Raw genomic sequence first — 57,671 nt, forward strand, 5'->3', positions numbered from 1 at the left:
CCAGTGCCTCGTAGTTGATATCGAAGGTGAGGATATTGACACAAAACTTCGCTTCATTGCAGGCAGGCTTGCAATGTCCCATCACATACTGAAAGTAGTAGGTATATGCGATGTTGAAACCGATCAGATAATAGATATGTGCGACAATTCTGATCTGTCCGGGCACCTGTCAGAAGGGCAAACCTATGTTGTCCGTGCAAAGAGGGCAAAACATCACGGTGATGTCAAAAGGGAGTTCATAGAAGGAAGACTGGGTGGCAGCATATATCGCAAAGGTTTCAGGGCTAACCTGAATGAACCTGATGTTACTTTCCGTTTAATCATGACCAACAAGGCAGTCCTGGGCTCAATTGTAGCAACAGTTGACAGGGGTGATTATGAACACCGTGCGCCACATAAAAAACCATTTTTTTACCCTGGTGTGCTTATGCCAAGAGTTGCAAGAGCCCTTGTGAACATATCCCAAATACGTTCAGATGAGGTACTTTTCGATCCGTTCAGTGGTACGGCAGGTATCCTTGTTGAAGCAGGCCTCATAGGTGCCCATGTTATCGGTATTGAAGTCCGCCGCATGATATCCCACGGTGCAAAGATGAACCTTGATGAATATGATGCTGATTACACATTGCTTGTGGGTGATGCATGTCGTGTTTCACTTAAAGCTTCATCAGTGGATGCAATTGTGACGGATCCACCTTATGGCAGGTCTGCGGCTATAAGGGCAGAATCTCTTCATCACCTGTATACGGATTCATTTGCAGAAATGCATCGTGTACTTAAAACCGGAAAACTTGCAGTTGTAGTTTCCGAGATGAAGGTTGTCGTGTTTGCAGAAATGGCTGGATTTACGGTTGTAGATGTGTTTACACAAAAAGTACACAAAAGTCTCACAAGGACATTTACGGTTCTTCGCAAAGATTAGCTTGATTCATGACTGATTATTTTGACACTTTTGCTGTATCATGGACCAGTAGGCTGAAAGCTTTGTCTCTGATTCCTTATAATCAGGATAACGCTTTTTCACATGGTTCCAGAACCTGGGACTATGATTCAGTTCAATAAGATGGACCATCTCATGATGTACAATATACTCCACCATTTCATCGGGCAGGTATCGCATAAATGTGTTGAAATTGAGATTTTTCTTAGAACTGCAGCTTCCCCATTTTGTTTTCATTTTCCGGAACCTTACATTTTCAGGTTTGACTCCAAGCTCTTTTCCAATAATAATCACAAATCTATCGATGAGGCTTTTCAGTTCATCCACCGATCTGCCGGTTACAAGTTCGATGTCCCGGGAAAAATCCTGAATCTTCTGCATTTTAGAATAACGGTTGTATATCCATCTCTGGTGCCTGCGGATTATTTTCTCATGTTCCCTGAACGATTTCGGAACGATGAGATATAGCTCTCCTTCGTGGAACTCCAGCCTTGGATTTTTCACATCCCTTCGGATCAGTTCATAGTCTACGACCACATCCCGGATACTTGCAGTACAACGCATTCTCTTAAAATAGTAAAAAAGGATTATTCGTTTGGAACCAGGTGGTCCATCACTTCAGCCATAACCCTGTGTCGCACCAGATAATCATGTACATTATCGGTGGCTCTCCTTATGGCATAAGCATCCTCACACCAGTCTATAGGTTCAGGATATTCCACTTCCATAAGTGTCAGGCCGTAAGCCGCTGATGATTCCAATCCTTCTTCGTATGACTCCGGGTCAAGCATTTGCATAAGCCATTCTTCGTCCCTGACTTCGCTTCCAACCATTGTAAGTGCTGTGACTATTTTCCTCACCATGTTCCAGAGGAAACTGTTTGCCTGAATGTCTATCTTGGTTAAGGTTCCACTAACACGAACATCTATTTTTTCTACATTGCGGATGGTGCTTTTGTCTCCTTCCTTGGTGCAGAAATTAGCAAAATCATGTTCCCCTACAAGCAGTTTTGAAGCAGCCCTTATTTTTGCAATATCATACTGCTCTCCGCTCATTATATACCTGTATTTACGGCTGATTGCCCATCTTCTGGGGTCAAAATCGTCAGGAACTTCAGCATGTGCCCATGCCCAGATTGAATTCGGTAATTTTGAATTAATAACCCTTGGGATTGCAAGGTTTGGCTTATCAGTATCAAAAGCAACGACTTGTTCCCTTGCATGTACTCCTGCATCTGTTCTTCCGGAACTTGAAAAACGTGCAGTTTTAGGATCTTCGATAATTTCAAGCTGCGTGAGTGCATTGAACAGCTCGCCTTCTATTGTAGCTACATCCGGCTGGACCTGTGATCCATGGTAGCCAGTGCCTACATATGCTATTTTCAGAGCAACTCTCATACAATTCACTCTGGCTTCATATGTTCTTTTTTCTATAATACATTTCTCTTACAAATAGAAGGGTAATTACAAAAATACAGCCAAAGAAAAACCATACGCTTACATGAGACAACAGTCCGTGAATAAATGAGTCTGTAACAGCTCCTCCTGCTGCAGTTACGTTATCTGTTACTGTGTTTGAAAGCGGTTCAACGGGTGTCTGGTTTGTTGTCATCACGCTTTCCCTCATCACATCAGCACCCGCATCAGTTCCGTTAGGTGTTGATGAAGCAAGCATTTCAGGCTGTACCCCGTCCGATGTTATTGGAGTCATTTCTGCAGACTCGGTTGGAATCTCAGCAGGCATTTCCTCTTTGACGGTCTGTTCGCAGAGCACAGTATCAGATGCGTTTTCATCCATATCATATTGAAATCCTGCAAAATTATCTGTTTCATATGCAGGTGCTTCTTTTGTCATTGCTGCCATGGATTCGTTTCCTGAATTAACAGGAAAACTCCTGGTACTGGCAGAATCCTGTGCCATTTGCGGTGCATAGGAAAACATTGAGTATCTGCTAAGAGCTTCAAGCCCTGTTGCAGCAAACACAGCTCCGGCAACAAGGCCAAGATATTTTTTAAGCATGTTAAGTATTGAAGTTCTGTCCTTTTTCATGCTTCCAGGGGCAACAACTATCAGTTTCTGGACAGGTTCGTATATTTTGACTTCTCTGCCTTTGCGGCTCCATTTTGTTTCCTTGACTTTGATGAGGTCTGCTTCAATTAGTCCGTCAAGATTATACTTTACTGTTGTAAGCGGTATGTCAAGCATTTCAGCAACATCACTGGCAGACATTGGTTTATCTGCAAGTATCTCCAGCATCTTCATTGCTTTTTCATTTGAAAGCAACTGGGTTATTTTTTTTGAATCCTCACTCAGAGGAAGAATAAGCACTTTTTCTGAGCCCGTACTTTCTTCGTTCTCTCCCATAAGTTTCAGTATATGAACGTTGATTTATATTATTTCCTTTAAGTTCAATTTCACTTGAACTTATAACAATTTAAAATGTAACTCGAAAAGTTAAAGAATAGCAAGAACAATATGAGGTAAATTCTAGGGGCTATTACACTATGATTACTAAAGAAGAAATAATGGAAATCGTTGAGAATTATGACCAGGACAATCTGAGCATTGCCACTGTTTGTTCTCATTCCAGTCTTCAAATATTCTATGGTGCAAGACAGGAAGGTTTCAGGACCATAGGTATCTGTGTAAAAGAGCCTCCAAGATTCTACGATGCTTTCCCTCTTGCAAAACCGGATGAATTCATTGTAGTTGGAAGCTACAAGGAAATCCCGGATATTCTTGCTGAGCTACGCGCAAAGAATGCTATTGTTATCCCACATGGTTCATTTGTGGAATATATGGGAGGAGAGGCTTTTGCTGAACTTGCAATCCCAACTTTTGGTAACAGGGAAGTTCTCGAGTGGGAGTCCGACAGGGAAATGGAACGTGAGTGGCTTGAAGGCGCAGGAATTGAAATGCCAAGGGTAGTAAAACCACAGGAAATAGATGGCCCAGTAATGGTAAAATATCATGGTGCAAAAGGTGGCCGTGGTTTCTTTATCGCCAAGAACTATGAAGAATTCCAGGAACATATCGATCCCAATGAGAAATTCACGATACAGGAATTCATTGTAGGAACAAGGTATTATCTTCATTTCTTCTATTCACCACTGAGGGAAGAAGGCTACAAACTCAGTACAGGTATCCTTGAGATGCTCAGCATGGACCGCAGGGTCGAGTCCAATGCAGACGAGATTTTCAGGCTTGGTTCTCCAAAAGAGCTTGAAGAGGCTGAAATTATTCCTACTTATGTTGTTACCGGAAATGTTCCGCTTGTTGCCAGGGAATCACTTCTCCCAAAGATATTCAATCTGGGAGAAAGGGTTGTTGAGCAGTCACTTGAACTGTTTGGCGGTATGATCGGTCCTTTCTGTCTGGAGACAGTTGTCACGGACAAACTTGAGATCAAGGTCTTTGAAATATCAGCACGTATAGTTGCAGGTACAAACATTTACCTTGCAGGTTCTCCTTATTCTGATCTTGTTGAACCAAATCTTTCAACCGGTAAGAGAATCGCTCAGGAAATAAAACTTGCAAGTTCCATGGGACAACTTGACAAGATTTTATCATAAACATTTCATTCTCCAAAAATAAAAGTCTTAATATTCTGTGGTTCCCGGAATCACAGAAGCATTCTATTTCTAATTCTGCGATGTAGCTATGACCATAGCATTGATTTCAGTTTCAGGTGCAGTTACTATATGTCCATATTCCTTGCGTAGCCTATGGGAATTTTAAATGGAAAGAATATACTCATACATAAAAAAGAATTTGTGAAAAGAAATGAGGAACCTCGCATAATGATGGTTTGGGTGAAGTATGGGGTATGATACATTAAAAGAATCAATGCATCAGAGGGGAATGATGTGATGACGGAGATTCCTCTTTCACCTACATATTGATGTCCCTATAAATACTTTATTAATTAAAATACTGACACTATTTTAATTTTAAATGTCTCCTGTTATTCATTTCAATCTTTTAAAAATATAAATTTCATATTTTCAGGCAAAATCAAAAATACTATATATTGTAACTATGTTCTCAAATCCTGTATGTCAGATTCATTAAATGCAGGTGTTTCAAAGCAACAATATATTCTTGGTGGAAAAGGTGAAGATGTTCTTCTTTACATGGGAAGGTATCTTGCACGTGATCGTTCTTCCGGCTCACATGTATCTCTGGATGTAAACAAACCGCATGCAGTTTTTATTGCAGGTAAAAGAGGCTATGGTAAATCCTACACAATGGCGGTCCTCATGGAAGGTATGATGATGCTCCCGGATGAAATTAAGAGTAATGTTTCATCAGTCGTCATTGATACAATGGGTATTTTCTGGACTCTTGGAAAGACCAATGATGTCCAGAAAGAGCAAATCCTTAACTGGAAGCTTAAACCGACAGCATTTGATGTCGATGTTTTTGTACCTGCAGGAAGTCTTGCTTCATATGAAGAAAGGCATATACGTGTAAAGCCAATTTCCCTATCGATATCTGATATGGATGGATATGAGTGGTGCAGGCTCTTTGGAATAGATACGGTATCTCCATCGGGGGTTCTTATAGTACGCTTGATAGATGAGTTGCAATACAAAGAGGATTTTTCATTTGAAGATATCATTACTTCAGTTAGCACAGATAAACGCGCGGATTCTGTTGCAAAAAGTGCTGTAGAAAATCATTTCAGGACAGCAGAATCATGGGGCATTTTCTCGGAAAAAGGCGAGGGAATCGCAGAACTTGTAAAAGGTGGTTCTACATCAGTAATTGATGTGAGTACAATCAGAAGTGAGGCATTAAGGTCTGCACTTGTGAGTGCAATTGCCCGAACCATTTACCATTTGAGACTGGAAGCCAGACGTTCCTACGAAAGAAAAATGATGGGCGACAAATCTGTTGTAAAAGGAATCCCTATGGTCTGGATGTTCATCGATGAAGCCCAGCAGTTTTTACCGGTACATGGTGAAACGCTTGCATCGGATGTATTACTTAACGAATGGCTAAAACAGGGAAGGCAACCTGGTCTTTCACTTGTACTTGCGACACAGCGTCCGGCATCCATTCATCCAGATGTACTTTCACAATCCGATCTTGTAATATGCCACCGGCTCACATCTCAGGACGATATTAATGTCCTTGAATCTGTCAGGCCCACTTATATGAAAGACAATTTCGGAGATTCAATAATGAAAATGGGCTCTGAGAAAGGAATCGCATTTGTGGTAGATGATAATACTGAGGCTACACATATAATTCGTATGCGTCCCCGTCTTAGCTGGCATGGTGGGGACGACCCTTCCATTCTTTTGTGAAGTATGTTCTGCGGATTCTGCAAAAAGAAAAGGTATATTCATCTGATATCTCAAATAAATTATATAATATCTAAAAAGATTATTTGTTTCCATATCAGAATTGATACGCATGCAGAAGATCGGCGCTGAATATTTTTGGGATTTATTTGTGTAACACAAACCAAAAATCCGGTTCAGTGTGTTCTGTTTTCAACTCTCTTCTGCAGATTCATACATTATTAAGTGATTTGATGCAATCTTACAAACGCAGGCAGCAAAATATAGTAGATAGAATTGACTCTGAAGAACCTCTTGCAAAATGGAATGACTGGAAGTGGCAGTTAAGACATTCAGTAAATGATATTGATACATTTGAAACACTTCTTGATATCAAGTTTGAGGCTGAAGAAAGGGAGGCTTTACTAAAAACACTTGAAAAATTTCCACTATCCATTACACCATACTATCTTTCTCTCATAGAAGCAGAAGATTTCAGAAATGACCCAATTTTCATGCAATCATTCCCTTCACCGCAGGAACTTATTGTCGCCTGCGATGAAATGGCAGATCCTTTGAGTGAAGACCACGACAGTCCTGTGCCTGGAATAACACACAGGTATCCTGACAGGGTTCTTTTTCATATAAGCAATGTATGTTCCATGTATTGCAGGCACTGTACAAGAAAAAGAAAAGTAGGCGATATAGATTCCATTCCGGAAAAAGACGAAGTTCTTCAGGGAATAGAGTACATAGCAAATAATCCTCAGGTAAGAGACGTTCTTTTATCAGGTGGGGATCCTTTGATGCTTTCTGATGAGTATCTGGACTGGATTCTTACAGAATTACGTGCAATTCCTCATGTTGAGGTCATAAGAATAGGCAGCAGAATGCCGGTGGTTTTACCTTACCGTGTAACTGATAATCTTGTGGAAGTCCTGAAGAAACATCACCCAGTATGGCTAAATACCCATTTCAATCATCCACGTGAAGTTACAGCTTCTTCTAAGCAGGCACTCAGAAAGCTTGCAGACGCAGGTGTTCCATTAGGTAATCAGACTGTCCTGCTTGCAGGAGTAAACGATTGTTACAGGATACTGAAAAAACTCTTCCATAAGCTTGTGGAAAATCGTGTCCGTCCATATTACCTGTATCAGTGTGACCTGTCAGAAGGCCTTACTCACTTCAGGACATCTGTGGGTAAAGGTATCGAAATAATGGAAAATCTCATTGGCCATACAAGTGGCTTTGCCATTCCTTCCTATGTAATTGATGCTCCGGGAGGAGGAGGTAAAATTCCGGTAATGCCAAATTACCTGATTTCCTGGTCAACCAACAAAGTAATCCTCAGGAATTATGAGGGAGTCATTACCTCTTACAAAGAACCGGATTCATATGAGGCAGTTTATTGTGACAGAAAATGTGATGATTGTGCTTTGCAGCTCAAACTGGACGAAGCCCAGGAATTCAGATCTGTAGGAATTGCCAAATTGCTTTCTGACTTTGATGATGCATTGAGCCTTGTACCTGAAGACACTGAACGTATGGAGAGAAGGAATGTCGAGTGACCAGGTTCTTAAAATCAACAATTCAATAATCCAGCACGGTCCTTTCAATGACCGTGTATATTTGATGAAGCTTTCACCAGAGGATTATTCCAAAATACCCTCCAGGGTAGAAGAAATGGCAGAGGAGAATGGTTATTCAAAGATCTTCTCCAAAATTCCTTCTTCTGCAAAAGATTATTTTCAGGAAACAGGCCATGTTGAGGAAGCTTATGTGCCTGGTATGTATAATGGTGATGAAGGTGCAAGCTTCATGGCCAAGTTCCTTTCTGATGAACGTGAGAATGAGCAAAGTCCTGACGTGGTTGAATCAGTTATCAGTACCGCTCTTTCCAAGCATAATACTCCAAAAGAGGTGAAACTTTCAGGTGAAGAAGATTGTTTTGTTTGCACTGAAGAGGATGTCCGGGAAATGGCAAGAATATATGACAGGGTCTTCCCAAGTTATCCGTTTCCTATACATGACCCTGAATATCTTCTAAAGACAATGCAGGAGAACCTTGTATATTTTGGAATAAGGAAAGATGAAAAAATTGTTGCTTTGGCTTCATGTGAAATGGATATTGAAAACAGTAATGTTGAGATGACTGATTTTGCAACATTACCTGAATACCGTGGCAGGGGTTATTCTTACTATCTATTGAAAAAGATGGATGCAAAGATGCGTGAAATGGGAATTATAACCGCGTATACAATAGCACGAGCAAGGTCTTATGGAATGAATATTGTTTTCTCACGCAGTTCATACTCATACGCAGGAACTCTTGTGAACAATACCAATATTTCCGGTTCAATTGAGAGTATGAACATCTGGTACAAGAAACTTATTCAGATGTGATATATGCTGTCCTTAATATTTTTTGTAATTATCTCTACACTGTAATTCTGTACCGGAATTTCATAGAGAAGGCGGTTGTTTATAAAATTAGTCAGTTCCTCCTCATCGTTAAAAAGGCCAAAGGCTTTGATGGAATATTGTCCGGTTGTCTGGTATATTTTGATAAACTCTTCAATATCCATTAGTTTTTTAATACTTTCCTTTGTCTTCTTTGGTTCCATTTCCAGATTAAAGATGGCAAAAGTTCCTTTTCCGAATTTTCTGGGATTTAATAATACGGTATAGTTTTTGATGTATCCTTCATCTTCCAGTTTTTCGAGCCGGTACCTGACACCATTTTCGCTAAGACCCACTTCTTTTGCGATTTCAGATATTGGTGTTCTGGCTCCCTGTTGCAGTATGGATAGTATGAGTTCATCCTTTTTGCTGACCATTGTCTTTTACTTAGGTTTGCTATTATTAATGATTTCTCGTTCTCTTTTTTGTGGTAAATAGTTACTCTATATACTTTTTCAAAGGCATTGATTTTTCCAGTAGTATTATTTAGTATGATGCTATCTATGGTATAGTTTCAAGTTCATTAATGATAATTATCAATTAATACTAATTAGGTGTAAATATGAGCGGAAGAGTCTGGAAATTCGGAGACGATGTTGATACTGATGCTGTAATTCCAGGAAGGTATCTTATTATGAATACCCCTGAGGAGCTTGCAGCACATGCTTTTGAAGGTGTGAGGCCTGAATTCCCAAAAGAGGTAAAAGAAGGTGACATTATTGTTGCCGGTAATAATTTCGGATGTGGTTCATCAAGAGAACACGCACCAATCGCACTTAAAGGAACAAAGATTAACTGTGTAATCGCAAAGTCCTTTGCACGTATCTTTTTCAGGAACTCTATAAACATCGGTGTAGCACTCCTTGAGTGTCCTGACACTGACAAGATAGAGGATGGTGACCAGCTTGATGTTGACTTCGCATCAGGGGTAATCAAGAACGTAACAAAGGGTGAACAGTACCAGGCAACACCTCTGCCTGAATTTGTCAGGGGTATAATGGATGCTGGTGGACTTATTGAATACACAAGGCAGATCATCTGATCTGGCTACTTTATCTATCAATACAATTTTTAATGCAATAATGGTTAGGGATTATTATGACACAGTATAAAATACCTGTAATACCAGGAGACGGTATCGGACCTGAGATCATAGCAGAAGGACGTAAGGTCATCGATGCTGCAGGTGAGAAATTCGGTTTTGATGTTGACTGGGTAGAGTTCCCACACGGAGCAGATCACTATCTTGAAACAGGAGAACTGATTTCTGAAGATTCCCTGAAAGAACTTTCAGGTTACAAAGGAATCTACCTTGGTTCAATCGGAGATGACAGAATCGCACCAGGAGTGCTTGAAAAAGGTATCCTTCTTGCTGCAAGGTTCTACTTCGACCAGTACATCAATCTCCGTCCAATCAAGCTTCTTGATGGTGTATGGTGTCCTATAAAGGACAAGACCCCTGCAGACATTGACTTTACAGTTGTCAGGGAAAATACCGAAGACTTCTATATAGGAATCGGTGGTCGTGCAAAGTCAGGTACAAGCAAAGACTTGCTTGAGGTTCACAGAACACTTTACAACGCAAAGTTCGGTCTTGACATTGAGACTGACAGCGAAGAGATCGGTTACCAGGTTGGTATGATCTCAAAAGAAGGCACACAGAGAGTTATCAGCTATGCATTCGACCTTGCTGAGAAGAGCAAGAAACACGTATCATCAGTTGACAAGGCAAACGTCCTTTCAGATATATACGGATTCTGGAGAGAGGAGTTCAATGCAGTTGCTGAAAAGCATCCTGATGTAACTACAGATTTCAACTATGTTGATGCAATGACCATGTGGTTTGTCAAGAACCCTGAATGGTTCGATGTTGTTGTAACACCAAACATGTTCGGTGACATTATCACTGACCTTGGTGCAATGGTTCAGGGCGGTCTCGGACTTGCTCCCGGAGGAAACATCAACCCTGAAGGTACAAGCATGTTTGAGCCAATTCACGGTTCAGCACCAAAGTACAAGGGACAGAACAAGGTAAACCCAATAGCAACAATCTGGGCAGGAGCTATGCTCATCGAACAGATGGGTGAAAAGGAAGCTGCAGATGCTATTGTTTCTGCAATTGAGACCAACATAAGTGAAGCAAAGGTCCAGACATACGATATGGGTGGTTCAGCAGGCACATCAGATGTTGGTGACGATATTGCAAGAATTGTTCTTGGAAAATAAATCGTTTATTTGCATCCTTTATGGATGCATTATCTTTCCTTTTTTTGTCAAATAGCTACCTTTGATTGAAAATATTATTCTTTCAGTTATATTTCATTTGTTGAAAAACAGTATTTTGTAATTATTTGTGATATTTTTATTTTTTTATGTAAATTCGTGATAGATTACTGCTAATTACTCGATGATTTTATATATGATGATAAAATTGTCACAAGTGTGACTAAATTGCACTAAAATAAGCAATTTATGATGTGCTAATCCAATCAAAGGGATGATAATTTGTCTCAGGAAAAAACTATTACACAAATTATAGATGAAGCAAAAAGATCCATACTGGATTTTGATGAGAAAGGCGCAGAAAACGCAGCAAATGAAGCCCTTGCTTTGGGTTACAGCATAAACGAGATTATTGAGAAGGGATTTCTCGAAGGCATGAAAGCAATTGGAGACATGTTTGAAGAGGGAAACGCATGTCTCCTGCACATTTTTGCAGCAGCCGACACAATGGATGCAGGACTTGCTGTATTTCAGGACTGTGAGGAATATAACAAACTTAGCAAGAACATGGCAATTGAGCTTGTAGGCGAAGGACAAAGAGATGAAAAGATCGATGTTCTTGAAGCAATGTTCAGGATAAACGGTTATGATGTTGTTGAGATTCCGGATAATGTTCCTATTGTAGACTTCCTTGAGAAGGATACGGCTTTTGATAGTATTCCGGATTCATGTAAGGAAGAGATCATGGCAAAGGTGGCTGCACATCCGGGTGTTACAACTTTCCAGCTATCTGAAATGTAATTTCTTCTTCTTTTTTGTTCAATTTATTTTCATATTTGTCTTTTTTAATGTTGCTGTATGTTGTTTTTAACTTTGAATATATATCATCCTCATAATGATGATTAGATAGTATAAAATAGATATTCTTATATATTAGTAACTGCACCCTCTAGATGTAAACTTGTGGCATATCGGGCCTGTAGAGTTAATCAAAAAACGGACCTTTAGTCAAAGTTAGCTTAAAGGAGTGTGAACTCGTATGGCAAAAACAATTAAAGAACTGGAAAATGACCTTGATGTCATGAATGAGATGTTTCGTAAGTACGTAAAACTCTCTTTAAATTACCAGCAGCAGATAAACAATGCAGACATTCCTGAGGAACAGCGTAAAGCGCTCATGGAAAAACTGGAAGTAGAGAATGAAAAGGTCCGCAAGGCAAAAGAGCAGATGGCAAAGTTTGAGAAAACCATTGAGACTCTTAAGCAATCCACTGATAAATTGAAAGAAGTTACTTCCTGTAAGGAAGAAACCATTGAATATCTCGTGGCTTACAATTAAAGCCACTAAACTACTTTTAAATCCAAATTAAAACAGAAGGATCAGTTAATGATCCTCGTGCCTAGATAGACAGCTTTTTTATCAGTCTTTCCACTTTCATCGCGAATAACCTTCAGCACATCCTGCGGATTGCTGCCATCCATTACAATTGTCTCGATGTTGCAGCGTTCGATTATCTTTGCAGCAAGAGGGTCTACAGGCGATTTAGAGCCAGCTTTCATCTCAGTGGTCATCACTGTGTTTACAAGCTCTTTAGCTGTCATTGTCGCATACTTTACAGCATCAGGATCCTTTCGTGGGTCTGCGGAATATACTCCATCAACTGCTGTTGCTATTACAAGAAGGTTTGCGCCAAGATATTCTGTAAGGATTGCTGCCACTGCATCAGTAGTCTGTCCCGGGATAACGCCGCCCATTACAAGAATCTTGCCGGATGAAAGTTTTTCCTGTGCTTCCTTGTAGTCCTTTGGTGGCTCAGGATAGGCAGCGTCGCCAAGTGCAGAGATGAGAAGTTTTGCATTCAGGCGGGTTATGTCTATTCCTATATAGTCACATTCGACTTCATTGGCACCGGTACTTCGTGCAACGTTGATGTAGTCTCTTGCAGAAGCACCTCCTCCGGTAACGATTACTATTTCATGCTCTTTGGCAAGCTCTTTAAGAGCTTCAGCATATCCCTTAAAACTGTCAGGGCTGAGTTCTTTAGCCAGTATTGATCCACCGACTGATAATATGATTAACATAATGATCTCTAGTCGTTACGTTGCTTTGATTTTAAAAGTAACGCTATGGACAATATGGCAATTGCACCCATAATGGATGAAAATCCCGGAACCAGTGTTGAAATTGACAAAGGTGATTTATCCAGTCCCATACTCTCACTGTGAAGTATTCTTCCATTGTAAAGTCCTGTTATTTTGGCCCTGTCACCAACCTGAAGTTCAGTTGAACCATAGAAAAACACTTTCAGACGATTTCCTTCTTCATCCTCTGCAAGCAGAGTGTATCTTCCCATACTCATTTCTACACTTGTGAGGTTTCCTGCAACGATCATGTATTTTCCATTGAATGCAGCAGTGTCTGTGACAACATCACTTATATTGACAAGACCCAGGTTTTGTGTGGGATAATGGAGGACGTAAGTAGGAGTTAGCACGCTGGCTCCCAGCGGGTCATAAATGTATTCTCCAGTTACCATTATTTCCTCACTGACATTGAAACCTTCAAAAAGTTCGACTTTTGTAACATCAATCTTAAGTGGCTTGGATGTGTTGTCATCAATGGTTGCAGACTGTTTACTGAGTTCAGTAAGATTTCCTATGACGCTTATCTTGCGATAAGCCATTGTACTGTCATAAACAGTGGGATCCTCATTGATCTTGGATATCGGTACAATTTCCAGTTCAAACATTGAAGCATATGCGGTAGTGGCAGTACAACTGAGTAAAAGTAATGCCATAATGACTATTCTGAATGTACTGCTTTTTAACATATTATCACATCTGTCAGATTATAATACTAATTAAGTTATTTAATTATATATAACTAACACAGTATTAATCAAATAAGTGCCTGAAAGCAGAATAAAGTCAGAGCAAAAAAGAATAGAAAAGAAAAAGTGTGGAATAGATCTTTGATCTTATTCCATTGCGATTGCGTCTGTTGGGCAGACGTCAACACATGCACCGCAGTCAAGGCACTCGCCTGCATCTACGATTGCAATGTTGTCACCGTTAAGTGTGATTGCCTCTGCTGGGCACTCGTCTATACATGTTCCGCATCCTACGCATTCATCGACAGTAATAATTGCTACCATTTGTTTTACGCTCCTTTAGTTGTATAACAATATACTCTCACATTTGTATATTATATGAGTGTATATTAGTTGAACTCTACACTCTATCATAACAGAAGTGAGATAAAAAGTTATCGTTATTAATATGAAAACGAGGATACTGCTATTCTATTGATGTTCTATTTATGAGCCTGGAATGCTAATTTTCCTATATATTTAATTATTCGGATTCTTGTATACTGACACTGAATATATTAGATTAATTAAGATTAATTTATATAGTTGTTACTAAATTTCCACATGTGGATGGAAAAAATTTAGTGTTATTGGACAATAAGTGTGCTATATCACCTATCCTGGGTGTTGTGTTGATGCTACTTTTAACAATAGTACTCGCAGGTATTACAGTCTCTGCGGTTTACAGTGATGAAATGCTGTCATCAATGAAGCCAACTCCTGTTGCAGATATTGATGTAATTTACATCGAAGGTGGGCTTCCAAAATATCCACATTATGTGAAATATGAAGAGAATTTCATTTATGTTAGACATATGGGAGGAGAACCACTATCACTTGACTCTACAAAGATTGTAATTAATGGAATGGGAAGCGCCTATGAAGGTGTTGTTCCACATGGCACTCTACATACTGGTGCTATTTTTATCAGTTATGATGATCTATATTTTGATGGCAAGGATTCTGATTACTCTTCAAATAATCAGGTCTTTTCGGATGGCTTGTGGTCAACAGGTGAAGAATTGATTCTCAATGGACAGGACGGAATTTCCAGCGTCTCGACTGTTTATGTTACTATAAATGGGGTTACAAATACTTCCAATAATTATGGTTTGAAAGAGAATACTATGATAACCATCAAAATATTTGATATTCATACTCAACGTTTAATTGCCGAATCAGAATGTCAGGTAACTCTGGCAGAATGATAATTCCTTATCAAAACCGTTTAAGTAATGTGAGCTCATAGGTACTGCGATGAGCGGCAAAACCGGATACATGAAATATTTCCCAAAGGAAACCTGCTACCCGAACCAGCAGGACGCAATGGATAAGATCCATGCTTCTCTCATTAATAAGGAGATCATACTTTTTGAAGGAGCATGTGGTACAGGCAAGACACTCAGTGCACTTGCACCTGCACTTAATGTAGGGAAACAACTTCAGAAAACCGTGATAATTGCAACAAACGTTCATCAGCAAATGGTTCAGTTCATAAACGAAGCAAGTGAGATAAAGCAGACAAACGATGTGAAAGTTGCAGTTTTAAAAGGCAAATCCACAATGTGTCCCAATGAGACTGATTACGAGGAATGCAGGCTCAAACGTGAAAACACATTTGAACTCCTGGAAACCGAAAGGGAACTTGCTCTTAAGAAACAGGAAATGAAGTCTGCGTATGAGAATTATAAAAAATCAAAGGATCCTGCCCTCATAGCACTACGTGATGCTCTTTCTAAAGAACTTGATGTTGCAGAGGAAAAATCAAAAGAGCTTCGTAAGCGCTCCTGCAATGAACTTTATGAGGTTCTGCGTTATGATGGTGAAGCTTTCAGGCAATGGTTATTCTCAGATGTACGCACACCTGAAGAGGTCAATGATTATGCTTTCCAGAAGGGTATGTGCGGCTATGAACTCCTCAAACGTGAATTGAAACATGCAGACCTTCTGATATGTAACTTCCATCATGTGCTAAATTCCGATATTTTCATGACCGTGCTGAACTGGCTTGAGAAAGAGCCACAGGATGTTATTGTTATCTTTGACGAAGCACACAACATCGAATCCGCAGCAAGATCTCATTCATCCATTACAATTACAGAGCACACACTGGAAAAAGCAATCTCAGAAATCGAGGCAAATATCGATATCATGCCGGATGGTGGAATTCACAATCTGCTAAAGATGCTGACCAGTGTTATGCAGGATATCTACAACAACCGTTTCAAATTCGGAGAACGTGAACGTGTTGGAAGACACTGGTATGATATGCGTATCAGTGACCCTTATGAGCGAAATGATATGGTAAGAGGTAAATTCCTGAAGCAAGCACTGGAAGCAGGTTTTGGCGACGAAGCTGCAATTCAGGCAACCCTTTCAGAAGCAAGTGCTTTTGGAGCTATGCTTGATGAGAACTACCGTGAACAGTACAAAAAAGGACTTACAGGCGTCCTGAAACGCTCTCACATAAGATATGCGGCAGATTTCCTTTCATCATATCTTGTACTATCAAATAACCTGAACTATTATCCGGTTTTGAATGTCAGGCGTGATCTTAATGATGAGATCTACGGCCGTATCGAACTTTTTACCTGTATCCCTAAGAATGTAACCGAACCATTGTTTGATTCGGTCTTCTCAGCGGTTCTGATGTCAGCAACATTACGTCCGTTTGATATGGTAAAATCCACTCTTGGAATTGCAAGGCCTACATGTGAATTGTCCTACGGAACATCGTTCCCGGAAGAAAAAAGGCTCACATTATCAGTTTCAGTGCCACCTTTGTTTGCAAAGACAAGAGATGATCCGCAGACCCTACAGGCACTTGAGGAAGTTCTCTTTGATTCTATCGAGCAGACAGAAGGTAATGTGATCATCTTCTTCCAGAGTTCATTCGAAGCCAGAAGGTACTACAATAAGCTGGAGAAACGTCTGAATGTTTCTGTTTTTCTTGATGAGGTGGGTGTGTCATCCCAGGAAATCAGGGAAGATTTCTTCAGGATGGGGGAATCTGGTGGAAAAGCGGTTCTTGTATCTTATATCTGGGGAACCCTCAGTGAGGGGATCGATTACCGTGATGGCAGGGGAAGAACTGTAATTATAGTTGGTGTAGGTTATCCGGCACTGAATGACAGGATGAACGCGGTAGAATCTGCCTATGATCATACTTTTGGTTATGGTGCTGGCTGGGAGTTTGCAGTTCAGGTACCAACAATCCGTAAGATTCGTCAGGCAATGGGAAGAGTTGTGCGCTCTCCGGTTGATTATGGTGTAAGAATTCTTCTTGACGGCAGGTTCACAACCGAAGCACCGAAGAAGTTCGGGAAATTCTCTGTGTTTGAGATGTTCCCTGATGATGAAAGAGATGAATTCATTGATGTTGACCCTGAAAAAGTCAAGTATTCACTGATGAATTTCTTCCAGGATAATTCTGAAAAATAAACGTTGCATTTTTTGAAAATTGCTGGATTTCCAGTATATAGTTTCTCCATATTTTATGGGGACTACTTCTATATATTTTAAAGACACTTTTTCCAGTAGGAAATAATATTAGCAATAAGATTCCATTATTCTTAAAGGGGTTAAAATATGGCATTAGAAGATCTGATGAAAGAAGTATCCGGAGAACTTGAAAGACTTGTGAGTACAAAGACTGTAGTTGGGGAAGCTATGGTCGTAGGTGAGACAACCATTATTCCTGTCACCAAAGTTTCATTTGGATTTGGAACCGGCGGTGGCGAAGGCAAGAAAATGGGTGAGGAAGAAGGCTTTGGCGGCGGCGGAGGTGCCGGTGCGAAGATTGAGCCTGTTGCATTCATCGTAATTTCTGCGGAAGGCACAAAACTCATGACCCTGTCTGGACAGACAGATTTTGGAAAGATACTTGAATCCGTTCCGGGGCTTATTGAGAAAGTTAAGTCAATGAAGAAGTCAAAGAAAGATGAAAGTTGTGAAGGCGGCGAACCTTGTGAGGGTTCAGTAGAGCCTTCCGATGACTGATTCTTTCTTTTTTGCTGATGGGCATACACAGGAGCAGATATGCTATCAATTTTAGCGTTGATACTGCTTCTTATTGCATTTTTAATTCTCTTAGTTCTGCTTGCCGCAATAGATGTTGTTTTTGATGTGAAAGGTTCAGGCGTTTCAGTTGAACATACTGTTATTGTTCACTGGTTATTATTTTCCAGACAGGTAAGTCCCGAGCAGGATGATAAAATTAATGATGAGCATTCAGATGATGATTTTCCGGAAGAATTCAAGGATGCGGAAAAGTATGTCACAGAAAAGATAAAAGATCATTTTCAGAATTCTGATCGCGAGAAAAAAGTGAAAGGAAAAAAGAAAAGGTCATTGGATATGACCTATTCCGAGATGATACAGACTTCCAGACAACTGAGAGTCCCGGTTTTCAGGCTTCTCAAGGGAATAATATTTGCTATAAAAATTCCTGATGCCAGAGTAAATGCATTTTATGGATTCCCTGATCCTTCATATACTGGCGTTGCATGTGGTTACTCTCATGCATTGGTATCTTATCTTGAATGTCATTTTGAGAACCTGAAAATAAATCTTGTACCGGATTTTGTGGACAGCAGGATTGAATTTGATATGTCGGGGAAACTCCGTATTAGATTATATCGCTTTATTCCTGTAATTTTGAAGTTTATACTTAATATGAGTGTGCTGAGGTTTTCATGGAGCTTTTTTATTAAAAAATATTACAGAAAATCAAGTGTTAATCTTTAATAGTATGTGTCACTGATAATCCATGACATGATTACTATTAAGTCCCCATCAAGACTTCATCTGACTCTTATTGATCTTAATGCGCAACTTGGAAGAGTGGATGGAGGTGCAGGAATTTCGATAGAATCTCCACATGTTATTATATCTGCGGAGAAATCAGATACTATTGAAGTGGTGGGTGATTCTTTTCTTGCTGAAAGGATTATAGGTGCCGTAAAACAGGTAATTCCTGAAGGCGAGGGTATCAGCCTTAAAATAGAGGAGGACATGCTGGCACACGTTGGTTTTGGCTCCGGCACCCAGGCAGCACTTTCTGCTGCTGCAGCTGTTAATGAGATATATGGTCTCGGCAAAAGCGTAAGGGAACTTGCAATTGCTGTAGGACGCGGTGGGACTTCCGGCATTGGTGTCGCATCATTTGAAATGGGCGGTTTCATAGTTGATGGTGGGCACAGGTTCAGTGACAAAGGTTCATTTTCTCCATCTTCTGCAAGCAGGGCAGACCCGGCTCCAGTGCTTTTCAGACATGATTTTCCTGACTGGAGCATAGTGCTTGCACTTCCTGATACCACAGGAGCGTACGCTGCCAAAGAGGTTAATATCTTCCAGAAAGAGTGTCCGATTCCTCTTAGTGAGGTTCAGGAACTCTCCCACATTATTCTTATGAAAATGATGCCTGCAATAATGGAGCAGGATATTGAAGCATTTGGTTATTGCATAAACCATATACAGGGTCTTGGTTTTAAACAACGCGAAGTAGCTTTACAGCATCAGGTTGTGAAAGAGGTTATGACACTTATGCAGGACAATGGTGCCTACGGTGCAGGTATGAGCTCATTCGGACCTGCTGTTTATGGGATTGTTGAAAATCCTGAAGATGCTGCATACCTGCAGGAAGATGTGCAGGAACTTCTTGACAGGACAATAGGTGGCAAGGTTCTGGTAACCAGAGCGAACAACAGTGGCGCAGAGATAAGGAGGGTTTGAACTGGTAGCTACGGAATTCAATGTATGGTTCGGCAAACTCAAACTTGATGCAGATGGTGAGATTGAGGACTGCGACCTTTTTGATAAGGACCCTGAAAAGCTGGCAGAAATTGTTGTACAGTTTCAGGAAAGTTCAAAGGACAATCCACAGTCTGTCCCGTTACAGAGGGCAGATTTAAGAGATGCTGCACTGGAATGTGGCTTTGTTGAACTTGATGAGGATTATGATATTCTTCTTCGTGAGGTTTGTATAAGGGCAGCAAAGAGCCAGATTTCTCAAACTGATACCGATGATTCAAGAATCATTCAGGCAGTTGAAGCGCTGGATGATATAGATAAGAATGTAAATGAACTTAGCGAGCGCCTGTTCGAGTGGTACGGCAGGTATTTCCCCGAGCTTGAAATGACAGGTGAGGAGCTTGCAAACTTTGTTTCCACTTATGGTTCAAGGATAAATGTTCCTGAGGATCATGAAATGTCAGAGAAGGCATCACAATCGATGGGTGCTGAACTCCTGTTTGCAGATGAGGAGCTTCTGAGGACTTTTGCAAATAACATCTGCAGCCTGTATGATACACGCAGGTATATTGAGAATTATATTAATACGAGCATGGGCTCAGTGGCACCGAACCTTTGCGAGATTGCAGGTGCTTCACTTGGTGCCCGCTTAATGAGTATGGCAGGAAGCCTTGAGAAACTGGCAGCTTTCCCATCCAGCACGGTTCAGGTGATTGGTGCGAACAGGGCGCTTTTCAAGCATCTTCGCTCCCGGGCACCGTCCCCAAAACATGGAATTATCTTTAACAATCCTGTTATTAAGAATGCGCCCTGGTGGCAGAGAGGAAAACTTGCAAGGGCACTTGCAGCTAAAATAAGCCTTGCTGCAAGGACTGACTTTTATTCAGGTGAGCTTGACTCAACTATCAAGGAAGTTCTTGATAAGAAACTAGAGCACATAAGGCAGACTAACCCGAATCCTCCTGAGAGGAAGCCGGAAGCAAAACCACAAGTTAAAGGTGGTAAACGCAGGAGCAGAGGGCGAAAGAAGAACAAAAAGTCAGGAGGTAATAACTGATGCCGGTAAGAGAATTATCCAGCGGAATCTATGAACTGGATATCGATGACAGGAAGATGCTTGCAACAAAGAATATGATTCCAGGCATGAGTGTCTACGGTGAGCGTCTCATCACAGAAGACGACACAGAATTCCGTCAGTGGGACCCAAGCAGGAGCAAGCTCGGAGCCATGTTGCTCAAGAATTTCGATATTCCTATTGAATCCGATTCCATAGTGCTCTATCTCGGTGCAGCTTCAGGAACAACAGTAAGCCACGTTTCCGACATACTAACAGACGGACTTGTCTACGCAGTTGAGTTTTCCCCACGCACCATGCGTGACCTAATTCAGCTCTGTGACCAGCGTCCTAATATTATTCCTATTCTTGCAGATGCCAACAAACCGCAATCTTATGCTCACATAGTGGAAAAAGCGGATGTAATTTTCCAGGACGTTGCCCAGCCCAACCAGGCTGAGATTGCAGCGGTCAATTCAAAATACTTCTTAGAAGAACACGGCCACCTGATGCTTTCCATCAAGTCAAGAAGTATCGACACTGTAGCCAGTCCGAAAAAGATATTCAAGGAAGAAGTCCGCAAACTTGAAAGCGGCTTTGACATTGAGTTTGAGGTGCTGGAAAGAAAAGAGCTTGATCCTTTCCACGAGGACCATCTGGGTCTTGTGGCGCAAATGTTTGTGGATGATGAGGAATGAAGAAAAGTTTTTTGGAAACAGTTTCATTCAAGCATCCATTTCCAGATAGTCTTTACAGTAATTTTCTTCTCATCAATTTCAATTTTATCTTCCGTGTCATCCGTTAGAATTAGACCTTCACTAAGGTCGTAAGTTTCCAGCGCTTCAAATAACCCTTCAATCTCCCTTTTTCTTGTATCTGGATTTTCAAGGCTCTGTGTAACCTGGATTGCTTCTGCTATATTGTAACCGTTCCGGATGACAAAATCACATTCTTTATTTTCCCTGTGATAGTAGATTTCAAGGTTCCTTCTTTTCAGTTCCATGAACACCATGTTCTCAAGTATTCTTCCATAGTCCTCTGATGTTCTGAAACCCAGTATTTTAGCGATGGCTGTGTCTATGAAGTACACTTTTTTGTTGGAATAAACCTGCGTTTTGAGGGATGTGGAAAATCTAGGTAAAAGATATGCGAGGTAACTGTTCTCAAGGTACTCAAAATATTCTTTGATTGTAGTTGCACTGGAAAGTCCTGTCAGTTTTCTGACATTATTGTAACTTATCTCCTTTGCGATATTGGATGCTGCAAAGTAGGCTGTTGTTTTGAGTGCTTTTTCATCTTTGAGGTTGTATCGTGCTATTATGTCTCTGTAGATTATGTTCTCATACAGTGTTTTTACATACAGTTCATCACGGTTTTTGACAAACTCTGGTATTCCTCCGGCTTCAATATATTCATTGAAGTGTCGTTTAAGTGTGCTTTTCTCAACAGTTGTCAATACTTCCAAAAGTGGTAACTCGTATTTTTTAAAACGAAGGAATTCCCTGAAAGAATAAGGATATAATGAATAACTAAGGTGCCTTCCTGTGAGGTGTGTTCCCATCTCCCGGCTCAACATGCTTGCATTTGAACCGGTGACATACACTTTTTTTCCATTGTCATGAAGCCTTCTGACAAACCTCTCCCAACCATGAATATTCTGTATCTCATCAAAAAAGTAGATGTTTCTTTCACCATACAGTTCGATGAGCAGTTCCTGCATGGTCTGAAAGTCCTCTATTGTAAAATCAAAGAACCTCTCATCATCAAAGTTCACAAAATAGCTTTCATGAAGATGATCTTTCCTGATCTCATTCATGAGTGTTGATTTCCCAACTCTCCGAAGCCCTGCAACGATTGTGATAAGATCTGACTTCCTGCCCTTTATTTCATCCAGCAACTCCCTTTTGACCAGACCTTCAACTTTTTTGATGTGGTCATTCTGCTCTTTCAGCAGGATTTTTAGTTTCTCTTTGTCCATGTTTTATACTGGGAGCTCTTTGTTTATATTCATTTGGTTTGATGGACCAAATAAATGTATTATTATTTGGTTTAGTAGACCAAAGCGCGTTATGATGCTGATTTAGATGTAGTGTTGGTTAGAACTATGGAAGTGATTGGGGTTCAGTTCGAGATGTTGGTAATAAAATAAGTTGAGCTTTTCCACGAGGACCATTTGGTATGGTGGCGCAGATGGTCGTGGATGATGGAAATAAAGTTAAACCTCGAAAATCTTGTCATGAAGGAATTATAAAGTTCCAGTTGTTTTCTTTTGATTTTACTTCGAGTATTTGTAAATCCTTCTTAATCTCATCTACTATTGTTTGTTTCTCATGCTTACGTGCTTCTCGAAGTAATGCTCCTAGAGATGTAATTGCCACGTGAGTTGCATCTTTGAGTTTTTGTTCAGCAGCAGTAATTCCAACATATCCAATCCCAGTGAATAGCATTATATCAGCGTTTTTATTATTGAGCTCTAATCTTTTCATTCCCATGTTATATAGCCCAAATAATGTATTTTTCACTGTGCGCTCAAGCTTTTGATCTGCTGCTTTTATTCCAATATTTTGTAGTGCTATCACTGCTTCATTTTCAGCTTTGTTTAATTCTAACTGGACTGTTAGGTCCCCAATTTCTTCAATAGTATGTGTGACCGAGTTGAGTATTTCTTCATTATTTTTGTTGATGGCATACATGCCTTCACATTCTAAATGTAACATTAATCGGTGTGCTATTTTGTTATCTTCAGAATCAATTGATTTCAAAGTACTAAATAAACCTAAAGTGCATTTTTCGATTACAGAAAGACAAATTATTGCAGTTTCATTGTCGTTATTTTCAATAGAAGAACTCATAATGTCAATAAGAGGTAGAAAAGGGTCATTTTCAAATCCTTCTTTTGATTTATCGGAGGCATCTATAATGCTATTCGCGGTAATATCCTCCGCCAACAACTCAATCATCTTTGAAGGCTTCAGCAAATCCAGAGTCTTCAACATATACGGCACGAGACATACAAAAGCAAAGAACCCCATGAGGTAAGCTATAAAAATAGCTCCCTCCATGTAGTTTCCTAAAATGCCAAGTCCAATTATCTTAGTCAATCCAAGTCCGTAGAATATTGTAAAAATGTAGATGCAGAGAAGTATCCACATATCGGGGTTCCGTTTGTAGACATCAATGACCCTTGCAGAGTAGGATTGGGCTGCAAGCTGCACGGCTACAAGGCTGAGTGTGATAACCAAGGCAATGGTGGCTGCAAGACTCTGGACGAGGGCGCTGAGGAGATAACGTTCGTTATCGAAGAAACCCATATCATTTAGTTGGATGGTGTTATACTGAGGGCTATTGTATGGAATAAAAGTTACCTTCAATGCAGCAAAGAAACAGAATATAATCATAAAAATGATAAGTGTAGAACTTAATATACAAAAATAGAAAAAGATTCTATTTGGCCACGATGGTCCTTCAAAGTTTTCTTCTATATTTTTCAGCTGCATTGTTTTAGTAAACAGTTTCAAGAAATAAAACAGTATTGAAATTATATCTCTATCTGTACACAACCACCGTCCCAACAATCATATCATAGAGTCCCTGTTTCTTTTTGGAGAAGATGATTGTCAGGTATCCAATTCCAAAAAAGGCCGTTGTAATTAATTTACTAATATGTCTCATGAAGGCTTTTGTAAAAGAGATCCTATTTCCTTCCAAGTCTGTTACTATAATGCCCATTATATCTTTTCCAAAAGTGGCCTGGCCGGCTGAACTTTCCATCATCGCAAAATAGAACAAAGTAAGAACAATATCAATTGCATAAAACAATACGTCGATCCAGTTAAACAGGTCTTTATATAATTCATAATAAGGAGGAGTTATGTCACATACAATAGGTGCAATGAAAGCAATAATCATGAAACCAATAAGTGTCAATAAAACCTCGTCTATAATAAAAGCCACAGCCCTTCTCCCAAAACCTGCATACAATGATAAATCGGGTTGCAGTGAAGAATCTATCCTTAGTTCCTGGTCGCAGTTTTTGCACTCAGTTGCAGAATTTTCATTTTTGTCTTCACATTCAGGACAATAGCTATACATTAAACCACGTCAACTAGATGGCGTGCATCTATTTTAAAATTTTTAATTATAATTTATTTTATTTTGCAACATGTTATAATACTTGACTCTAATTTTGCATTTGATGAATAAAACAAAAGCTGTCATCATGATTCCAGTATCAAAACCTTTATGTGCTCTTCTCTCATAAATGAGATTCTACTCAAATATGAGATTGACGTGATGAGCCAATGTATACAACAAAGTCCCTTAAGAAACTGGCACTACTCGGTGCAATTGGTAAGCCTCTGAAGATATCTTCAACAGAGTTTATGCACCACATATCCGCCAGTTCCAAGACAGCTGCAAGGGTCCTCAAGCAGCTTGAGGACGATGGTTACATCTCAAGACAACTCGTAGCAGGTGGTCAGTTGGTTCACCTCACAGAAGCAGGTGTCCTCCTTCTCAAAAACGAGTATGCAGACTATCAGCAGATATTCTGTAAGGACTATGCTGACCTTCAACTCTACGGCGAGGTCATAACGGGTCTTGGAGAAGGCCAGTACTACATTGCAAAAGACGGTTACATGTCCCAGTTCAGGGACAAACTGGATTTCAAGCCATTCCCGGGAACACTAAATGTGCGTCTCAACGATGAGAGTGCTCAGATACGTGACAATATGGACTTCATGGAACCACTAATAATCCAGGGTTTCAATGATGGGGAACGCAGCTTTGGTGGTGGAAAATGCTATCCTATTGAGATAGAGGGAATCAAAAGTGCCATCATCATACCGGACAGGACACACTATCCGGCGGATCTCCTTGAGATAATCGCACCATTAAAGCTTCGTGAAGCTCTAAAGTTGAATGATGGTGACGAAGTAAAAATAGTGGTTAAAAACCCGCAAAAATGTAAGTGATGTCAAAAAGTCAGGAAGAGGCTTATTGAAAAGAGAATTGCAAGGAAGAAATGGAGAAGTGATAATCATGGTTTCAAATACTGATTCAATTGAAAATTACAGTACGAATATACAGAAAGCAATCAAGGCTCTCCAGAGAGGTGAGATGATCCTTCTTTTCGATCTTGAAGGCCGTGAGGCTGAAACCGACTTTACCATTGCTGCAAATGCCGTTACACCTGAAGATGTCAGATGGATGCGAAAAGATGCAGGCGGGCTTATTTGTGTTGCTCTTGACTCCGAAGCATCAGAGGAACTCGGTCTTCCATTTATGGCAGACATAGTAAGGGAAGCCAACCAGTGCAGCACAGCACTCCACAAGATTGTGGAAAAGGGTGGAGATCTCAAATACGATTCACGTTCATCGTTTTCCATCTGGGTTAATCACCGGGATACCCGAACCGGAATTCCTGACAATGACAGGGCACTGACAATCAACAAACTTGGTGAAATCGTTGAAAAGACACTCAATGGTGAAGAAATTCATTTCGGCAGCGAATTCAGGACTCCTGGTCACGTTGCAACCCTGCGTGCCGCAAAGGGACTTGTCCATGAACGCATGGGCCAGACAGAACTCTCCATTGCCCTTGCAAAAATTGCCGGAATAACGCCTGCAATGGTTGTCTGTGAAATGCTGGACGACGAAACCGGCAGAGCTCTTGAAAAAGGAGACGCAAAGCAGTATGGTAAAGACAACGACCTTGTCTTTGTTGAAGGTGAGGAAGTTGTTGAGGCTTATGATATCTGGCTGAAGTCTCAATAAATCTTTTTTTGAATATTCAAAGCTTTCGTTCTCGGAAACACTAAAATACTGTAATGTATATGTAATTACAATCCTGCGGGATCGTAGGGTAGCCTGGTCCATCCTGTTAGGCTGGGGGTCTAGCGACTGGAGTTCAAATCTCCGCGATCCCACCATTTTCCAGTTTAATTTATGTGGTATTACACGCAGTGTTATACCCCTTTTCGCGCTCCAGAAGCGCCATCTGGGTTGCGAATCTCCGCGATCCCACCATTTTCCAGTTTAATTTATGTGATATTAAGTGTGGTGTTATTATTCTGTTACTTTTCACTCATTTGTTCAACAATAGCCAACATACATATAATATAGGCATTATACTATTTATGAAATATTTTGTACTTGTCTCTGCAAGTACTTTGAAACGAGCCTTATGTGCTGCTCTCTGATATTTGTTGCAGGTACATTTTATTGCCATTTATAAAAAAATAAATCTATGGAGAGGATAGATTTGATAAAGGAAGAAACGAAACGAAAAAAATTAATTTTACAATTAGGACTTGTTCTCATACTTGTCTTACTTACAGTCATCTCTGCAAGCGCTGCCATAACGCCTGCTGGAAACGGGGTGGTGACAATTTATGGTGATAACACAACGGAGCACAATGTTCCCACATATTTGAATTTCACGGCAACGGAAGATGCAGGTGATATCACTTCATTAAACATTACATGTCCTGGTGATATACTTCTTAGTAATGGAAGTGTCACTCTCACAGGTTTTGAGAATGTTTCTGCCAGTAATATAACAATTAATTCAAATGTAGTAACTATTTCTAATGGATCCAGTATTATTGTTCCCCAGGGTACAGAATTTTCTATTAATTTCTCTGACAGCGACGTACTTTTTGGTGTAAATTTAGACAATGTTACTTACACATTTAATGTTAATACAAGTGTAACAACTACAAATGTACCAATCTACCTGACAGTAGATGGTGAACCTTCTGTTGTTCCGGTAAATTATACTCAATCTTCTACTACGTGGACAAAGAACGGAACAACCTTGATGTTCAATGCAAGTATTACAGATGATGTGTCAGGAGTACAGAACGCTACAGTGGATATCACATCCATTAATGCAAGCGCTGGTATAATTGATCTTTACAACACATTCTCAGATTACTGGACTAATAATTCATTCATGGTGAATGCAGTTGATGGTCAATATAATTTGCCTGTAACTTCTTATGACAATGCTTCTCTTGTGAACAATAGTGTGAATTTTACCGTATGGGTCGATAACACAGAACCAACTATCACACTAAACACCTATGGAGACACAGCAACCTGGGTAAGCAACGGAACTACACTTAGTCTGAATGCGACGGTTGATGATGGCTCAGGTTCAGGCGTCATGTCCGTATCAGTAGGAGGGGGAGCAATAAATAATTCTCTTGGGCCTGTTTCAATGACATATGACGGTACATATTGGATCAATAACACTATAATAGTGGCATCAAGTTCCCAGGGAGCTGTATATGTTCCAATAACCGCAACAGATAACGTTAGCAATGTAAACAGTACTGTGAATTTCACCGTATGGGTGGACAACATCGAACCAAATGTTATTGCAATATCACCTGTTTCAACAGATTCATGGGTGAACAACGGTTCGGTTCTATACTTGAATGTGAGTGCTTCCGATCCTGGAAATTCCAATGCAAGTAATATAAGCAGTGTAACAGTCGATGTCTCATCAGTCAATTCAAGCACAACAGCAACCCTTAGCAATGTTGGTGGAACTGATTACTGGATCAATAATTCACTTCTGGTATTCTCATCTACAGAAGGAAGTATAGACTTGCAGATAGGAGCATCTGACAATGCAAGCAATGTCAACAACAGTGTCAACCTTACACTAAAGGTGGATAACACAAATCCGGTTGTAAGTAATGAATCTGTTGCATATACTTCAGGATTTAATGCTGTGAACAATGGAAGTACGGTATTACTAAACCTCAGTGCCGTTGATTCGCTTTCTGATCTAAATCTTTCTGCTGTAATGATCAATGTTTCCAACCTTAACAGTTCACTTAACTGGGAAACAATGACATCTTCAGGTGGTAACAACTTTACATTATCTGTAATAGTTGACAATTCAAGTACCGGTACTGCAGTTGTTCCTATCAGTGTTGCTGACAACGCAACAAATACGAACACAAGCCAGTCAATCTCTGTTGTTCTGGATAATTCCGGTCCGGCAGTAACAGGTATAACACCAGACGGTTCCCAGTGGCTAACAAACGGTTCAACCATTGATATCAATGTCTCAAGTACAGATATCGGTGATGCAGGAGTGCAGAATCTGATGGTTGATGTTTCATCTGCAAATGCAACCGGAACTGCCAACCTGGCAAACTTAGCAGGTGATTACTGGACAAATTCCTCACTTACGGTTTTGACATCAAATGAAGGAATTATTAACCTTACAGTAAGTGCCTATGACAACCTGAGCAATCTGAATAATAGTGTCAACCTGACAATTAAGGTGGATAATTCTGCACCTGTCTTTACAACCAATGAATCTGTCTATCCGGGTGGAATGAATGCCATCAACAATGGTGGAATTGTAACTCTTAATGTTACAGTAACAGATGCTTATTCTGGTGTGAATGCATCTACTGTAATGGTTAATGCTTCCGGTATTAACAGTTCTCTTGACTGGGTAACAATGAATCCTGCAAACGGAGATAATTATACGTTGGATGTTATCGTCAATACTTCATCATCCGGAACGGTTATTTTACCGGTAAGGGCAGCTGATAATCTAAGCATGTGGAACACTTCAGCTTCAATTTCTGTTGAGATTGATGTTGCAGAACCAACTGTCACTCCGGTTTCACCAATTAGTTCCATGTGGTTTAAGGATGGAGACGTTCTTGATCTGAATGTAACTATAATAGATACAGGAACAGGAGTCAAGAATGCTACAGTTGCTTTGAATAATGTAAATTCAACAATCACAACAGCAATTCTTGAACATGCAGGAAGCAATTACTGGGTCAACAATTCACTAATAGTTGATTCTTCTTCAGAGGGCACCATAAATCTTTCAGTGGTAACCTATGACAATGCAACAAATGTCAATAATTCTGTGAATATGACCATCAATGTGGATAACACAATTCCGACAGTAAGCAATGAATTGGCTGCATATCCTTCCGGACTTAATGTTGTAAAAAGCGGTGTAACAGTACTACTTAACTTCACTGCAACCGACGCAACTTCAGGCCTGAATGCTTCTGCTGTAATGATCAACGTTTCCAACCTTAACAGTTCACTTACCTGGGAAACAATGAGCTCTGCAGGCGCCGATAACTTCACATTATCCGTGATTGTCGACAATTCAAGCACAGGTACTGCAGTTGTTCCTGTCAGTGTTGCTGACAACGCAACAAATATGAACACCAGTCAGTCAATCTCTGTAGTTCTGGATAATTCAGAACCTCTTGTAACAGGAATTACACCTGACGGTTCACAGTGGGTTACAAACAGTTCAAGCATTGATCTTAACGTATCCAGCACCGATGTCGGATCTGCAGGTATGAGCAGTGTGACAGTAGATACTTCAGATGTATCAGCTGCAAGTACTGCTGTTCTGGCAAACTCTGCAGGGAACTACTGGACAAATTCCTCACTTACGGTTTTGACATCAAATGAAGGAACTATTAATCTTACAGTCAGTTCTTACGACAACATTAGCAATGTCAATAACAGTGTCAACCTGACATTGAAAGTTGATAATTCAGCTCCTGTATTCACTAATGCCGAAGCTGTTTATCTGGCTGGCATGACCGGAGTCAGGAATGGAGGAATTGTAACTCTCAATGCAACTGTTACGGATGCCTACTCAGGTTTGAATGCATCTACAGTAATGGTTAATGCTTCCAATATCAACAGTTCTCTTGACTGGGTAACAATGACTTCAGCAGACGGGGATGACTTTACACTGACAGTGCTTGTCAATACTTCTTCATCAGGAACATTAAGCCTGCCAGTGAAAGCAGCTGATAACATGAGTCTGTGGAACACTTCAGCTTCCATTTCTGTTGAAGTAGATGGTACTGATCCTGCTGTAACAGCAATTTCACCAACAGGTTCCCAGTGGTTCAAGGATGGTGACACTCTTGACCTGAACACTACAATTGTTGATTCAGGAACCGGAGTTAAGAATGCTACAGTCACTTTGAATGGTGTCAATGCTTCTACCTTCGCAATCCTGGAGTATGCAGGAAGCAATTACTGGATCAATAACTCACTGATAGTTGATTCTTCTTCAGAAGGAACAATTAACCTTACAGTTGTAGCTTATGACAACGTAAGCAATTTTGACAATTCAGTGAATCTCAGTATCAAGGTGGATAATACCGACCCGCTTGTTCTTGATGCCCAGACTGAGTATGCAACTGGTTACACAGCAGTTAACAATGGTTCTACTATTACACTCAATGCAACAATCTCTGATGCACTTTCAGGTGTTTCAAGTGTGATGTCCATTGATAATGTAAGCAGTATAAGTACATCTGATAATGTGACACTGACCCAGGTTTCATCAACAGATTACTGGAAGTACAGCAATCTTGAGATTGCCGGAGCTGAAGGAACATACCTGCTTAATGTCACAGCAAGTGATGAGGCAGGTAATGTCAACAGCAGTTCATCAGCAACCTTTGAGGTTATCATTGACAATACTGATCCTGTTATCTATAACCTGACACTGAGCACAGAAAGTCCGGGTTCTTATGGTGAGAGCATTAATGTCAGTGTGAACGTATCTGATGCCGCAAGCGGTATAAAGAGCGTCACAGCAGCAGGAACTGCACTTACGGATCAGGGCAGCAACATATGGAACGGAACAATCTCTGCAGGATATGGTGCAAATACTGTTACAGTGGTTGCAACAGATAATGCAAGCAATGCAGTAACCAATACAAGTCTTTCATACACTGGTCCAACTGCTCCAAGTTCCAGCTCAAGTTCCAGCAGTAGCTCTGATGGTATGTCCTCAACAACACGTGAGGCTTTCCTCGCATCAAGGAACACTTACGAAGGAGCAAAGATTGTAACTCAGGACTCTTCCGGAAAGGTTCTTTCTGATCCTGTTAAGGTTGTTTCTGTACAACTTACAAGGACTGAAGTTACAGGTGTGGAAGTTGAATCTGAAGTCGATATTGAAAAGATATCTGTTTCAGTCCAGAAACTTGATTCCAAGCCGGACAATATTCCAGGTTCTGCACCGGGTAATGTCCATAGCTACCTTAACATCGAAGTAAGCGAACTTGATTCGGAAAACATTGCCGGAGCCAGCATTACTTTCAAGGTAGAGAAATCATGGCTTGAGGAGAATGGAATCTCAACAGATGATGTTGTACTTTCACATTACACCGGAAGTGCATGGGATCAGCTTGAGACCTCTGTTTCAAGTGATGACGGAGAGTACGTGTATTATATTGCTAAGACACCAGGTTTCTCCACATTTGCAATAAGCACCCGCTCTGATTCTGAAGCTGAATATGTTTCTTCAGGAGATTCAACAGGGTCAGATGCGGATTCCGGAGAGATGGAAAGCGAGGCTGCAGATGAAATGCCTGATACAGAAGAGGATAAAGGAACTCCAGGATTTGGAATTCTCCTTGGAATAATGGGTGTTTCAATGGTAGCAGCATTAATACGCCAGAAGAACAGGAATTAATGAAAGAATGAAGGTTTTGAACCTTCATTTTCTATTTTTTAAATAAAAGATTCCATCTAAATTTTACCAATATTTACAGCAGAAATTACTATTTTTGAATTATCGTTCTCTGGGATTACGGAATCAGAATCTCATCAATTGCATGAATAATTCCATTGCTGCATTCAATATCAGCTTCTATGATATTTGCAACATCTACTTTAATTCCGTTATTATTTGTAATCTTCAGCTTGTTTCCACTGATTGTTTCAAGCTCAGTAAGCCCTTCAAGGTCTTTTGTGGTGTATTTTCCTTCAACGATGTGGTAGTTGATAATTCCCAGAAGGTAACCGTGGTCATCAAAAGATTCGTCAATGACATCATCGGGGATTGGTTCAAAAGCTGATTCAACTGGTGCAAAGATGGTGAAAGGCCCCTCATTGCTGTATTTGCTGACGAGCTTGAGTTTCTCTGCTGCTTTCATGAGAGTTGGAAAAGAACCCTTTTCTTTTGCTGTTGCTATCAGGTTTTTCAGTTCGGTCATTGTAATCCTCCGATTTCTTTTGTTATTCTACATGTATTATGTTTTTTATCGTTAAATACTGTTTGCACACAACCTACAAAACCCAAACAATCCTTAACTTCTCCAGTCGAAATTATTAATACAGAACCTCGCCAACTTCCATAAAGGTGGTTTAGATAGCTCCGATAATTGTAGCCAGGGAACTCAAAAAGTCTTTCAGGGACTTTGTAGCTGTTGACGGCATTAGTTTTAGCATTGAAGAAGGCGAAATGTTTGGATTCCTCGGCCCCAACGGAGCAGGGAAAACAACCACAATGCGAATGATACAGTGTGTATCTCCAGTGACCGGAGGCACACTTGAAGTTCTGAACATGGATGTTTCCAGCCAGCAGCGTGAAATAAAATCAGTAATGGGAGTTGTTCCTCAGGAAAACAATCTCGACGAGGATTTCACAGTCTATGAGAATTTGCTTGTCTATTCCAGATATTTTGATATTCCAAAAGATGAAGCTGAAAAGCGAGTTGAGGAACTTCTTGATTTTGTTCATCTTCAGGAAAAACGTGATGTAATGACAGAAAGCCTGTCAGGCGGAATGAAACGCAGGCTTGTACTTGCAAGAGCGCTGATAAACCGTCCTGATGTCCTGATGTCCTGATTCTTGATGAACCTACAGTTGGTCTTGACCCACAGGCACGTCATTTGATATGGGAAAAACTTAGAAGTCTTAAAAAACAGGGAGTCACCATCGTTCTTACATCACATTATCTTGATGAGGTCGAAAAACTCTGTGACAGGCTTGTGGTAATGGATAATGGAAAAATACTGGTGGAAGGCAGTCCGACTGGAGTTATTGAGGAGTTTATAGGTTCAGATATTATCGAAGCTGAGAACAATCCTGAAATACTGGAATGTCTGCAACAAAAGGAAGCAAAATATGAGGTAATTGGTGATATTGTTCACATCTATGCAGATAATGCAAGGGAGATTTCGGAGTATCTGGTCATGGAATGTTCTCTCTCAAAAATAAGTGCAAGGCCGGCAACACTTGAAGATGTATTCCTCAAACTTACCGGCAGGAGTCTGAGAGAATGAACCCGGTAGATTATTTCAGGATTCCTTCTGTGAGTTCAAGGTCACTTAAGGTCTGGCAGAGGAACAAGGACGTTTTCATGAAGGACATCAAACTGAACTTCCTGCCTCCGTTCCTAGAACCTATATTGTATCTGTTTGCTCTTGGTTTTGGACTCGGGAAATTCGTGGAGAGCATTGACGGAGTTCCTTATGCACAGTTCATTGCCCCTGCACTTATTGCAGTTTCAGTAATGTACGCCTCCTTTTTCGAGTGCAGTTACAGTTCTTACGTCAGGATGTACTATCAGAAAACATTCGATGCCATAATTGCAACCCCGCTTACAATAGAGGATGTGATTGCAGGGGAGCTGCTCTGGGGAGCTACCAGAAGCATGATAAATGCCACAGTAATGATTCCTGTGATTGCTGCGTTTGGTTTAATAGACCTGAAGTACTCTTTGCTGATAATTCCCTTTGCGTTTTTCGGAGGTTTACTTTTTGCAGCAATAGGTATGTGTTTTACAGCCATTACGCCAAATATCATGTCTATCAACTATCCGGTGCTGTTATTCATCACACCTATGTTTCTTTTCAGTGGAACTTTCTTCCCGCTCAGTGCACTTCCCGTTCCGCTTCAGTATTTTGCAACAGCCTTCCTTCCGCTAACTCATATTGTGAATGTCATAAGGACTCTTTCATATGGAATGCTGAGTTCATCCCTGATATTTGATGTTGCATGGGTTTTGTTTGTGGGTATGGCTCTGCTGGTACTTTCAATAAATCTCATGAGAAGAAGACTGATAGTCTGATTGTATCACCAGGTTAAATTTTCAGATTGAATCGTTAATTGGACAAAGTTAATGAAAGCTCCATGCAACAGCATATAAAAGATAAAGCTATCAATATATGTAGCGATAGTTTCATAAAATAAATCATCAATTGGTGTAGCAATGAAAAAATATTTTTTCCTGGCATTGTTCCTTTTAAGTATCATGCTTTTCACATCAGGCTGTGTGGATGACCTTGTGCCTGTAGATGATACTACTGCGGAAATATCTGCTTATGAGTTTGAACTTTTCCTCAACAACAGTTATGATAACGGCACTTTTATTCCAACTCATTCATTTTATCTTTCAAAGAACGGCTCTGCAAAGGTTGTTTCAATACTTGAAAATGAATCTGTCATACAGATAATTCCACTGGAAGACCTCAGTAACCAGAACAGTGAAACCGTAAGTAATATAGTTGTACTTGGGGACGTTTCCAATAACACCAATGCTACACCGGAAAACTTTGAGTATTTCGCTTCCATGAGTTCAGCTGCTGATGTTAATTATACAATATCAGACGATGTAATCCGGGGGCAGAAATATGTGTTCATTAATTTTGAAGAACCGGTTACCGGATTTGTAGCTTACACAATGACTACAGCGCTTGGCCAGGATTTTATCTATGTAACAACACCTCCGTCAGTTGTCCGTTATGTTCTTCCCGAAGGTTACACAACCGGCAATTCCCTGATTGGAAAAGTAAAACCTAAACCAAATCAGGTTTACTATGATTCAGATGGAAGGGAAAATCTGGTCTGGACAAATGAAGTTACAACAACCGGCTTCCTGAGTATGCTGGGGAGTTATTCATCAGGGGATGAATCCATTGAGCCGATTCCAGAACTCATTAGTGTAAAATACTATACCGAAGATGCTCCAAGGGATCTGACAATAGCTGCCGGAGTACTGGGGCTTGTTGCTTTGTCAGTATTTTTGAGATTCAGGAATGAAAGGAAAAAGCTGGAAAAAATACGCAACGAATTTGAAAGCCAGTTGTCAAATCCAAAAAAGAAAGGTAATGATAAGAATTGAGGAAACCTGAAGTTTTATTCTCAGTTCAGTTTTTTTCAAAACCTTAATGGTTATTTTTCAGCAAAGTCAAAGACCATCCCATCATATCCGAGTGGATACTCCTTGACAGCTTCTTCGTGTGGTGCAAAAAAGTGGCTCAGGTGAGTGAATACTACATCCTTTGCCTTGATCTCGTTTGCAAGGTCAAAAGCTTCTACTGTGTTCATGTGCTTTTTAACTTCGACCGTCGGAGGCACAATTGCATCTGCAATAAGAAGATCAGGTTCCATAATAAGATCGATACTTCTTTGAGGGATCTCTCTCTGTGTGTCCCCTGTAATGACAACCTTCGTGTCTCCTTGCCGGATCATCACTCCAATGGATTTCTTTACCGGGGGATGTATCACTTCAAAAAGTGTGAATTCAAGTCCTATCAGATTGAAAGGTTCGTACATTTCCTTCTCATGCTTTTTTGGATGAAGGAATTGAAGATAACCTAAAATGTATTCCAGTGTTTCAGGCAGTCCGTAGACATCGACATTATACTGCACCCTGTGAAACTCGGCAAAACCTGCAAAATGGTCGTAGTGGCCGTGTGTCCAGATTACTCCGTCTATGTGTCTTGTTCCTGCTTTGAGTAACTGGTACCTGAGATCAGGTCCGCTGTCAATAAGTACGGTTCCCTCAGAAGATTCCACAAGGACTGCAAACCTGGTTCTCTGGCTTTTGCCACCTTTCAGTGCATCCTGACATGTAGGACAATTGCAGCCAATAACCGGGGTCCCGGTAGCATCACCGGTTCCCAGAAGTGTTATTTTCATGAATTATATTCTTCGTATTCGTTTGTTTTGATGACCGCTCTTTCATCAAATGCAGCAACAGCGTTGAGCATGTCCTTTTGTGTGAGTTCCATCCTCTCGGTCACAAGTGCACTGAGAACTCCTTCACGGATAACCATTCTCAGATCTGAACCGCTGTATCCGTGTGTGAGTGCTGCAATTTCAGCGGTATCAAAGTCACCTTTGATTTCCTTTGTGACAATGTCAAGGATTCTCTTGCGCATGTCCACATCAGGCAGCGGGAACTTCATAATTTCATCAAAACGGCGCCATGCTGCAGAGTCAAGCATCTTCGGGTGGTTGGTTGCTGCAAGGAGAAGTACTCCGTCTGTTGTAAGGCTGATGTTATCAATGGCCTTGAGAAGTGTGTTTACAGCTCTTTTGAGTGCTGCATGCTCATCGGAAGAACGTGTCTTTGCAACGAAGTCAAATTCATCAATAAATAGAATACATGGACTCAATCTCTTTGCGAGGTTAAATACCCTGTCGATGTTCTTTGCAGTTTCTCCAAGGTACTGGTCGGTTATCATTGAAAGCCTGACTTCAACAAAGGGAATAGCAAGGTGTTCTGACATTGCTTTGGCAAGTGATGTCTTTCCGGTTCCCGGTGGACCAACCATTAGGATTTTACCTACATCATAAAGTCCGATATGTTTCAGGTAATCACGATACTGGATAGCCTTAACAATTTTCTTAGTTTCCTCTTCCTGCTCGTGGGTGAGAACAAAATCCTTCATTGTCTGCTGGATATCTTCTGGCGCACTTATTTGTGCCAGTTTGAGCATGTCGGAGCCGCCTTCTTCCTTTTCGATTTCGGCTATCAGGGATTCAATCCATTCCCTGTCAACCTCTTTTGGCCTGACCTTTGATTTGGCGGTATCGTAATCTGCTCCTTCAGTCTTCTTTTCCTCGTAGTAGAATGCAATTGCAGGGTTGTGTGAAATTCTCTCCCTTTCTTCATCCTTTTTCTGGAACCATTCAGCGCCGATGTCAAGTGCTGTTATCCTTGCGGAGAATTCCTTGTCATCAATATTGACAAAAGGAAGTGATTTCAATTTGCTGTCAATGCTATCTTCACCGAACATCTTTTCGATATCTTTGACTGTTACCCTGATGGGTTTTGGAACTGTTTTATGATCTCTGCTCCAGTAAAACTTGCGTATCTCCTTGGGCAGATCACTGGCATCCATCTGTGAATACTTATTGTATATTTGCGCTGTCAGAAGCAGTTCTACAATATCAAGGGTTGTATCGGACATAATAATACCTTATGAAGTAATTTTTAAAGAAATTTCAGTATTTGGTAATCGTTGAGACATTCTATATTATACATCTTTTTAGATATATTTTTTGTATTATCTCCCGGAATATATTTGAATAAATTATAATCATAATTATTTTGGTTTTTCAAAATGATAATTAAAATGGTTAATTTTGAATTTCAAAAACAGGTCATACTATTCTTATAATATCTTTTGATGGTGAATAAAGTTCCCCTGCCATCAGCAGTTTTTTGATAATATCATTAAACTGCTCTTCACTAACATCCATTTTCAGGGCTTTCTCTTTCAGATCATTCAGATTCATCTGATTGTTATTTTCCACAAGTATGTTGATTATCAGTTCATCTGCTTTTTTCTTTTTTGGTGTTTTCCTGTTATCTATAAGGCAGGCAGCTTTTTCATCAATTTCATTTCCAAATGTCTGGTGTTTGCGGAAATATTCTTCTGCTAAAGCATCCAGGGATTTTCCCAGAGTCCCGGTTCCGGATAGCTGTGCCTGTATCTGTGTTCTGACTGAGATAGTCTCTTCAAGTTCATCTGATGTGAAAAAAACACGCAGTTTTCTGGTGTTCAGACTGGCATTGCATCTCTGGCAGCGTGTTGTCTTGCTGCTGCCAACTTCTATTATCTGTGCATGCTCCCTGCATTTAGTGCAGATGATTACTCCGTAAGTCATCGGCAACTTTTTAGTATGTATTCTATAAATAGTAGCGCTCACAGAAAGGAAAACTAATCCTTACATCCAGGTGTGCATACAGTGAAAGATGTTGTCATTAGAAGGGCAGAGTTATCCGATATTCCGCGTATTGTTGAGATAGAGGATTGTTCTTTTGAGGTTCCGTGGCCCGATTTTCTTTTCAAGGCACATCTTAGCAATCCTGGTTTTCTGGTATATGAAAAGGAGCAGATACTTGGTTATGTAATAATTGGAACTTCAGAGGACAGAACCCGGTCACATCTTCAGAGTATAGCCGTCCATAAGGACTGCCGAAGACAGGGAATTGCCTCCAAACTGCTTAATTGGTGCATTGACCTTGCAAAGCTCTATGGTTTTGAAAGGATGACACTTGAGGTCAGGGAGAAAAACATCGATGCACAGTTGTTTTACTCTGAGAACGGTTTTAAGGTTGAGGGCAGGATAGACGGCTACTATGTTGATGATAATGCCATTGTAATGTGCAGAGATATCTGATTAGTTTGTTTTTTGTTTGTTTTTTTATCTATTTCCCAAAACGTCTCTGACGCTTCTGGAAATCCCTGATTATTCTGATGATATCAAGTTTCCTGATACTACGCCAGTCCACATCGGTAAAATAATATTCAGAATAAATGGATTGCCAGATAAGAAAATCAGAAAGGTGTTTTCCGCCTGAACGAATGAAAAGGTCTGGTTCGTGTTTGACTGTAAGTCGGGATTCAATGTCCTTTTCACTAATCTCGGATGCTTTAATCTTTCCTTCCTTTACTTTTTCGAGTATATCCCTTACAGCTTTTGTAACTTCTTTGCGACCTCCAAATCCAACTGATATGTAGATTTGAAAATCTTTTCCTTTTCTTTCTGATTGAAGTTCTCCGTTCTCTCCGAATATCTGGTATCCGATAGTTCCGGGTGCTTTTGTGAGATATTCAGTGAGCTTTGATGTGAGTTTCTCTATCATCTGGGACTTGAGTGTCTCTTCTGTGTCAAGAACTTCAATGTAGACACTTGTCATTTTGATGCCTGTCTGTCTGCACCAGGTGACATAATCCTTGAGTTTCCTGAAACCATCAGCATAGAGCAGATCAGTCTCGGAGATTACCAGAGACACATGCTCCGGTATGGGATACTTGCTGATCTGCTGCATCAGGTGTTTTTCGTAGAGAGATGTTACAAAGCTCATTGTGGGTCTGAAGCCTGTATTGTTCTTAATATTATTTCAAATGTGGTTTGGACTTATTTCGCAGTGGAGACTATCTTGACAACATCGCCATCATTGAGTTCGTGCTTTTCACCAAGACGCATCTTTGTTTTTGCATCAACTGCGTAGAGGAAACGGTCTCCGATATCTGAGTGAACCCTGTATGCAAGGTCATGTGCATTTGACCCTTTTTTCATGAGGAATGCATCAGGCAGCATGCGCCCGTTCTTGTCGGTCCACTTGCCTTCATCCTCTACGGGATAGACGATGATAAGGTCAAGAAGGTCGAATACTGCGCTGTTAATGCACCTCTGCACGCCTGTACCTTCTGTTTTCTGTATGAGCATGCGTACGTTCTCAAGTCCTTTTTTCTGCGCAGGGCTAAGTTCTTCTGAGACGATGGTAAAGTCTTTGTCCCCTGGCTCGTATTTGATTGCCTGGCCTTTGGATGCGGAACGAAGTGCAAGCTCTGCGGCTGCGCTTGTCGGCACTACTATCTGCTCAAGTGCCTGTAGATTTGTGATATTCTCAGGTGGTGCTACGTCCATTTTGTTTGCAGCGATTATCATTGGTTTGCTCAGGGAACGGATGACGTCACAGAAATGAACTATGTCTTCTTCAGACCACTTGGTGAGGTGGTTCCTGTCCAGTTTGCATTGGTTAAGCGCTTCACTGATGTGCTGCTCGTTAACTCCTGCTCCCATGAGCTGTTCGGCAAGTATGTGCTCGATGTTAAGTCCTTCTGCCTGTATCTTGCGTGACAGTTTTGTCCAGTTCCTCATGATGATGCTGTGGATCCACATTGTGAGCTCGTGGTTGAGAAAATCGATGTCTCCGAGCGGGTCGTGGTCTCCGACATCTCCCGGATTGCCTTCAATATCTGTTGCACCGGAGGCGTCTATTACGTGAATGATGGCCTGTGCCTGACGGAGATCGTCAAGGAAGGTGTTACCAAGTCCACGTCCCTGGTGTGCGTCAGGGACAAGTCCTGCTACGTCTATGAGTTCTATTGGTACGTAACGTATGCCGTCGCTGCAGTTGCCACAGCGCTTGTCACGGCTGACACAAGGGCATTCTGCTTTTACGTATGTGACTCCTTTGTTAGCATGGATAGTTGTGAATGGATAATTTGCAATTTCAACGTCTGCAAGTGTTGCAGCCTTGAAGAATGTGGATTTGCCTGCGTTTGGCTTTCCTGCAAGTCCTATTGTCATCGACATGATTAGTAATCATTCTTGCAGCATTTAACTTTTATTGATTGCACACGTACATTTTTAAGCTTACATGTCCTTCCTATTATCAATAATCTTTATATGCCAGAAAGACATTAGTGCATGAACCCCAATGTCCCGGTAGGGTAGCGGATATCCTTGAGGCCTGCGGAGCCTTAGACCCGAGTTCAAGTCTCGGTCGGGACGCTTTTTTCTTATTGTTTTGTGACGGTTTGAGTTTTTACTTTTTCTAATATCTTTGTACTATTAAAACACATATTTTCTAAGATATGTCCTCTGTTGTTATTTTTAATAATCTCATGGGGAATTTAGGAGTGATGTTTATTAATTTAAACAGACCTTGTATTAATTAATGAATTCTAGCAAAATGACAGAAGACGAAAGCAACAAACAGATTTGTAATCAACTTTCATTCGAATCTTTAAAGTATGTTTTGAACTTGCAGAATGAAGGAATAAAGGAAATAGGTAATAAAGCAAATAATAGCTTACTCATTGGTACTTTTTTTGTAGGAGTAACTTTCACCGTCATTTCTATTGATTCTTCTTTTTTAGCCAATATTTATTACAGTGCTTTAATTGTAATTACAATTTCAATATTTTTAATATCTATTATTTTATCTTTGGCTGTAATGTATATGGTTGCTTTTCGTTCAATCCCTGTGATTAGTACAGAAAAAGTATACATGTGCCTTTTTGATTCTGAATTAGATGAAAACTGTATAATTGGTACTTTGCTTAATTTAAAAGAGTATAATGAAGAACATTTGCCATCTTATAGACGATGGTCTCTTTGCAGTTACATTTTGTTGCTAACTGGAATTCTTTTAGAGCTCATATTTGTATGTCTTGTTTTTTGAGCAAGATTCTAAAATATTAAATTGTAATGGGTAGAGTATATTTTCTTTAAATAATCCTTCTAGTTCCACAAAAGAATATCTATCTTCAAATTAAAATATACTTTGGAATGTACGAATCTATAAAAAGTCGTGTTGAGCCTTTAATTTCAACACATCTGTTTGCAGGAAACTGGAAAGTATGGGACTGGTTGTTTTTCTTTTCTCAATGAATCTTTTATTTATTCTTACAAATATCTCCACTAACTTATTTGAAAACTATTAATTACTAATTTTGTTAAAATTAGTAATTAGATTTAATTACTATTAATTACTAATTTGTACTAAATTAGTAATTACTATCTCGAGGGTTACAATGAGGATTCCTGAAGCTCCTCCTAAATATGATGATTCATCTGTACATACCATTCTGCCTTATCTTAATAATGCTGACGTAAGCGCAGCTACAAAAAAATACAACAATCGATATCTATACTGGTCTGAATTTAAACACAAACCTATTCCTGATTTTGTCACACACGAACAACTATGGTTATTGCTCAAATTGAGCAGGGATCTGGGTTCGGAGCAACTCAAAATAAGTGATGTTCCCGGATTTCAACTTAGTTACTATTTAACTCCTGACATTCAGGAAAAACTGCATAATTTTGATTTGAATTTAGGTGGCACCCTTGAAAGCCAGAATATTATTGGAAAAGACCATCAACAGCAGTATTTGATGAATTCGATAATGGAAGAAGCAATAGCATCAAGTCAACTGGAAGGTGCAAGCACCACACGGCAGGAAGCAAAAAAAATGCTGATGCAGGAAAGAAATCCAAAAGACAAATCAGAGCAGATGATTTTCAACAACTACAAAACAATTAAGAAATTATCATCAATGAAACACGAAAAACTGACCATTGAATCTATACTGGATATTCATAGTTGTATGACTGAAAACACTCTGGATGATCCTGATAATGTAGGTGTATTTCGCAAATCAGATAACATTTATGTAATTGACAACATGACAGGTGAAATTGTACACACTCCATTGGAACATATTCATATTTCACAGGTTATGCAGGATATATGTGATTTTGTCAACAAAGAATCTGACGATGATTTCATTCATCCCATAATCAAAGCAAGCATATTGCATTTCCTAATAGGATATATCCATCCTTTTGTTGACGGTAACGGAAGAACAGCAAGGGCGTTATTCTACTGGTACTTACTTTCAAAGAACTATTGGTTAATAGAATATATGTCAATCTCAAGGATGATCAAAGATTCTCCTGGACAATATTCTCAGGCTTATCTATATACAGAACTTGATGAGAATGACGTAACTTACTTCATAAATTATCAATTGAAAACCATGGACCAGGCATTCAAAAGTTTAAAAGGGTATATCTCAAAGAAAATCGAAGAAAAGAAACAACTGTACGATTTTAAGAAGATACCAGGAATCAATGAAAGACAATCTTACATTTTAAAGTGGTTACTTGATGATCCTAAAATGACTTTTACCATAAAAGAGATAGAAAACAGGTTGTCTATTGTTTATCAGACTGCCAGAACTGATATAATGGGCTTAGAGGAGCTAGGTTTGTTGGAAAGAAACAAAGTTGACAAGAAAAAGATTCTATTTTATCGTTCAAAGGAGTTTAACAATATACTTCAACAATTAACATAATTTGTTATCCCTGTCTATCAACAACACTTCTAGAGCTACAGACAATGCATCACTATTAATCAGTGATCGACTTATTTCCCCGCTCCCAAAAACCTATCTACTTTTAACTCACAATAGAATTTACAATGTTCGAGTCACTGAAATCCCGTGTTGAGCCTTTAATTTCCACACATTTGTTTGCTGCAAACTGGAAAATATGGGACTGGGTGTTTTTCTTTATGGTGGTGCCGGGGCTGCTTTTAGTCATATTTGAGCTTCCGGTTGGGATAAAAGAAACGTATTTCATATTGAATCCTTCTGAGATAACGGTTTACTCGTTCTTCCTTTCAAACTATACGCACAGCAACCTGTCACACTTTACAGGAAATCTAATCTCTTACCTGGCTGCATGTTTTCTGATATTTAATTTTGAGACCAACAAGAGCAGTTTCCGCTTTTATTCCATGTTCATGTTCCTGCTTTTACCCTGGATAATATCGGCAGTATCCATTGAGATGATAGGCCTTCAGACAACGTATCAGGGATTTTCAGGACTCGTCAGCTCCATGTTTGGCTACCTGACATACGCCATCTACAAATTCCTGCATAAATTCTGTTGCAAGCACATGAATCTCACATTCCTGTTCCTGATAATCGTAATGAACCTCATATTAGTTCTTACTAATATCTCCGCTCAAACATTCCAGTACTCACTCATAATAACATTCGCCCTGATACTCGTTTTCATGCAAAAAGATGTCATAATCGAAGTTATTCAGACACGCTTTGATATCAGGAAATGGCTGGAAAGAATTCCTCATCTCCAGAAAACCTATCTTCTAATGGTATTTCTAGCTGCCATAAATTTCCTGTTCATACTTCCTGATCTGGTGCCACAGGAAGTCATGCATAACGGAGCCTACGTAAATTCAGTCGGCCATTACACTGGCTACTTTTTCGGAATATTTGTTCCAATACTAATTGGATTCTGCTCTAAAAAACTGGAATAAGTATTACACAAAATAGCAATAAACACCGAACAAAAAACAGCAAACAAAGTAACGCTGCAAGTCTACAAGCTAAACTACCTGCAGCATCCACATTAGTCTTCTACCGGAATCATTTCTAAAGCATTCAAATATCTATATCTTAGTTCACAAAAAGAAGCTCTTTGAGCTTGCTGACAAAAGTTTCATTGGGACGGTTTTCGCACTTCTCCTTAAACTGCAAGAGAAGAGTCTGAATCCGGGCAGGAGGGTGGTTGTCGTAAAGCTGTTGCATAGCCGAAGAAATACATTCATAGCGACATGGAGTACAACAATGATCCATGTCATCCTGAATCAAAGCTATGTGCCTCTCGGTTTTCTCATAGCTATGTTTTTTCATATCTATCGATACGAAATCTGGCATATTATAAACCTCCAATAATAAGATTTGTTTGTGTCTATTTATGTTTTGTGCATTTGATGCGCGCTAACAAAGCTACACAGTAATCTTTCTTTACGCTTGTTTATATACGATTTTTTCCATTCTCTTATTATGGAAAGTCCGGATATTCAAACATGCATTGAAGAAGCTGAAAAGCTCGAAAAAATGTATATGGATCTTCTGGACGGTACAAACCAGAGAAGGATGAAACGTATTGACGACGGTTCAACAGGCATGCAAAACGTCGAATACCGGATTTGCGTGATAAACTCCAAAAACGAGCTTCTTCAAAGCACCCTCCTTGAAAAATACAACTTATGGTACGAAGACAGCAAGCAGCTTATCCGGAAATATGCAGGCCATATAAGGAATGATAAATACGAATCTTTCACAGGATTATATGACAGGATAGTAAGTCTCATAAATCTGGAAGACACCATCAGGAAGTCCAATGAACGAAATCATCTGAGAAAGGAATTCATTGCCTGTTTTGATTCTCAGGTAAGTCTTCTTCATTCGATAAAGCCAATGGTTGCTTCAAACCGATATTTACAACAAAAAACACATACTATAGACAATTTAGTATTAGATCTTGAAAAAGCTGAGAGTCTATGTGAACAGGGACTTGCAAGTTCTGCTTATGATATCGCTTCTTATGTCCTAGAGGGATATGTCAAAACATATTGTGCAGTGAATAGGCTGGAAACCAGTCCGGATGAATCAATTGTTGAAGTAGCTCAGATGCTTCATGACTCAAGTTCTGTGAATGATGTTGATAGTCAGTTTCTCCGAACTATCAGGATTTATATGACTCTCAAAGACGAGTGTTCAAAGTCTGATAGTCAATTAGACCTTGATGTTGTGCGGGATTTTATTGATAAAATTCGGGAAATAACTTTTTTGGTATTTTGGTAGTTAGAGCAAAGCTGACTTATTAATCCTTGATACATTTTTAAAATCTTGTTTCATCTGATTTAAATTTCTTCTTATCCATCATTTATATTCAAATGCAGTAAGAACCAGCATGGTTATATTCATCTTTAAATATTATTATAGTTATAATAGAATAGGTGTCGATTATTCTACGATATGTGTAGTGTAAAACTTCATATTCTGGAATAAGTGGCTGGATTTCATTTATACTTAAGAGGGATTGCTATGTATGGCATATTATCCATTATTAACCACAAAAAATCATCGAGTAAAATGTCACTGGTAACTGATTATTTATCTATCAGATCATTGGCATTATGTATAGTATTTATAGGAATCATACTAAGTTCTTGTCTTTTAGTGTCTACCACTCCGTGGGTGGGCTCTACTTTAACCAACGTTTCCTATGTAGAACAGGAAGGGTGGAAAAAGCTTGACACTGAAGTAACCGTATCTTCAACAACAGATAACTTCACCGATGGTTATCTAATAGTAAATATAACTGATAATTCTAGTAGTTACGATGCTTTAAGGGTTGTGAGCAATAGTTCGCTGAATGTAAGTGGAAATGCTCTCTATTGGGATGGTAATCGTATAGGTACCATTGACAATACATATGATGGTTCAAACGGAATCTTAAGAATTGATTTTAATGCTGTTGCACCATTATCAAATTCGAACTTTGAGACCGGGGACCTTTCAAACTGGATTATTAACGATTCATATACTGGTGTAACAGCTCAGGAATGGGTTGAGAGTCCAGCAGATGATGACGATGTTCCAGATGGGAATGTAGATGCAGACCCATTATATGATGATCATCGAGCTAATGACGTTCCTCAAACAGCATCAGTTCAGTCGTCCACGATATATGAAGGAAGCTATGCGCTCAGACTTGATATAGATGGACATGTGGATGGTGGCTATGGAACTGCTCATGGTCCACTGGTCATAAGTACTGGCTTTACGGCTGCTGAAAACGATAGTATAACCCTAAACTGGTATGCAGCAGACTCCGGAGACTGGTACGATGTGTATGGTTTTATATTCAGGGATGATAACAACGACGGAGTATGGGACGATGATGAAGAATATCAGAAATTGTTCCACGATGTAGGCTCAGATACGGGTGGCTGGATTACAACCAGTGCAAATGTTTCGTCAAATGTTGCAGGATCAAATGTACGGTTTGCCTTCCTTAATGGTAATTATGATGCCAGTGGTGGACAAGCTATAGGTTCTTATCTCTGCATAGACGGAATTGTTCTTGAGATTAGTAATACAATGGCTGTAAACGACACCATGGTCGAATCTATAATTGAAAATATAGAATACAGCAATGAAGATGATAATCCAGAGGTATTAAAGAACTATAGCATCACTCTCAAAGAAAGTAATTATGATGTTGATTCAAATACGGCAGTAATTAACATTACACCTGTAAATGATGCACCAGGCGTACCTGGCAATATCACCAATCCATTGGATGGATATTCAGTTGCAAGAGGCGACACAATAACTGTAAACTGGGGAAATGCTACAGATCCTGAGAGTGATGAGATTTACTATGATGTCTGGTTCTACAATGGTACATGGACACAGATTGGAAGCATGGTGAACACCAGCAGTATGTCATTCACAATGCCATCTGATAATGTCACAGAAGCCAAATTCAAGGTATATGCCAACGATACGTTGTTAAACTCCTCTGAGGTCAACGTGACATTTGGTATTCTGGATGCTCCGGAATTCACATATACTCCAGCGAACCAGGAACAATTGACTACGTATGATGAAGAACTCAATTTTACAATTGAGAGCACGTTATTATCATCTTTTGAATGGCTTGTAGATGGAAGTCCGATAAGTGGTTCTGGTTTTTCAATTGTTAATACCAGTAATAGCTCTTATTGCCTGATTAACGCCAGTCAATACATAAATGACTCTGATTTCTTCATGGATTCCTACAATATATCGGTTGTAGTAAACAATGCAAGTCTCAGAAGAAACGACACATATTCGTGGGACTGGACTGTTACGGAGTCATCTGCAACTGATGAAGGAGAAGATATATCCTTTATAGTAAACGGGTCTGTGAACACAACTAGTTATGGAAATGAGTCCTATGTAAGGATAAACACAACCTATGATGATGATCTTGATGAGAATGGATTGAATTGCAGTATCACTTTTGTGGAATTCAACACTACAGAAAATCCTTCTGGAATCTTACTTAAAGTAGAAGTTGTGAACAAAACCAGTATAAATGTATCAGGTGCCGGATTCACACATGATGATGTGTACCAGTATATTGACATAGGTTTCAGCAACGAGACGCTTGTGAACAATGATAGTTATAGCAGGAACATTGAATTCAGGGTATTGGACAAACTCAATGGTGGCAGTCTTGTCATAAATTCAGTTGCTTTGAAACATCTGAAGACAGGTGTGTGGGAAACATATACTCCTACAAAACTATCAGATGATGGCACTTACTCTTATTTCGTTGTTTACAATGTTTCTGGTTTCTCGCCATTTGCAGTTCTGGCAGATTATAGTTCCTCCAGTTCGACAACATCAAACGATGATGATGGATTGCCGTACTATCTGAGGAAGCAATTACTGGAGCAGGCAAGTTCTGAAGAAACAGAAGAAGAGTCTCCTGAAGAACCTGTAAATGCTGAAAGTTCATTTGTTGAAAACAGTGAAAATACAGAGGATATAGATACATATCAGGTCACTTCATCTTCGTCAGGAGATACTATCAAAGATGATGATGGAAATACTTTGACAATGGTCTTTTCAGGAATAATTCTGGTGGCATTCATGTTGTTGCTATTCATCTGGAAAAAAAAGAAAGATGAAGAACAGTAATGTGTTTGACTGAAATTACAGATCCCGCTAATAAAGGGATCTATTTTTTATTTTAAGTGACTCTGGTTTTTCGAAAGCATTTTTCATTACAATTTATCAATAAAACCTTTTTTGCGTCAATTATCTATATACTTCACAATACTTTACCTGGGGCACAGTTATATATTTTTAAGCCAATATAATGTTGCAAGGGTAAATTCCTGTGTACGATTGAAGATACATTCTAAAGTACGATAAACATGGATGCAATAACCTTCGACGGCTCATGCACACCTAATCCGGGAGGATGCATGGGGTTAGGTTGGGTTGTGACCTTGCAAAACAACTCATTCTCAATACTCGGAAACGACCGCCTTGAGAAACAAACCAGCAACAACGCTCTTTTTGCAGAATATCTTGCTCTTAAAAAAGGCATGCTTGAATATGTCAAAGCTGACGGTCAGGGTCCATTGACGGTAATGGGGGACAGTCAAACCGTGATTTACCAGATGCGTGGAATCTATCCGATAATGGATGATGAGATATGGCACATCCATCGTGATATTACCAACATCATCAGGGAATATGAGCTAGACATTCATTTCCGCTGGGTTCCAAGGATGCAGAACAAGCAGGCTGACAGGCTTTCAAAGACCAAACATAAAGTCAGGATTGAATATCCGAACGACCGTGAATTCCTGATTGATGTAAGGAACTCTCCTGCCATTGGCAAACTGAGAAAAAAGATTGCTGTAATGAATGCCACTCCTTTTCCGACAACTGCTATGTATAAACGTCTTCACGTCTCGTCTAAAGATGTCCTTTCAGACAAAGATCTGTTTGAGCTCAGGGAAATGGCAGGAAAGAGAGCTACTAATATGGTAATTGAAACCTTCCCGGGAAAACGTGATAAAAACAAATATTATCAGGCACAAGCTCTTCGGTGGATGCTCAGGGGTCTTGCTGTTGATCTGGCTATTAAAAAGGTGAAGTTTGATATCCGTAACAAGAAAAACGGGAATCAAAATAATAGTACAAGAAAGCCAGAAGCTGTAAAAACCAAAAACAAAGGTTCACAGTCCCAAAAGAAAGCAAGGAATTCATGCAGAGGTGCAAAATACTACCTGAACCGGCAAACTTTTGCATTCTGATTATTTCTTTTTACTTTTCACCTGTATTTCTTTTTGTTACCTCTTTTCTTTTAATTTAATATCTAAATGATACTGTGTTAACAGTGTGTAACTGCTGGCAATTTGCAGTATTTCCCTGTATTTATATATTGATACTTTTCACCTTTATATACTAAGAAGGTTGGCTTATATATTAAGTAAAAGGGGGTAAACCATTAAACACAATATCCTTATTGGGTTTTATTGTTTGCTGGCTTGTGTTATAGTCCTGTCCTTTTCGTCTTCTGCTTCGTATCTGAATCACTCATTCCTTACGGGGCCCTATGAAAACGGACCGGATGTGACTGCGGATTGTATTTCATGTCACTCGCAACAGGCTGCAGACATGCTCAACTCAACTCACTGGCTCTGGACAACATGTTCAGAATGCTGTGGAGACGAAGCATATGAAGGGCTTGGTAAGCGCACAGTAATCAACAATTTCTGTGTTGCCATCGCTTCAAATGAACCACGTTGTACTTCCTGTCATACCGGATATGGATGGGAAGATGATACTTTTGACTTCACAAATGAATCGAACATAGACTGTGTAGTATGTCACGAGACCACAGGCACCTATGTAAAAATACCAACTGGTGCAGGAACAGTTGATCCTTCTGTTGATCTTGTAGCTGTAGCCCAGAGTGTTGGTAGTCCGTCACGTGATACCTGTGGAGGTAGCTGTCACTTCTTTGGTGGCGGTGGAGATAATGTAAAGCATGGTGATATGTCATCTGCATTGCTTGATCCTTCAAGAGAACTTGATGTCCACATGGGTGGCATGGACTTTGATTGCCAGAATTGCCACAAGACAACGGCACATAACATAGCAGGAAGATTTGCAGGTGTACCAGGATCTGAATGCAGGGTAGAATGTACTGATTGTCACGGAGACACACCTCATCAGGGTGTTTTCAAAGACAGGCTTGATGGTCATTCTGATTCCATAGCATGTCAGACATGCCATATACCGGAATTTGCCCGTGAAGTACCGACAAAAATGTACTGGGACTGGTCACAGGCAGGTCAGGATATAGATCCTATTCCAACGGATGAATATGGTAAAGCTACTTATGACAAGAAGAAAGGCTCATTCGTATGGGGAATGAATGTCACACCGACCTATTTGTGGTTCAATGGCAGTTTTGACAAGTACTACCTTGGAGATGAGGTCGATCCCGATGGTGTCACAGTTCTGACACTTCCACTTGGAGATCGGTATGACCGTGATTCCAAGATATATCCGTTCAAGATCCACATTGCAAAACAGATTAGTGATGCACAGTACAATTATCTTATAATTCCAGACCTGTTTGGAGGAGAGAACTCCTACTGGGCCAGCTATGACTGGGATAAAGCAGCCAGAGCAGGAATGGAATATGTGGATGTGCCATACAGTGGTCAGTACGAATTCGTGGAGACTTCATTATATGAAAGTATAAACCATGAAGTTGCTCCGAAAGAAGATGCTCTTCAGTGTAAAGAGTGCCATCTGGATGATGGTGTCATGGACTTTGCAGCTCTAGGGTATGAAGGCGATCCGATGATCGTGGGTGAGAGGTTCATGTCAGAAGAGGAGATCGAAGAGATAGAATCTATGGATACTGAAACCACGGAATCAGGAACCTAAAGCTCTGAATCAAGTCCTGGATTTGAGTTCTTTGTAGGTGTGTTCGGTCTAATTGCCGCAGTGCTGATACTAAAGTGCAAATAAGGAATAAACAAATTTACTTTTGGTGTGATTTGTCACACCATCTCTTTTTATTTTTGATTCGTTTGAATAAAATAATTGTTTTCAGAAATATTGCTTATGTCTTTCTTTCAATTAGTCATGAGCAACAAAGCAATAAAAGCAGCAATTCCCAGCAGGAAAACACCGCTTAAAACCAGAAGTATCTTATTTCTCTGGTCTTCATCTTCTGGTGCCAGTGGCAATGGTTCCGGATTATATTTCTTTTCCAGATACCACCCCACTCCAAGACCCAGAACAATTCCTATTGCCGGTCCAATGGCGAAGATTCCCAACACCATTCCAATGGGGATACCAAGTGGCAAACCTATGAGCATACCGGCTGCTACAAAATGACCTTTTGGATATCTTTTTTCCTGCATGGTCTAAAGTCAATGATCAAATGTATAAATATTCTGCTATGCAGGTTATTCAATAACAAAAATTAAAAAAGAAAGGAATGAGTAATAATTACTCTTTCCTGCGTCCGAAGACAAATGCAAGTCCAACGATTGCAAGCATTGGGATTGCTACTGTTGGGAATTCAGGGATTTCCTGCTCAGTACTATGCAGACCTGCATCAACAACATTGTAATAATCTCCGGCATTGAGTGTGAAGCAACTTGTAACACCACCGGTTTCGGCATCACTGTCTTCATCTTCATCGCCCTGGTTTGCCGTGGTGAATACATATCCAGAAGGGCTTACAAACTGAATATAATAGCTTCCGGCTTCAAGGTCATCAAATTCATAATATCCGTCTTCGTCGGTCTCTGTTGTATTTACCAGCTCCCCTTCACAGGTATAGAGTTTAACGGTAACTCCTTCCATACCAATCTCTCCACTTTCCTGTAGACCATTGAGGTTCAGGTCATTCCATACATAGTTACCTACACCAGCAGGTTCCGGAGTTGGTTCACAGTACATTCCAGCATCCACTGTACATATATCTCGAGATACCGTTATACAGTCTGTTTTTCCGTTTGTGTAAGCATCACTGTCATAGCGAGAATCTGTCTTGTCTTTCGGACTGAATGTGTAATCTTCCGGAAGCACAAATAAGACATAGTAGTAACCGCGCTCCACATTTTCAAACTTGTAATATCCTCTTGAGTTTGTTGTTGTACTTTCTACGAAAGTATTGTCACATTTGTACAGCTTTACAGTAACATCTGGTATTCCTGGTTCTGCAAAACAGTGTTTTTTGTAGTCCCAGTCCTGTGCACCATTTTTATCAAGGTCATTCCAGACTCTGTCACCTATTTTATATTTCGGTTCACTTACACAAGCTGAAGCTTGCACTCCTAGCATCATTAAAATTACCATCGCTACAAAGGCGACTCTGGTAAATTTAAAAACAAAGTTACTTTTATTCAAATATGTTATCATATTTTAACCACCATGATAGTATATACTACCATGTATCCCTTGAAAAACAAGCTATTTATAAATTTTTAATAAAGTTGGTCGGATATTTCTCTAAATGATGATTTTTGGAATAGAATGTTCTTAGTCCAATCAGAATTTGATTTGTGGCAATATGTGTATTTCAAAAAACTGTGCCCTTGGGCGGAGAGTAAAATCACCTGAAACTCTGCTTTTTTCATTTTTTTTCTCCAGTATTTCTATATGCCTATATAGAAACCCGCATCAGAATATTTTTATATAATGAATATAGATAAATCTTAATTATTAAGAATTGCTCTATGAACGTAAATTCGAGGGGAATTTATGAAGAAACAAGATGAAGAAAAGTTTGATGAGTTCAGGGAAATGTTCTGCAGATATATGGAGACAGATGATCTTTCCGAACAGGAATTTGAACTCAGATGCCACATGATAAATTTCGTAAAAACAGCCTGCATACAGACCCTGGTTTCTTATTGAATCATTAATAATGTCCATTACATGCGTTATCGCCCTTTAACAAAGCAATAGCTATCTACTGTTACAGGAAAATGCTGGCTTTGTGTTTATTTTAGTTTTTCTGCCCTTCTTTTCCTGTTTTTTCGGTTTAAATATTAGTTTTAATCTTAAAACCTGTCAAGCCTTCTAAATATAAACAAGGACAACCTTCATATTACTCAATATATATGATAGTGTCAGAAAAAAGCCGATTTGCAGTAACGATGCAAGTATATCAGAAACTTATTTAGCTAATTGGTTTTACAGTAAATCCCTGCAATCTGACGGATGATATTATTATGACTTACAAAGTAGGAATTATGGGTGCTACCGGTGCAGTAGGTAGAGAAATTATTGAGGTATTGAACGACAGGAATTTCCCGGTTGAAAAATTAAGGCTCTTTGCCTCGGTAAGAAGTGCTGGCAAAGTCATGGAAACTCCATTCGGTGAGATTACCATTGAAAATGCCGATGAGGCAGATTACTCCGAAATGGACATTGCATTTTTCGCAATCAGTGGTGGATGGAGCAAAGAAAATGCTGAAAAGGCAACCAGTGCAGGATGCTATGTTATTGATAACAGCAGTGCTTTCAGGTACGACGACAAAGTTCCTCTGGTGGTTCCTGAGATTAATGCAGATGCAATCGGAGATTCAAAACTTATTGCAAACCCGAATTGTACAACAGCAATTGCAGCAATCCCTCTCTATGAACTTCACAAAGCGTACGGTGTAAAAAAGGTTCTTATCAGTACTTATCAGGCTACAAGTGGAGCTGGTGCCGCTGGTATGAGTGAACTTACTGAAGAAACCCGCAATTACCTTGAAGGTAAAGAAGTCGGCAACAAGGTATTCGCTTATCCTATTGCATTCAATGCAATTCCACATATTGACAGTTTCCAGGAGAATGACTACACCCGTGAGGAAATGAAGGTCGTCTGGGAAACAAGGAAGATTTTCTCTGAACCTGAAATGCCAATAAGCTGCACATGTGTAAGAATTCCAACCATGAGGGTGCATGCTGAAAGCATTGTAATTGAAACTGAAAAGCCTGTAAACCCTGATGATGCAAAGAAACTGTTAAGTTCAGTTGAAGGCGTTGAACTTAAGGAAGATATTGCTAACAATGTTTATCCAATGCCAATAACTGCTACAAAGAAATATGATGTGGAAGTTGGCAGAATCAGGCAGAACCTTGTGTTTGGTGACCATGGTCTTGAATTTTTCGTGTGTGGTGACCAGATTCTTAAGGGTGCAGCACTCAATGCAGTGCAGATTGCCGAGAAACTCTGAATTTCATAAGTTATTTAGATTATTTAGCGATGCATTTTTGCATCGTTTCACTTTTTTATTATTGGATGTGGGCAATTCTTATTTGTATTTAGCTCATCTTTTAACCGGGTTTATTTCCCGGGTGTGAAAATATGAGTATGCAGGAGATCAACATATATTTTGAAAAAATAGAAAAGAATATTCTTCAATCCTCTGACATTCCGTTAATTCTTAAAGTATTACGGCAGGACGCAAAAAATAGACTAATTGAGCTTTCTAAGGATGATATTCATCTCTTTCAGGTTTACATGTTCTTTTTCCAGCAACTGGAACTTGCAAAAAATTCCGCATCATCGGATGTTCATGCAGGCGACTGGCGGCAAACAGTTGATGATTTATCATTGCTAAAACAGGTAATGGATGAAATGGAAAAAAGAAAAATTGTAACGACAGTCTCGTGGAATGCAGGTGGAATGGCAATCTTTGATATACCCGATGAAATTATTTACAAGAATCATTTCTATTATATGCTGCTTGCACATTTAAACAAGATTTATGGGAGAAAATAATCTCTCTTCTTTTATTTGATATTATTAAATTTATAGATAAGCCTGTCTTTATTTGTATTCTTATTTTTGTGTTGAAAGTCAAAAATCAAGCAGTTAGCTTTATATAGAACTGCCTGCATTTAGATTGAGCAGTACCATAGAGAGTACTAAAATCAAACTAATGTTTACTTCTAACTTACAGAACGTTATGATTATTAGGAGGTTAAAAATTGGCAGGACAGTCTTACGCTTTAGGGAACAGAAACAAGTCCCGTGCAAGGGATGCACAGAGCATTAACATCCTTGCAGGAAAAGCAGTTGCAAAAGCAGTCAGGACAACACTTGGTCCAAAAGGAATGGACAAGATGCTTGTTGACGGACTTGGAGATATCGTCATCACAAACGATGGTGCTACAATTCTCAAGGAAATGGATATTGAACACCCAGCTGCAAAAATGGTAGTTGAGGTTTCAAAGACACAGGATGATGAGGTCGGTGACGGTACAACAACCGCAGCGGTACTTACGGGAGAACTTCTTACAAAGGCAGAAGAGCTTATGGATAAAGGTGTTCACCCAACAATCATCTCAGCAGGATACAGACATGCAGCAGAAAAGGCTGTTGAGATCCTGAAGACCATCACAATCGACGTTTCCACAGATGACAGGGAAACCCTGATGAAACTGGCAAAGACAGCTCTCACAGGAAAAGCAGCAGGTGAATACAAAGACTTCCTTGCAGAGAAAGCTCTTGATGCGGTACTTTCAGTTGTTGAAGAAACAGAAGAAGGTATCAAGGTAGATGTTGACGATATCACAATCGAAAAGCGTGATGGTGGCAGTATTCTTGACACAGAACTTGTCACAGGTCTTGTGATTGACAAGGAAAGAGTAAGGCCAAACATGCCAAAGAAGATCGAGGATGCAAAGATTCTCCTTGCAAGCTTTGCTATTGAATTCCAGAAGATAGAAAAGAGTGCAGAGATTAAGATTACCTCACCTGATCAGATGAACCTTTTTGTTGAGCAGGAAGAAAAGATGGTCAAGGAAATGGTCGACAAAATAGTTGCAAGCGGTGCAAATGTAGTATTCTGTCAGAAAGGTATCGATGACCTTGCACAGTACTACCTTGAGAAGGCTGGTATCTACGCATGCAGAAGGATCACAAAGAGTGACCTCAAGAAGCTGTCAAAAGCAACCGGTGCAACCCTGTTCCAGGATGTAACTGATATCAGGACAGAAGACCTCGGTGCAGCTGAAGTTGTAGAAGAGCGTGAAATCCACGGCTCAAAGATGACATTCCTGCTTGGATGCAAGGAAGTCAAGACCGCTTCACTCATTCTCCACGGTGGTACAACACACATTGTAGACAGTCTTAAACGTGCACTTAACGATGCACTCTGTGTTATCGGTGTAGCACTTGAAGATAAAAAGATTGTAGCTGGTGGCGGATCACCTGAAATCGAGCTTGCACTCAGACTCAGGGATTATGCAGCAACACTTAAGGGCAGAGAGCAGCTTGCAGTCGGTAAGTTTGCTGAAGCACTTGAGATCATCCCACAGACTCTTGCAGAAAATGCAGGTCTTGACCCAATAGACAAGCTTATTGACCTCCGTGCACAGCACGAGCAGGGTAACAAGAACATGGGTCTTGATGTTTACACCGGAAAGGTTGTAGACATGTATGAGAACAATGTCCTTGAGCCACTCAGAATTAAGACCCAGGCAATTAATGCAGCAACAGAAGCAACAGTAATGATCCTCAGGATCGACGATGTTGTGGCTGCAACCGGCAGAGGCGGCGCAATGCCACCAGGTATGCCACAGCCTGATATGGATATGTAAATCTTTTTTGTGCAGGCTTTTCCTGCACAGCAATTCTATTTTTGCTCTTATTTTCTTTCGCTTGCTTACCATTTCATATAAGATTATTATTTATTGTAAACCAACGGGCTCTTCCAGTAGTTAACAATATATATTAAAAGCGAATGGTGGTACATATGGAAGAAAATCATTTCTACTATAATGACAGTCACAACATCAAAAAAATGGTTTTTGCCTCTCTTTTTGCTGCTTTGATGGCTGTGGGTGCATATATTGAGATACCTGTGCCCATAAGTCCCGTCCCAATTACATTGCAGACTTTTTTCGTATTACTGACAGGTGCTATATTAGGAGCCAGATGGGGAACAATCAGTGTGCTTGTGTATCTGCTTCTTGGAATTGCAGGTCTGCCTGTATTTTCCGGTGGTAGTTCAGGTCTGGGTATGATCTTTGGTCCAACAGGTGGTTTTCTTATTGGGTTCATGTTTGGGGCTTTTATCATAGGCTATCTGTCCGACCGCTTAGGAACAAAAAATATAGGTCTGAACATTGCTATTATGTTATCAGGACTTCTGGTTATCTATGTTTTCGGAATACTTCAGCTTATGAATGTTGCAGACCTGAGTCTCACACAGGCAATAGCTCTTGGAATGGTGCCATATTTACCCGGTGCGGTTTTGAAACTTATTGCCGCTGCAGTAATTTCCTCCGGATATTCACTTGACAAGTAGCATGAT

57 protein-coding genes and 2 tRNA genes (2 of these 59 running past the window's edge) are annotated in these 57,671 nt (G+C 39.9%); 40 read left to right on the forward strand and 19 right to left on the reverse strand.

The genetic code is table 11. The annotated features are described in order from the left end of the window. A protein-coding gene (locus V7O61_RS00560; RefSeq protein WP_407283059.1) for an RNA methyltransferase crosses the window boundary here: on the forward strand, positions 1 to 922 show its 3' portion. It extends 110 nt beyond the left edge of the window; only the last 922 of its 1,032 coding nucleotides appear in the window; its start codon lies off the left edge, out of view; it ends in the stop codon at positions 920 to 922. A gap of 6 nt (positions 923 to 928) precedes the next feature. Here the strand turns inward: V7O61_RS00560 and V7O61_RS00565 are convergent, their stop codons facing one another. From V7O61_RS00565 to V7O61_RS00575, 3 genes are read right to left on the reverse strand one after another with little or no spacing between them, the layout of a single operon-like run. Further along, complete coding sequence (locus tag V7O61_RS00565; RefSeq protein ID WP_407283058.1) at positions 929 to 1,504, reverse strand: M48 family metallopeptidase; 576 nt, start codon at positions 1,502 to 1,504, stop codon at positions 929 to 931. 23 nt (positions 1,505 to 1,527) lie between these two features. After that, positions 1,528 to 2,337 carry a tRNA pseudouridine(38-40) synthase TruA gene (gene truA, locus V7O61_RS00570; protein ID WP_407283057.1) on the reverse strand — a complete coding sequence of 270 codons (810 nt, stop codon included), beginning with the start codon at positions 2,335 to 2,337 and terminating at the stop codon, positions 1,528 to 1,530. A gap of 16 nt (positions 2,338 to 2,353) precedes the next feature. Continuing rightward, entirely contained in the window at positions 2,354 to 3,304 is a 951-nt protein-coding gene (locus V7O61_RS00575) for an ArsR/SmtB family transcription factor (RefSeq protein WP_407283056.1), read from the reverse strand. A 140-nt stretch (positions 3,305 to 3,444) separates the two neighbouring features. Here V7O61_RS00575 and V7O61_RS00580 point away from each other — a divergent pair, with 140 nt between their 5' ends. The 4 genes from V7O61_RS00580 (at position 3,445) to ablB (ending at position 8,631) form a co-directional block, all read left to right on the forward strand. Next, a complete protein-coding gene (locus tag V7O61_RS00580; protein WP_023845023.1) occupies positions 3,445 to 4,512 on the forward strand; it encodes a formate--phosphoribosylaminoimidazolecarboxamide ligase in 1,068 nt (355 codons plus the stop codon). Between the two features lie 483 nt (positions 4,513 to 4,995). Continuing rightward, positions 4,996 to 6,252: an ATP-binding protein gene (locus V7O61_RS00585; protein WP_023845022.1), complete on the forward strand. Its 1,257-nt coding sequence runs from the start codon at positions 4,996 to 4,998 to the stop codon at positions 6,250 to 6,252. Positions 6,253 to 6,482: 230 nt separating this feature from the next. Continuing rightward, positions 6,483 to 7,796 carry a lysine 2,3-aminomutase gene (gene ablA / locus V7O61_RS00590; protein WP_023845021.1) on the forward strand — a complete coding sequence of 438 codons (1,314 nt, stop codon included), beginning with the start codon at positions 6,483 to 6,485 and terminating at the stop codon, positions 7,794 to 7,796. Next, entirely contained in the window at positions 7,786 to 8,631 is an 846-nt protein-coding gene (gene ablB, locus V7O61_RS00595) for a putative beta-lysine N-acetyltransferase (RefSeq protein ID WP_023845020.1), read from the forward strand. Before ablA ends, ablB begins: the two co-directional genes overlap by 11 nt. On the opposite strand, the gene V7O61_RS00600 is transcribed toward ablB, so the two are convergent. Continuing rightward, on the reverse strand, positions 8,622 to 9,065 hold the full coding sequence (locus tag V7O61_RS00600; RefSeq protein ID WP_023845019.1) for an Lrp/AsnC family transcriptional regulator: 444 nt from the start codon (positions 9,063 to 9,065) through the stop codon (positions 8,622 to 8,624). The two genes, ablB and V7O61_RS00600, sit on opposite strands and share 10 nt — an antisense overlap. 185 nt (positions 9,066 to 9,250) lie before the next feature. Here V7O61_RS00600 and V7O61_RS00605 point away from each other — a divergent pair, with 185 nt between their 5' ends. The 4 genes from V7O61_RS00605 (at position 9,251) to V7O61_RS00620 (ending at position 12,250) form a co-directional block, all read left to right on the forward strand. Further along, positions 9,251 to 9,730: a 3-isopropylmalate dehydratase small subunit gene (locus V7O61_RS00605; protein ID WP_023845018.1), complete on the forward strand. Its 480-nt coding sequence runs from the start codon at positions 9,251 to 9,253 to the stop codon at positions 9,728 to 9,730. 56 nt (positions 9,731 to 9,786) lie between these two features. After that, a complete protein-coding gene (locus V7O61_RS00610) occupies positions 9,787 to 10,914 on the forward strand; it encodes an isocitrate/isopropylmalate dehydrogenase family protein (RefSeq protein WP_288070117.1) in 1,128 nt (375 codons plus the stop codon). Between the two features lie 279 nt (positions 10,915 to 11,193). Continuing rightward, positions 11,194 to 11,712 (forward strand): B12-binding domain-containing protein, encoded by a 519-nt coding sequence (locus V7O61_RS00615; protein WP_288070116.1) that lies wholly within the window; start codon positions 11,194 to 11,196, stop codon positions 11,710 to 11,712. A gap of 238 nt (positions 11,713 to 11,950) precedes the next feature. After that, positions 11,951 to 12,250, forward strand: a complete 300-nt coding sequence (locus V7O61_RS00620) for a hypothetical protein (RefSeq protein WP_048135237.1) — start codon at positions 11,951 to 11,953, stop codon at positions 12,248 to 12,250. A gap of 41 nt (positions 12,251 to 12,291) precedes the next feature. Here the strand turns inward: V7O61_RS00620 and pyrH are convergent, their stop codons facing one another. The 3 genes from pyrH to V7O61_RS00635 all read right to left on the reverse strand — a co-directional run bounded on the left by pyrH (position 12,292) and on the right by V7O61_RS00635 (position 14,066). After that, positions 12,292 to 12,993, reverse strand: coding sequence for a UMP kinase (pyrH, locus tag V7O61_RS00625; protein WP_023845015.1), 702 nt, complete (start codon positions 12,991 to 12,993; stop codon positions 12,292 to 12,294). Positions 12,994 to 13,001: 8 nt separating this feature from the next. Beyond that, on the reverse strand, positions 13,002 to 13,709 hold the full coding sequence (locus V7O61_RS00630; RefSeq protein ID WP_407283055.1) for a hypothetical protein: 708 nt from the start codon (positions 13,707 to 13,709) through the stop codon (positions 13,002 to 13,004). Positions 13,710 to 13,889: 180 nt separating this feature from the next. Further along, positions 13,890 to 14,066, reverse strand: coding sequence for a 4Fe-4S binding protein (locus tag V7O61_RS00635; protein ID WP_023845013.1), 177 nt, complete (start codon positions 14,064 to 14,066; stop codon positions 13,890 to 13,892). Positions 14,067 to 14,416: 350 nt separating this feature from the next. On the opposite strand from V7O61_RS00635, the gene V7O61_RS00640 reads away from it, so the two are divergent. The 7 genes from V7O61_RS00640 to V7O61_RS00670 all read left to right on the forward strand — a co-directional run bounded on the left by V7O61_RS00640 (position 14,417) and on the right by V7O61_RS00670 (position 21,284). Beyond that, entirely contained in the window at positions 14,417 to 14,989 is a 573-nt protein-coding gene (locus V7O61_RS00640) for a type IV pilin N-terminal domain-containing protein (RefSeq protein WP_407283054.1), read from the forward strand. A 49-nt stretch (positions 14,990 to 15,038) separates the two neighbouring features. Next, positions 15,039 to 17,222 carry an ATP-dependent DNA helicase gene (locus tag V7O61_RS00645; RefSeq protein WP_407283053.1) on the forward strand — a complete coding sequence of 728 codons (2,184 nt, stop codon included), beginning with the start codon at positions 15,039 to 15,041 and terminating at the stop codon, positions 17,220 to 17,222. 147 nt (positions 17,223 to 17,369) lie between these two features. Continuing rightward, positions 17,370 to 17,780 (forward strand): GerW family sporulation protein, encoded by a 411-nt coding sequence (locus V7O61_RS00650; RefSeq protein WP_023845010.1) that lies wholly within the window; start codon positions 17,370 to 17,372, stop codon positions 17,778 to 17,780. A 39-nt stretch (positions 17,781 to 17,819) separates the two neighbouring features. Further along, positions 17,820 to 18,527 carry a DUF2953 domain-containing protein gene (locus tag V7O61_RS00655; RefSeq protein ID WP_407283052.1) on the forward strand — a complete coding sequence of 236 codons (708 nt, stop codon included), beginning with the start codon at positions 17,820 to 17,822 and terminating at the stop codon, positions 18,525 to 18,527. A gap of 27 nt (positions 18,528 to 18,554) precedes the next feature. Then, a complete protein-coding gene (locus V7O61_RS00660; RefSeq protein WP_023845008.1) occupies positions 18,555 to 19,514 on the forward strand; it encodes a beta-ribofuranosylaminobenzene 5'-phosphate synthase in 960 nt (319 codons plus the stop codon). 364 nt (positions 19,515 to 19,878) lie between these two features. After that, the gene (locus tag V7O61_RS00665; protein WP_407347473.1) at positions 19,879 to 20,589 is read left to right on the forward strand and encodes an NOP5/NOP56 family protein; all 711 of its coding nucleotides are present in this window, start codon (positions 19,879 to 19,881) and stop codon (positions 20,587 to 20,589) included. Continuing rightward, entirely contained in the window at positions 20,589 to 21,284 is a 696-nt protein-coding gene (locus V7O61_RS00670) for a fibrillarin-like rRNA/tRNA 2'-O-methyltransferase (protein ID WP_407283051.1), read from the forward strand. The genes V7O61_RS00665 and V7O61_RS00670 overlap by 1 nt, the downstream gene beginning before the upstream one ends. 23 nt (positions 21,285 to 21,307) lie before the next feature. Here V7O61_RS00670 and V7O61_RS00675 read toward each other — a convergent pair whose 3' ends face one another. The 3 genes from V7O61_RS00675 to V7O61_RS00685 form a co-directional block, all read right to left on the reverse strand. Next, positions 21,308 to 22,564, reverse strand: coding sequence for an ATP-binding protein (locus V7O61_RS00675; protein ID WP_407283050.1), 1,257 nt, complete (start codon positions 22,562 to 22,564; stop codon positions 21,308 to 21,310). Between the two features lie 256 nt (positions 22,565 to 22,820). Beyond that, complete coding sequence (locus tag V7O61_RS00680) at positions 22,821 to 24,083, reverse strand: DUF2254 family protein (RefSeq protein ID WP_407283049.1); 1,263 nt, start codon at positions 24,081 to 24,083, stop codon at positions 22,821 to 22,823. A gap of 49 nt (positions 24,084 to 24,132) precedes the next feature. Then, a complete protein-coding gene (locus V7O61_RS00685; RefSeq protein ID WP_407283048.1) occupies positions 24,133 to 24,678 on the reverse strand; it encodes an RDD family protein in 546 nt (181 codons plus the stop codon). Between the two features lie 209 nt (positions 24,679 to 24,887). Here V7O61_RS00685 and V7O61_RS00690 point away from each other — a divergent pair, with 209 nt between their 5' ends. From V7O61_RS00690 to V7O61_RS00705, 4 genes are all read left to right on the forward strand, one after another. Beyond that, a complete protein-coding gene (locus tag V7O61_RS00690) occupies positions 24,888 to 25,559 on the forward strand; it encodes a winged helix-turn-helix domain-containing protein/riboflavin kinase (protein WP_407283047.1) in 672 nt (223 codons plus the stop codon). 67 nt (positions 25,560 to 25,626) lie between these two features. Continuing rightward, positions 25,627 to 26,361 (forward strand): 3,4-dihydroxy-2-butanone-4-phosphate synthase, encoded by a 735-nt coding sequence (ribB, locus tag V7O61_RS00695; protein WP_288070108.1) that lies wholly within the window; start codon positions 25,627 to 25,629, stop codon positions 26,359 to 26,361. A 77-nt stretch (positions 26,362 to 26,438) separates the two neighbouring features. Beyond that, a tRNA-Pro gene (locus V7O61_RS00700) sits at positions 26,439 to 26,516 on the forward strand. A gap of 317 nt (positions 26,517 to 26,833) precedes the next feature. Continuing rightward, positions 26,834 to 32,092: a PGF-pre-PGF domain-containing protein gene (locus V7O61_RS00705; protein ID WP_407283046.1), complete on the forward strand. Its 5,259-nt coding sequence runs from the start codon at positions 26,834 to 26,836 to the stop codon at positions 32,090 to 32,092. Positions 32,093 to 32,207: 115 nt separating this feature from the next. Here V7O61_RS00705 and V7O61_RS00710 read toward each other — a convergent pair whose 3' ends face one another. Continuing rightward, positions 32,208 to 32,615: a fasciclin domain-containing protein gene (locus V7O61_RS00710; RefSeq protein WP_023844998.1), complete on the reverse strand. Its 408-nt coding sequence runs from the start codon at positions 32,613 to 32,615 to the stop codon at positions 32,208 to 32,210. Between the two features lie 248 nt (positions 32,616 to 32,863). Between V7O61_RS00710 and V7O61_RS00715 the strand changes: the two genes are divergently transcribed. From V7O61_RS00715 to V7O61_RS00730, 4 genes are all read left to right on the forward strand, one after another. Then, positions 32,864 to 33,250 (forward strand): ATP-binding cassette domain-containing protein, encoded by a 387-nt coding sequence (locus V7O61_RS00715; RefSeq protein ID WP_407283045.1) that lies wholly within the window; start codon positions 32,864 to 32,866, stop codon positions 33,248 to 33,250. Between the two features lie 44 nt (positions 33,251 to 33,294). Then, positions 33,295 to 33,687, forward strand: a complete 393-nt coding sequence (locus V7O61_RS00720; protein ID WP_407283044.1) for a hypothetical protein — start codon at positions 33,295 to 33,297, stop codon at positions 33,685 to 33,687. Next, on the forward strand, positions 33,684 to 34,475 hold the full coding sequence (locus V7O61_RS00725; protein ID WP_023844996.1) for an ABC transporter permease: 792 nt from the start codon (positions 33,684 to 33,686) through the stop codon (positions 34,473 to 34,475). Before V7O61_RS00720 ends, V7O61_RS00725 begins: the two co-directional genes overlap by 4 nt. A 141-nt stretch (positions 34,476 to 34,616) precedes the next feature. Beyond that, a complete protein-coding gene (locus V7O61_RS00730) occupies positions 34,617 to 35,528 on the forward strand; it encodes a DUF5803 family protein (protein ID WP_407283043.1) in 912 nt (303 codons plus the stop codon). A gap of 50 nt (positions 35,529 to 35,578) precedes the next feature. On the opposite strand, the gene V7O61_RS00735 is transcribed toward V7O61_RS00730, so the two are convergent. The 3 genes from V7O61_RS00735 to V7O61_RS00745 form a co-directional block, all read right to left on the reverse strand. Beyond that, positions 35,579 to 36,328 (reverse strand): MBL fold metallo-hydrolase, encoded by a 750-nt coding sequence (locus tag V7O61_RS00735; protein WP_407283042.1) that lies wholly within the window; start codon positions 36,326 to 36,328, stop codon positions 35,579 to 35,581. Continuing rightward, positions 36,325 to 37,605, reverse strand: a complete 1,281-nt coding sequence (locus V7O61_RS00740; RefSeq protein WP_288069101.1) for an ATP-binding protein — start codon at positions 37,603 to 37,605, stop codon at positions 36,325 to 36,327. Before V7O61_RS00740 ends, V7O61_RS00735 begins: the two co-directional genes overlap by 4 nt. A gap of 193 nt (positions 37,606 to 37,798) precedes the next feature. Next, positions 37,799 to 38,305, reverse strand: a complete 507-nt coding sequence (locus V7O61_RS00745; protein ID WP_407283041.1) for a DUF5817 domain-containing protein — start codon at positions 38,303 to 38,305, stop codon at positions 37,799 to 37,801. 81 nt (positions 38,306 to 38,386) lie between these two features. Between V7O61_RS00745 and rimI the strand changes: the two genes are divergently transcribed. Beyond that, the gene (rimI, locus tag V7O61_RS00750; RefSeq protein WP_023844991.1) at positions 38,387 to 38,821 is read left to right on the forward strand and encodes a ribosomal protein S18-alanine N-acetyltransferase; all 435 of its coding nucleotides are present in this window, start codon (positions 38,387 to 38,389) and stop codon (positions 38,819 to 38,821) included. Between the two features lie 28 nt (positions 38,822 to 38,849). Here the strand turns inward: rimI and V7O61_RS00755 are convergent, their stop codons facing one another. Together V7O61_RS00755 and V7O61_RS00760 are read right to left on the reverse strand one after the other, a co-directional pair. Next, entirely contained in the window at positions 38,850 to 39,509 is a 660-nt protein-coding gene (locus V7O61_RS00755) for an undecaprenyl diphosphate synthase family protein (RefSeq protein ID WP_407283040.1), read from the reverse strand. A gap of 53 nt (positions 39,510 to 39,562) precedes the next feature. Further along, a complete protein-coding gene (locus V7O61_RS00760) occupies positions 39,563 to 40,747 on the reverse strand; it encodes a redox-regulated ATPase YchF (protein WP_048135228.1) in 1,185 nt (394 codons plus the stop codon). A 126-nt stretch (positions 40,748 to 40,873) separates the two neighbouring features. On the opposite strand from V7O61_RS00760, the gene V7O61_RS00765 reads away from it, so the two are divergent. From V7O61_RS00765 to V7O61_RS00780, 4 genes are all read left to right on the forward strand, one after another. Then, positions 40,874 to 40,945: transfer RNA gene (locus V7O61_RS00765), tRNA-Arg, on the forward strand. A 181-nt stretch (positions 40,946 to 41,126) separates the two neighbouring features. Next, positions 41,127 to 41,618: a hypothetical protein gene (locus tag V7O61_RS00770; protein ID WP_288069094.1), complete on the forward strand. Its 492-nt coding sequence runs from the start codon at positions 41,127 to 41,129 to the stop codon at positions 41,616 to 41,618. Positions 41,619 to 41,970: 352 nt separating this feature from the next. Continuing rightward, complete coding sequence (locus tag V7O61_RS00775) at positions 41,971 to 43,296, forward strand: Fic family protein (RefSeq protein WP_407283039.1); 1,326 nt, start codon at positions 41,971 to 41,973, stop codon at positions 43,294 to 43,296. Positions 43,297 to 43,421: 125 nt separating this feature from the next. Next, a complete protein-coding gene (locus V7O61_RS00780; RefSeq protein ID WP_288069090.1) occupies positions 43,422 to 44,285 on the forward strand; it encodes a hypothetical protein in 864 nt (287 codons plus the stop codon). Between the two features lie 139 nt (positions 44,286 to 44,424). Here V7O61_RS00780 and V7O61_RS00785 read toward each other — a convergent pair whose 3' ends face one another. Next, positions 44,425 to 44,685, reverse strand: coding sequence for a hypothetical protein (locus tag V7O61_RS00785; RefSeq protein ID WP_288069088.1), 261 nt, complete (start codon positions 44,683 to 44,685; stop codon positions 44,425 to 44,427). Between the two features lie 129 nt (positions 44,686 to 44,814). Here V7O61_RS00785 and V7O61_RS00790 point away from each other — a divergent pair, with 129 nt between their 5' ends. From V7O61_RS00790 to V7O61_RS00810, 5 genes are all read left to right on the forward strand, one after another. Further along, the gene (locus V7O61_RS00790) at positions 44,815 to 45,618 is read left to right on the forward strand and encodes a hypothetical protein (RefSeq protein ID WP_407283038.1); all 804 of its coding nucleotides are present in this window, start codon (positions 44,815 to 44,817) and stop codon (positions 45,616 to 45,618) included. A 396-nt stretch (positions 45,619 to 46,014) separates the two neighbouring features. Beyond that, positions 46,015 to 48,510 carry a PGF-pre-PGF domain-containing protein gene (locus tag V7O61_RS00795; RefSeq protein ID WP_407347427.1) on the forward strand — a complete coding sequence of 832 codons (2,496 nt, stop codon included), beginning with the start codon at positions 46,015 to 46,017 and terminating at the stop codon, positions 48,508 to 48,510. Between the two features lie 290 nt (positions 48,511 to 48,800). Then, positions 48,801 to 49,640 carry a reverse transcriptase-like protein gene (locus V7O61_RS00800; RefSeq protein WP_407283036.1) on the forward strand — a complete coding sequence of 280 codons (840 nt, stop codon included), beginning with the start codon at positions 48,801 to 48,803 and terminating at the stop codon, positions 49,638 to 49,640. Between the two features lie 226 nt (positions 49,641 to 49,866). Beyond that, positions 49,867 to 51,288 carry a tetrathionate reductase family octaheme c-type cytochrome gene (locus V7O61_RS00805; RefSeq protein ID WP_407283035.1) on the forward strand — a complete coding sequence of 474 codons (1,422 nt, stop codon included), beginning with the start codon at positions 49,867 to 49,869 and terminating at the stop codon, positions 51,286 to 51,288. A 39-nt stretch (positions 51,289 to 51,327) separates the two neighbouring features. Further along, positions 51,328 to 51,372, forward strand: a complete 45-nt coding sequence (locus tag V7O61_RS00810; RefSeq protein WP_407283384.1) for a hypothetical protein — start codon at positions 51,328 to 51,330, stop codon at positions 51,370 to 51,372. Between the two features lie 107 nt (positions 51,373 to 51,479). Here the strand turns inward: V7O61_RS00810 and V7O61_RS00815 are convergent, their stop codons facing one another. Together V7O61_RS00815 and V7O61_RS00820 are read right to left on the reverse strand one after the other, a co-directional pair. After that, the gene (locus V7O61_RS00815; RefSeq protein ID WP_288069080.1) at positions 51,480 to 51,770 is read right to left on the reverse strand and encodes a hypothetical protein; all 291 of its coding nucleotides are present in this window, start codon (positions 51,768 to 51,770) and stop codon (positions 51,480 to 51,482) included. Positions 51,771 to 51,858: 88 nt separating this feature from the next. Then, positions 51,859 to 52,776, reverse strand: a complete 918-nt coding sequence (locus tag V7O61_RS00820; protein WP_288069078.1) for an SdrD B-like domain-containing protein — start codon at positions 52,774 to 52,776, stop codon at positions 51,859 to 51,861. 342 nt (positions 52,777 to 53,118) lie between these two features. Here V7O61_RS00820 and V7O61_RS00825 point away from each other — a divergent pair, with 342 nt between their 5' ends. The 6 genes from V7O61_RS00825 to V7O61_RS00850 form a co-directional block, all read left to right on the forward strand. Then, on the forward strand, positions 53,119 to 53,274 hold the full coding sequence (locus V7O61_RS00825) for a hypothetical protein (RefSeq protein WP_023844979.1): 156 nt from the start codon (positions 53,119 to 53,121) through the stop codon (positions 53,272 to 53,274). 317 nt (positions 53,275 to 53,591) lie between these two features. After that, positions 53,592 to 54,584, forward strand: a complete 993-nt coding sequence (locus tag V7O61_RS00830; protein WP_023844978.1) for an aspartate-semialdehyde dehydrogenase — start codon at positions 53,592 to 53,594, stop codon at positions 54,582 to 54,584. Between the two features lie 131 nt (positions 54,585 to 54,715). Next, on the forward strand, positions 54,716 to 55,132 hold the full coding sequence (locus V7O61_RS00835; protein WP_407283034.1) for a hypothetical protein: 417 nt from the start codon (positions 54,716 to 54,718) through the stop codon (positions 55,130 to 55,132). A gap of 209 nt (positions 55,133 to 55,341) precedes the next feature. Continuing rightward, on the forward strand, positions 55,342 to 56,955 hold the full coding sequence (gene thsA / locus V7O61_RS00840; RefSeq protein ID WP_023844976.1) for a thermosome subunit alpha: 1,614 nt from the start codon (positions 55,342 to 55,344) through the stop codon (positions 56,953 to 56,955). A 155-nt stretch (positions 56,956 to 57,110) separates the two neighbouring features. Next, a complete protein-coding gene (locus tag V7O61_RS00845; protein WP_407283033.1) occupies positions 57,111 to 57,665 on the forward strand; it encodes a biotin transporter BioY in 555 nt (184 codons plus the stop codon). 1 nt (position 57,666) lies between these two features. Further along, positions 57,667 to 57,671, forward strand: the 5' portion of a protein-coding gene (locus V7O61_RS00850; protein ID WP_023844974.1) for an energy-coupling factor transporter ATPase. It continues 811 nt past the right edge of the window; the window shows 5 of its 816 coding nt (coding positions 1-5); the start codon lies at positions 57,667 to 57,669; the stop codon falls past the right edge of the window.

The organism is Methanolobus sp. WCC1, assembly GCF_045690315.1.
GTDB classification, from domain to species: Archaea; Halobacteriota; Methanosarcinia; order Methanosarcinales; family Methanosarcinaceae; genus Methanolobus; species Methanolobus tindarius.

Coding starts and splice junctions, on each gene's coding strand:
- V7O61_RS00715 (WP_407283045.1), top strand. CDS start 32,864: ATGTTTGGATTCCTCGGCCCCAACGGAGCAGGGAAAACAACCACAATG.
- V7O61_RS00630 (WP_407283055.1), bottom strand. CDS start 13,709: ATGGCATTACTTTTACTCAGTTGTACTGCCACTACCGCATATGCTTCA.
- V7O61_RS00655 (WP_407283052.1), top strand. CDS start 17,820: ATGCTATCAATTTTAGCGTTGATACTGCTTCTTATTGCATTTTTAATT.
- V7O61_RS00620 (WP_048135237.1), top strand. CDS start 11,951: ATGGCAAAAACAATTAAAGAACTGGAAAATGACCTTGATGTCATGAAT.
- V7O61_RS00735 (WP_407283042.1), bottom strand. CDS start 36,328: ATGAAAATAACACTTCTGGGAACCGGTGATGCTACCGGGACCCCGGTT.
- ablB (WP_023845020.1), top strand. CDS start 7,786: ATGTCGAGTGACCAGGTTCTTAAAATCAACAATTCAATAATCCAGCAC.
- V7O61_RS00730 (WP_407283043.1), top strand. CDS start 34,617: ATGAAAAAATATTTTTTCCTGGCATTGTTCCTTTTAAGTATCATGCTT.
- ribB (WP_288070108.1), top strand. CDS start 25,627: ATGGTTTCAAATACTGATTCAATTGAAAATTACAGTACGAATATACAG.
- V7O61_RS00565 (WP_407283058.1), bottom strand. CDS start 1,504: ATGCGTTGTACTGCAAGTATCCGGGATGTGGTCGTAGACTATGAACTG.
- V7O61_RS00575 (WP_407283056.1), bottom strand. CDS start 3,304: ATGGGAGAGAACGAAGAAAGTACGGGCTCAGAAAAAGTGCTTATTCTT.
- ablA (WP_023845021.1), top strand. CDS start 6,483: ATGCAATCTTACAAACGCAGGCAGCAAAATATAGTAGATAGAATTGAC.
- V7O61_RS00780 (WP_288069090.1), top strand. CDS start 43,422: ATGTTCGAGTCACTGAAATCCCGTGTTGAGCCTTTAATTTCCACACAT.
- V7O61_RS00760 (WP_048135228.1), bottom strand. CDS start 40,747: ATGTCGATGACAATAGGACTTGCAGGAAAGCCAAACGCAGGCAAATCC.
- V7O61_RS00650 (WP_023845010.1), top strand. CDS start 17,370: ATGGCATTAGAAGATCTGATGAAAGAAGTATCCGGAGAACTTGAAAGA.
- V7O61_RS00770 (WP_288069094.1), top strand. CDS start 41,127: ATGACAGAAGACGAAAGCAACAAACAGATTTGTAATCAACTTTCATTC.
- V7O61_RS00745 (WP_407283041.1), bottom strand. CDS start 38,305: ATGACTTACGGAGTAATCATCTGCACTAAATGCAGGGAGCATGCACAG.
- V7O61_RS00580 (WP_023845023.1), top strand. CDS start 3,445: ATGATTACTAAAGAAGAAATAATGGAAATCGTTGAGAATTATGACCAG.
- V7O61_RS00660 (WP_023845008.1), top strand. CDS start 18,555: ATGATTACTATTAAGTCCCCATCAAGACTTCATCTGACTCTTATTGAT.
- V7O61_RS00680 (WP_407283049.1), bottom strand. CDS start 24,083: ATGCAGCTGAAAAATATAGAAGAAAACTTTGAAGGACCATCGTGGCCA.
- V7O61_RS00710 (WP_023844998.1), bottom strand. CDS start 32,615: ATGACCGAACTGAAAAACCTGATAGCAACAGCAAAAGAAAAGGGTTCT.
- V7O61_RS00790 (WP_407283038.1), top strand. CDS start 44,815: ATGGAAAGTCCGGATATTCAAACATGCATTGAAGAAGCTGAAAAGCTC.
- V7O61_RS00830 (WP_023844978.1), top strand. CDS start 53,592: ATGACTTACAAAGTAGGAATTATGGGTGCTACCGGTGCAGTAGGTAGA.
- V7O61_RS00605 (WP_023845018.1), top strand. CDS start 9,251: ATGAGCGGAAGAGTCTGGAAATTCGGAGACGATGTTGATACTGATGCT.
- V7O61_RS00685 (WP_407283048.1), bottom strand. CDS start 24,678: ATGTATAGCTATTGTCCTGAATGTGAAGACAAAAATGAAAATTCTGCA.
- V7O61_RS00820 (WP_288069078.1), bottom strand. CDS start 52,776: ATGATAACATATTTGAATAAAAGTAACTTTGTTTTTAAATTTACCAGA.
- V7O61_RS00640 (WP_407283054.1), top strand. CDS start 14,417: ATGCTACTTTTAACAATAGTACTCGCAGGTATTACAGTCTCTGCGGTT.
- V7O61_RS00585 (WP_023845022.1), top strand. CDS start 4,996: ATGTCAGATTCATTAAATGCAGGTGTTTCAAAGCAACAATATATTCTT.
- V7O61_RS00670 (WP_407283051.1), top strand. CDS start 20,589: ATGCCGGTAAGAGAATTATCCAGCGGAATCTATGAACTGGATATCGAT.
- V7O61_RS00610 (WP_288070117.1), top strand. CDS start 9,787: ATGACACAGTATAAAATACCTGTAATACCAGGAGACGGTATCGGACCT.
- V7O61_RS00785 (WP_288069088.1), bottom strand. CDS start 44,685: ATGCCAGATTTCGTATCGATAGATATGAAAAAACATAGCTATGAGAAA.
- V7O61_RS00725 (WP_023844996.1), top strand. CDS start 33,684: ATGAACCCGGTAGATTATTTCAGGATTCCTTCTGTGAGTTCAAGGTCA.
- V7O61_RS00600 (WP_023845019.1), bottom strand. CDS start 9,065: ATGGTCAGCAAAAAGGATGAACTCATACTATCCATACTGCAACAGGGA.
- V7O61_RS00690 (WP_407283047.1), top strand. CDS start 24,888: ATGTATACAACAAAGTCCCTTAAGAAACTGGCACTACTCGGTGCAATT.
- V7O61_RS00835 (WP_407283034.1), top strand. CDS start 54,716: ATGAGTATGCAGGAGATCAACATATATTTTGAAAAAATAGAAAAGAAT.
- V7O61_RS00755 (WP_407283040.1), bottom strand. CDS start 39,509: ATGAGCTTTGTAACATCTCTCTACGAAAAACACCTGATGCAGCAGATC.
- pyrH (WP_023845015.1), bottom strand. CDS start 12,993: ATGTTAATCATATTATCAGTCGGTGGATCAATACTGGCTAAAGAACTC.
- V7O61_RS00675 (WP_407283050.1), bottom strand. CDS start 22,564: ATGGACAAAGAGAAACTAAAAATCCTGCTGAAAGAGCAGAATGACCAC.
- V7O61_RS00775 (WP_407283039.1), top strand. CDS start 41,971: ATGAGGATTCCTGAAGCTCCTCCTAAATATGATGATTCATCTGTACAT.
- V7O61_RS00645 (WP_407283053.1), top strand. CDS start 15,039: ATGAGCGGCAAAACCGGATACATGAAATATTTCCCAAAGGAAACCTGC.
- V7O61_RS00815 (WP_288069080.1), bottom strand. CDS start 51,770: ATGCAGGAAAAAAGATATCCAAAAGGTCATTTTGTAGCAGCCGGTATG.
- V7O61_RS00845 (WP_407283033.1), top strand. CDS start 57,111: ATGGAAGAAAATCATTTCTACTATAATGACAGTCACAACATCAAAAAA.
- V7O61_RS00740 (WP_288069101.1), bottom strand. CDS start 37,605: ATGTCCGATACAACCCTTGATATTGTAGAACTGCTTCTGACAGCGCAA.
- V7O61_RS00705 (WP_407283046.1), top strand. CDS start 26,834: ATGGAGAGGATAGATTTGATAAAGGAAGAAACGAAACGAAAAAAATTA.
- V7O61_RS00825 (WP_023844979.1), top strand. CDS start 53,119: ATGAAGAAACAAGATGAAGAAAAGTTTGATGAGTTCAGGGAAATGTTC.
- V7O61_RS00800 (WP_407283036.1), top strand. CDS start 48,801: ATGGGGTTAGGTTGGGTTGTGACCTTGCAAAACAACTCATTCTCAATA.
- V7O61_RS00635 (WP_023845013.1), bottom strand. CDS start 14,066: ATGGTAGCAATTATTACTGTCGATGAATGCGTAGGATGCGGAACATGT.
- truA (WP_407283057.1), bottom strand. CDS start 2,337: ATGAGAGTTGCTCTGAAAATAGCATATGTAGGCACTGGCTACCATGGA.